Source organism: Streptomyces sp. NPDC004031 (assembly GCF_053604375.1).
In genome coordinates, this window is record NZ_JBSGHL010000020.1 from 1 (window position 1) to 57132 (window position 57132).

General features: G+C 72.0%; 51 protein-coding genes and 2 pseudogenes (1 of these 53 only partly in view). 24 read left to right on the forward strand and 29 right to left on the reverse strand.

All coding sequences use genetic code 11. The annotated features are described in order from the left end of the window. The 3 genes and pseudogenes from ACWERV_RS15190 to ACWERV_RS15200 form a co-directional block, all read right to left on the reverse strand. Positions 1–243 (reverse strand): annotated as a pseudogene (locus ACWERV_RS15190) (hypothetical protein); the annotation flags it as partial. 556 nt (positions 244–799) lie between these two features. Next, entirely contained in the window at positions 800–2092 is a 1293-nt protein-coding gene (locus ACWERV_RS15195; protein ID WP_452932989.1) for an RNA polymerase sigma factor, read from the reverse strand. Positions 2093–2145: 53 nt separating this feature from the next. Continuing rightward, the gene (locus ACWERV_RS15200) at positions 2146–2493 is read right to left on the reverse strand and encodes a YciI family protein (RefSeq protein ID WP_452933150.1); all 348 of its coding nucleotides are present in this window, start codon (positions 2491–2493) and stop codon (positions 2146–2148) included. Positions 2494–2648: 155 nt separating this feature from the next. Here ACWERV_RS15200 and ACWERV_RS15205 point away from each other — a divergent pair, with 155 nt between their 5' ends. Together ACWERV_RS15205 and ACWERV_RS15210 are read left to right on the forward strand one after the other, a co-directional pair. Next, on the forward strand, positions 2649–3011 hold the full coding sequence (locus tag ACWERV_RS15205; protein ID WP_452932991.1) for a type II toxin-antitoxin system RelE/ParE family toxin: 363 nt from the start codon (positions 2649–2651) through the stop codon (positions 3009–3011). Next, entirely contained in the window at positions 3008–3325 is a 318-nt protein-coding gene (locus ACWERV_RS15210) for a helix-turn-helix domain-containing protein (RefSeq protein WP_452932993.1), read from the forward strand. Before ACWERV_RS15205 ends, ACWERV_RS15210 begins: the two co-directional genes overlap by 4 nt. 116 nt (positions 3326–3441) lie before the next feature. Here ACWERV_RS15210 and ACWERV_RS15215 read toward each other — a convergent pair whose 3' ends face one another. After that, positions 3442–4368 (reverse strand): DUF4357 domain-containing protein, encoded by a 927-nt coding sequence (locus ACWERV_RS15215; RefSeq protein ID WP_452932995.1) that lies wholly within the window; start codon positions 4366–4368, stop codon positions 3442–3444. A gap of 672 nt (positions 4369–5040) precedes the next feature. Between ACWERV_RS15215 and ACWERV_RS15220 the strand changes: the two genes are divergently transcribed. After that, entirely contained in the window at positions 5041–5898 is an 858-nt protein-coding gene (locus ACWERV_RS15220; protein ID WP_452932996.1) for a hypothetical protein, read from the forward strand. Positions 5899–5914: 16 nt separating this feature from the next. Here the strand turns inward: ACWERV_RS15220 and ACWERV_RS15225 are convergent, their stop codons facing one another. Together ACWERV_RS15225 and ACWERV_RS15230 are read right to left on the reverse strand one after the other, a co-directional pair. Continuing rightward, positions 5915–6781, reverse strand: coding sequence for a hypothetical protein (locus ACWERV_RS15225; protein WP_452932998.1), 867 nt, complete (start codon positions 6779–6781; stop codon positions 5915–5917). A gap of 40 nt (positions 6782–6821) precedes the next feature. Further along, positions 6822–7370 (reverse strand): hypothetical protein, encoded by a 549-nt coding sequence (locus tag ACWERV_RS15230; protein WP_452932999.1) that lies wholly within the window; start codon positions 7368–7370, stop codon positions 6822–6824. Positions 7371–7908: 538 nt separating this feature from the next. Between ACWERV_RS15230 and ACWERV_RS15235 the strand changes: the two genes are divergently transcribed. Next, the gene (locus ACWERV_RS15235) at positions 7909–9939 is read left to right on the forward strand and encodes a thioredoxin domain-containing protein (RefSeq protein ID WP_452933001.1); all 2031 of its coding nucleotides are present in this window, start codon (positions 7909–7911) and stop codon (positions 9937–9939) included. Positions 9940–9958: 19 nt separating this feature from the next. Here the strand turns inward: ACWERV_RS15235 and ACWERV_RS15240 are convergent, their stop codons facing one another. The 4 genes from ACWERV_RS15240 to trhA form a co-directional block, all read right to left on the reverse strand. After that, the gene (locus tag ACWERV_RS15240) at positions 9959–10624 is read right to left on the reverse strand and encodes a double zinc ribbon domain-containing protein (protein ID WP_452933003.1); all 666 of its coding nucleotides are present in this window, start codon (positions 10622–10624) and stop codon (positions 9959–9961) included. A gap of 185 nt (positions 10625–10809) precedes the next feature. Continuing rightward, complete coding sequence (locus ACWERV_RS15245; protein WP_452933005.1) at positions 10810–11454, reverse strand: TetR/AcrR family transcriptional regulator; 645 nt, start codon at positions 11452–11454, stop codon at positions 10810–10812. Between the two features lie 4 nt (positions 11455–11458). Beyond that, entirely contained in the window at positions 11459–13183 is a 1725-nt protein-coding gene (locus ACWERV_RS15250; protein WP_452933007.1) for an MFS transporter, read from the reverse strand. A gap of 162 nt (positions 13184–13345) precedes the next feature. Then, positions 13346–14044, reverse strand: a complete 699-nt coding sequence (gene trhA, locus ACWERV_RS15255; protein WP_398182330.1) for a PAQR family membrane homeostasis protein TrhA — start codon at positions 14042–14044, stop codon at positions 13346–13348. A 302-nt stretch (positions 14045–14346) separates the two neighbouring features. Here trhA and ACWERV_RS15260 point away from each other — a divergent pair, with 302 nt between their 5' ends. After that, complete coding sequence (locus ACWERV_RS15260; RefSeq protein ID WP_452933009.1) at positions 14347–16203, forward strand: phosphoenolpyruvate carboxykinase (GTP); 1857 nt, start codon at positions 14347–14349, stop codon at positions 16201–16203. A gap of 72 nt (positions 16204–16275) precedes the next feature. Here the strand turns inward: ACWERV_RS15260 and ACWERV_RS15265 are convergent, their stop codons facing one another. The 3 genes from ACWERV_RS15265 to ACWERV_RS15275 all read right to left on the reverse strand — a co-directional run bounded on the left by ACWERV_RS15265 (position 16276) and on the right by ACWERV_RS15275 (position 20799). Further along, positions 16276–17487, reverse strand: coding sequence for a pyridoxal phosphate-dependent aminotransferase (locus ACWERV_RS15265; protein WP_452933011.1), 1212 nt, complete (start codon positions 17485–17487; stop codon positions 16276–16278). Positions 17488–17508: 21 nt separating this feature from the next. Further along, on the reverse strand, positions 17509–19122 hold the full coding sequence (locus ACWERV_RS15270) for an N-acyl-D-amino-acid deacylase family protein (protein WP_452933013.1): 1614 nt from the start codon (positions 19120–19122) through the stop codon (positions 17509–17511). 390 nt (positions 19123–19512) lie between these two features. Then, complete coding sequence (locus ACWERV_RS15275; protein ID WP_452933015.1) at positions 19513–20799, reverse strand: alanine racemase; 1287 nt, start codon at positions 20797–20799, stop codon at positions 19513–19515. Positions 20800–20830: 31 nt separating this feature from the next. Between ACWERV_RS15275 and ACWERV_RS15280 the strand changes: the two genes are divergently transcribed. The 3 genes from ACWERV_RS15280 to ACWERV_RS15290 are packed head-to-tail and all read left to right on the forward strand — an operon-like array spanning position 20831 to position 23180. Further along, a complete protein-coding gene (locus ACWERV_RS15280) occupies positions 20831–21970 on the forward strand; it encodes a sugar kinase (RefSeq protein ID WP_452933017.1) in 1140 nt (379 codons plus the stop codon). Continuing rightward, on the forward strand, positions 21967–22758 hold the full coding sequence (locus ACWERV_RS15285; protein WP_398182349.1) for an IclR family transcriptional regulator: 792 nt from the start codon (positions 21967–21969) through the stop codon (positions 22756–22758). Before ACWERV_RS15280 ends, ACWERV_RS15285 begins: the two co-directional genes overlap by 4 nt. Then, a complete protein-coding gene (locus ACWERV_RS15290; protein WP_452933019.1) occupies positions 22758–23180 on the forward strand; it encodes a RidA family protein in 423 nt (140 codons plus the stop codon). The genes ACWERV_RS15285 and ACWERV_RS15290 overlap by 1 nt, the downstream gene beginning before the upstream one ends. A gap of 200 nt (positions 23181–23380) precedes the next feature. Here the strand turns inward: ACWERV_RS15290 and ACWERV_RS15295 are convergent, their stop codons facing one another. Then, on the reverse strand, positions 23381–24931 hold the full coding sequence (locus ACWERV_RS15295; protein WP_452933021.1) for a chitinase: 1551 nt from the start codon (positions 24929–24931) through the stop codon (positions 23381–23383). Positions 24932–25178: 247 nt separating this feature from the next. On the opposite strand from ACWERV_RS15295, the gene ACWERV_RS15300 reads away from it, so the two are divergent. The 11 genes from ACWERV_RS15300 to ACWERV_RS15350 all read left to right on the forward strand — a co-directional run bounded on the left by ACWERV_RS15300 (position 25179) and on the right by ACWERV_RS15350 (position 34751). Further along, entirely contained in the window at positions 25179–26027 is an 849-nt protein-coding gene (locus ACWERV_RS15300) for a hypothetical protein (RefSeq protein ID WP_398182358.1), read from the forward strand. A 12-nt stretch (positions 26028–26039) separates the two neighbouring features. Then, entirely contained in the window at positions 26040–26771 is a 732-nt protein-coding gene (gene cpaB / locus ACWERV_RS15305) for a Flp pilus assembly protein CpaB (RefSeq protein WP_452933023.1), read from the forward strand. Further along, a complete protein-coding gene (locus ACWERV_RS15310) occupies positions 26768–28393 on the forward strand; it encodes an AAA family ATPase (protein WP_452933025.1) in 1626 nt (541 codons plus the stop codon). The genes cpaB and ACWERV_RS15310 overlap by 4 nt, the downstream gene beginning before the upstream one ends. Before the next feature lie 245 nt (positions 28394–28638). Further along, positions 28639–28986: a TadE/TadG family type IV pilus assembly protein gene (locus tag ACWERV_RS15315; RefSeq protein WP_398367297.1), complete on the forward strand. Its 348-nt coding sequence runs from the start codon at positions 28639–28641 to the stop codon at positions 28984–28986. Next, entirely contained in the window at positions 28983–30317 is a 1335-nt protein-coding gene (locus ACWERV_RS15320) for a CpaF family protein (protein WP_398182372.1), read from the forward strand. Before ACWERV_RS15315 ends, ACWERV_RS15320 begins: the two co-directional genes overlap by 4 nt. Positions 30318–30430: 113 nt before the next feature. After that, complete coding sequence (locus tag ACWERV_RS15325; protein ID WP_452933152.1) at positions 30431–31360, forward strand: type II secretion system F family protein; 930 nt, start codon at positions 30431–30433, stop codon at positions 31358–31360. After that, positions 31357–32277 carry a DUF5936 domain-containing protein gene (locus tag ACWERV_RS15330; protein ID WP_398182375.1) on the forward strand — a complete coding sequence of 307 codons (921 nt, stop codon included), beginning with the start codon at positions 31357–31359 and terminating at the stop codon, positions 32275–32277. Before ACWERV_RS15325 ends, ACWERV_RS15330 begins: the two co-directional genes overlap by 4 nt. 318 nt (positions 32278–32595) lie before the next feature. Then, on the forward strand, positions 32596–32847 hold the full coding sequence (locus ACWERV_RS15335; RefSeq protein ID WP_452933027.1) for a hypothetical protein: 252 nt from the start codon (positions 32596–32598) through the stop codon (positions 32845–32847). Positions 32848–32855: 8 nt separating this feature from the next. Continuing rightward, complete coding sequence (locus ACWERV_RS15340) at positions 32856–33437, forward strand: pilus assembly protein TadG-related protein (RefSeq protein ID WP_452933029.1); 582 nt, start codon at positions 32856–32858, stop codon at positions 33435–33437. Positions 33438–33471: 34 nt separating this feature from the next. Next, positions 33472–34059, forward strand: a complete 588-nt coding sequence (locus ACWERV_RS15345) for a hypothetical protein (RefSeq protein WP_452933031.1) — start codon at positions 33472–33474, stop codon at positions 34057–34059. Positions 34060–34064: 5 nt separating this feature from the next. Next, positions 34065–34751, forward strand: a complete 687-nt coding sequence (locus tag ACWERV_RS15350) for an OmpA family protein (protein ID WP_452933033.1) — start codon at positions 34065–34067, stop codon at positions 34749–34751. Positions 34752–34887: 136 nt separating this feature from the next. On the opposite strand, the gene ACWERV_RS15355 is transcribed toward ACWERV_RS15350, so the two are convergent. Both ACWERV_RS15355 and ACWERV_RS15360 read right to left on the reverse strand, forming a co-directional pair. Then, a complete protein-coding gene (locus ACWERV_RS15355) occupies positions 34888–35646 on the reverse strand; it encodes a GNAT family N-acetyltransferase (RefSeq protein ID WP_452933035.1) in 759 nt (252 codons plus the stop codon). A gap of 70 nt (positions 35647–35716) precedes the next feature. Then, positions 35717–36082, reverse strand: a complete 366-nt coding sequence (locus ACWERV_RS15360) for a DUF192 domain-containing protein (RefSeq protein WP_452933037.1) — start codon at positions 36080–36082, stop codon at positions 35717–35719. Between the two features lie 88 nt (positions 36083–36170). On the opposite strand from ACWERV_RS15360, the gene ACWERV_RS15365 reads away from it, so the two are divergent. Next, on the forward strand, positions 36171–36899 hold the full coding sequence (locus ACWERV_RS15365) for a prepilin peptidase (protein WP_452933039.1): 729 nt from the start codon (positions 36171–36173) through the stop codon (positions 36897–36899). Between the two features lie 112 nt (positions 36900–37011). Here ACWERV_RS15365 and mgrA read toward each other — a convergent pair whose 3' ends face one another. Continuing rightward, complete coding sequence (gene mgrA / locus ACWERV_RS15370; protein ID WP_452933041.1) at positions 37012–38043, reverse strand: L-glyceraldehyde 3-phosphate reductase; 1032 nt, start codon at positions 38041–38043, stop codon at positions 37012–37014. 163 nt (positions 38044–38206) lie between these two features. On the opposite strand from mgrA, the gene ACWERV_RS15375 reads away from it, so the two are divergent. From ACWERV_RS15375 to ACWERV_RS15390, 4 genes are all read left to right on the forward strand, one after another. Continuing rightward, complete coding sequence (locus ACWERV_RS15375; RefSeq protein WP_398183395.1) at positions 38207–38968, forward strand: isoprenyl transferase; 762 nt, start codon at positions 38207–38209, stop codon at positions 38966–38968. A gap of 259 nt (positions 38969–39227) precedes the next feature. After that, positions 39228–40547 carry a PhoH family protein gene (locus ACWERV_RS15380; RefSeq protein ID WP_452933042.1) on the forward strand — a complete coding sequence of 440 codons (1320 nt, stop codon included), beginning with the start codon at positions 39228–39230 and terminating at the stop codon, positions 40545–40547. Positions 40548–40996: 449 nt separating this feature from the next. After that, a complete protein-coding gene (locus tag ACWERV_RS15385) occupies positions 40997–41674 on the forward strand; it encodes an aggregation-promoting factor C-terminal-like domain-containing protein (RefSeq protein ID WP_452933045.1) in 678 nt (225 codons plus the stop codon). A gap of 233 nt (positions 41675–41907) precedes the next feature. Then, entirely contained in the window at positions 41908–43377 is a 1470-nt protein-coding gene (locus ACWERV_RS15390; RefSeq protein WP_452933047.1) for an AI-2E family transporter, read from the forward strand. Positions 43378–43407: 30 nt separating this feature from the next. Here ACWERV_RS15390 and ACWERV_RS15395 read toward each other — a convergent pair whose 3' ends face one another. The 12 genes and pseudogenes from ACWERV_RS15395 to ACWERV_RS15450 form a co-directional block, all read right to left on the reverse strand. Then, entirely contained in the window at positions 43408–45867 is a 2460-nt protein-coding gene (locus ACWERV_RS15395) for an FtsX-like permease family protein (RefSeq protein ID WP_452933049.1), read from the reverse strand. Beyond that, positions 45864–46583 (reverse strand): ABC transporter ATP-binding protein, encoded by a 720-nt coding sequence (locus tag ACWERV_RS15400; RefSeq protein ID WP_452933051.1) that lies wholly within the window; start codon positions 46581–46583, stop codon positions 45864–45866. The genes ACWERV_RS15395 and ACWERV_RS15400 overlap by 4 nt, the downstream gene beginning before the upstream one ends. Continuing rightward, positions 46580–47104: a PadR family transcriptional regulator gene (locus ACWERV_RS15405; protein ID WP_031520413.1), complete on the reverse strand. Its 525-nt coding sequence runs from the start codon at positions 47102–47104 to the stop codon at positions 46580–46582. The genes ACWERV_RS15400 and ACWERV_RS15405 overlap by 4 nt, the downstream gene beginning before the upstream one ends. A 78-nt stretch (positions 47105–47182) precedes the next feature. Continuing rightward, positions 47183–47506, reverse strand: a complete 324-nt coding sequence (locus tag ACWERV_RS15410) for a hypothetical protein (RefSeq protein ID WP_452933053.1) — start codon at positions 47504–47506, stop codon at positions 47183–47185. Positions 47507–47519: 13 nt separating this feature from the next. After that, complete coding sequence (locus tag ACWERV_RS15415; RefSeq protein WP_452933055.1) at positions 47520–48494, reverse strand: SPFH domain-containing protein; 975 nt, start codon at positions 48492–48494, stop codon at positions 47520–47522. Positions 48495–48665: 171 nt separating this feature from the next. Next, entirely contained in the window at positions 48666–50117 is a 1452-nt protein-coding gene (locus ACWERV_RS15420; protein WP_452933057.1) for a catalase, read from the reverse strand. A gap of 105 nt (positions 50118–50222) precedes the next feature. After that, positions 50223–52337 carry an ATP-binding SpoIIE family protein phosphatase gene (locus ACWERV_RS15425; protein ID WP_452933059.1) on the reverse strand — a complete coding sequence of 705 codons (2115 nt, stop codon included), beginning with the start codon at positions 52335–52337 and terminating at the stop codon, positions 50223–50225. Positions 52338–52449: 112 nt separating this feature from the next. Beyond that, the gene (locus tag ACWERV_RS15430) at positions 52450–53115 is read right to left on the reverse strand and encodes a class I SAM-dependent DNA methyltransferase (RefSeq protein WP_398183397.1); all 666 of its coding nucleotides are present in this window, start codon (positions 53113–53115) and stop codon (positions 52450–52452) included. 552 nt (positions 53116–53667) lie between these two features. Next, positions 53668–54354 (reverse strand): annotated as a pseudogene (fomD, locus tag ACWERV_RS15435) (cytidylyl-2-hydroxypropylphosphonate hydrolase); the annotation flags it as partial. 23 nt (positions 54355–54377) lie between these two features. Beyond that, entirely contained in the window at positions 54378–55790 is a 1413-nt protein-coding gene (locus ACWERV_RS15440) for a class II fumarate hydratase (protein WP_398182431.1), read from the reverse strand. Between the two features lie 150 nt (positions 55791–55940). Continuing rightward, positions 55941–56834 carry a YhjD/YihY/BrkB family envelope integrity protein gene (locus tag ACWERV_RS15445; RefSeq protein WP_398182434.1) on the reverse strand — a complete coding sequence of 298 codons (894 nt, stop codon included), beginning with the start codon at positions 56832–56834 and terminating at the stop codon, positions 55941–55943. A 139-nt stretch (positions 56835–56973) separates the two neighbouring features. Further along, positions 56974–57132: the final stretch of a fumarate hydratase gene (locus ACWERV_RS15450; protein WP_398182437.1), read on the reverse strand. Its footprint extends 1497 nt past the window's final position; only the last 159 of its 1656 coding nucleotides appear in the window; the start codon falls outside the window, past its right edge — the gene reads right to left on this strand; it ends in the stop codon at positions 56974–56976.

The following is a 57132-nucleotide window of genomic DNA, read 5'->3' on the forward strand; positions in this document are numbered from 1 at the left end:
GCCCCCCGCCGTCCGGCCGCCCGCCCCGGCCGCGCCGGCGCGCACGGCGGTGCGCGCTTCGAGCGCGTGCCGGTAGGCCGCGTACTCGCCCGCCGCGGCGCCCGCGATCTCGTCGATCCGCTCCCGCGCGGCCCGCACCTCCGGCGCGGTGTCCGCGGCGCCCAGCTCCGCCGCCACCCGCGCCAACAGCCGCTCGGCTGCGGCGCGGTCGGTCTCCCGCAGCGCGATACGTGACTCCGGCACAGCGTCCTCCCCCGGATGATTGGTCGAATGAATTTCGTGCCCGCGCGCGGTGCGCGTCAAGCGCGTGGTTCGGACCTGAATTCGTCCCAAGTCTGTTACGCGGTAACGGGGGAGGGGGTGGGCGCTGTTGCGCTCCGGGGTGGCGTGTTGCGATTCGCCGCGCGACCTTCCCTTCGCGGGGGCTGGTCGCGCAGTTCCTCGCGCCCCTGGTGTTGCTCGGCGGGGCATCGCGCTTTCCCTCCGGTGGGTGGGGTCGGGGGCCGCCACGGGGCACCTCCTCGGAATGCTCGTTCGCCCTCTTACTGAGTTGGTGAGGCACTACCAGCGCATTCCTGCGGGGGCACCCCGCACCGTCCCCCTCCGGGCCGGAGTAGCGGCTGCCTGCCGGTGGGAGGTGAGGGTTCTCGTTTTCAGAGGCGCGTGGGGGTACCTCCCAGGCGAAGCTCTGGGGGAGAACGGAGCGACCAGCCCCCACCGGGGAAAAGCGAACGGCTACCGCAACAGGAACCTTGCCGCGGGGGAGGGCAAGCCCCACCTGGGCCGGGCCGCGGTCTTGTTACCCCTCCCCGGAGGGGAGTTCGGCGGCGCGGCGGAGGAGGAGGGTGCGTTCGGCGGTGTTGCGGGTCAGGGCGGCGGCCCGGGTGAATTCGGCGCGGGCGGCGGCGTGGCGGCCGAGGCGCGCGAGGAGGTCGCCCCGGACGCTGGGGAGCAGGTGGTAGCCGTTCAGCGCCCCGCCGGAGGCGACCGCGTCGGCGACGGCGAGCCCCGCGGCGGGCCCTTCCGCCATGCCGACGGCGACCGCCCGGTTGAGCTCGACGACGGGCGAGGGCGCGGCGGCGCCCAGCGCGCGGTAGAGGTCGGCGATGCGGGCCCAGTCCGTGTCCTCGGCCCGTACCGCCTGGGCGTGGCACGCGGCGATGGCGGCCTGGAGGGCGTAGGGCCCGGAGGCGGTGCCGCGGGTGCGGGCGGCGGCTTCGGCGCGGGCGAGGGCGGCGAAGCCGCGGTGGACGAGGAGGCGGTCCCAGCGTCTGCGGTCCTGGTCCAGCAGGGTGACGGGGGCGCCGTCGGGTCCGGTGCGGGCGGCGGCCCGGGAGGCCTGGATCTCCAGGAGTGCGGCGAGCCCGTGGACCTCGGGTTCCGCGGGGAGCAGCCCCTGGAGGACGCGGGCCAGCCGCAGGGCGTCCTCGCAGAGGGCGGGCCGCATCCAGTCGTCCCCGGCGGTCGCGGCGTAGCCCTCGTTGAAGATGAGGTAGACGACCTCCAGGACGGAGGCGAGCCGCGCGGCGAGCTCGTCGCCGTACGGCACTTCGAAGGGCACCTGCTCCTTGGCGAGGGTGCGTTTGGCGCGGACGATGCGCTGGGCGACGGTGGGTTCGGCGACGAGGAAGGCGCGGGCGATCTCGTCGGTGGTGAGGCCGCCGAGCAGCCGCAGGGTGAGGGCGAGGCGGGCCTCGCGGGACAGCACGGGGTGGCAGGCGACGAAGACGAGTCGCAGCAGGTCGTCCTCGATGGTGTCGTCGGCGGGTTTGTCGAAGACGGCGGCGCCCTGCGCGATCTCCAGCTCGTGCCCGAGGAGGCGCAGCTTGCGGGCGAAGGCCTCGTTGCGGCGGACGAGGTCGATGCCGCGGCGTTTGGCGGTGGTCATGAGCCAGGCGCCGGGGTTGCGCGGCACCCCCTCGTGCGGCCACTGCTCCAGCGCGGCGACCAGCGCGTCCTGGGCGAGTTCCTCGGCGACGCCTATGTCGTGGACGAGCCGGATGAGGCCCGCGACGAGCCGCGGCGACTCGATGCGCCAGACGGCCTCGACCGCGCGCCGCGCCTGCTGGTCCTGGGCTGCCGTCACGACCACCCATGACAGCAGCCGCGGGGCGCCGGCGCAAAGCCGACGCCCCGCGCGGGCGGCTACTCGGGCTCCTCCACGAGCCGGACCTCGGCCTCGATCTCCCACTCGTCGCCGTGGATGGCGAGGAAGCGCGAGGCCCACGAGGTGGCCTCCTCCAGCGACTTGGCCTGGATGATCGCGTACCCCCCGATGACCTCCTTGGCCTCGGTGAAGGGCCCGTCCAGCACGGTCTGCTTCCCCTTGACCTGCCGGATCACCGACCCCGGCTCGCTCGCCCGCAGCCCCCCGGTGTCGAGCATGACCCCCGCCTTGGCCATGTCCTCCAGCAGCTTCCCCATCTCGTCCATCAGCTCGGGACTCGGCCCCTCGCTGGGTGCCTTGGTGGGGTCGAGCCGCAGCAGCATCATGTAACGCACAGTGTTCTCCCTGAGTCCCGCTCGGTGCTCCGGCCTCCCGGCCGGGGGACGCTCTCCCGCGCCCTCACCAGTGCGTCGAACGGGGCCCTGCCGATTCGACACGACGGGAGAAATTTCTTGAGTATAGCTTTCGCTATACTTATGATGTGGTGAGCGGGTGGGAGATCTACCTGGTCGACGAGGTCCGCGAATGGATCGGAGGGCTCGACGGCGACACGCACATCCGAGTGGTGCAGGCCCTCGACGCCCTCGCCGAGGGAGGTCCCGGCCCCGGGCGTCCGCTGGTGGACACCCTCCACGGATCGACGCCGGCGAACCTCAAGGAGTTACGACCGGGGACGGTACGCATTCTCTTCGCGTTCGATCCCTGGCGGTCCAGCATTCTGCTCGTCGCCGGAGACAAGTCGGGCCGATGGAACGAGTGGTACCGCGAGGCCATCCCCCTGGCGGAAGAGCGCTACGAGACGTACGTGAAGGCACGCACCGAGGCGGAGGGAAGGGAACCATGAGCGGTTACACGCGATGGCAGGACATCCGCGCCGAGCACGTCGAACGTGCGGGCGGCGAGGAGGCCGTGCGGGCGGGCAAGGAGGAGATGCTCGCGGCCGTGACCGGCCGGAAGCTCGCAGAACTCCGCCGCTCCCTCGGCCTCACCCAGCAGCAGGTGGCCGATCGCATGGGCGTCACGAAAGGACGCGTGTCGCAGATCGAGCGCGGCCAGATCTCCGGCCAGGAGGTGCTGAGCCGCTTCGCAACAGCCCTCGGCGGCCGCCTGCACCAGGCGATCTACTTCGACGACGGGAGCATCGCGGCCATCGCCTGACACCCCGCGCGGCCAGCCCGCACGCTACGGCACGGCCGCGCGGCGAGCGCGCGGCCGGAGCATCGCGCCAACAATCCGGTGGATGGACCCTTACTGCAAGATTCGTCGATCGCCTGTCAGCTCATCAGGTTCTCGCCGAAGAGCGTCTGCTGGCTCGTGGATGGGGCAGGAGGCTCGACTGCCGTCCCATCGGTCTGGTGTGATTTCAGCGAGCGTCCCTTGCTGTCCACCCACACCGTGCGGCCGTTGTAGTTCGTACCGGCCAGGACGCTGGCAGCCGCTGAGGGGCTGGCGAAGACGTAATCGCGAGTCAGCTCCAGGTGGTCCCGGCCCAGCTTGACCAGAGTGCCGTCTTCGACGAGCAGGTCTCTTACCCGCTGATAGCTCCGGGAGAGCATTTTTGCCTGGGCCTCAGCACGGGACCCCTTGCGTACGAGGAAGCCGTCTGAGTGTTCGAGGCCACGGCACATGTGGCCCTCCTTGCGTTTGAGGCTGTACTCGACAGCATCTGCAGCCACGGGCGCGTGGACGGCGAGTTCCTCGAGGCATGTAACGCCTAGGACTCCCATGAGCAGAGTGACGTCTGCAAGAAGCCGGTCGAAGCCCGCCTGGGCCTCAGGCGACGGCGGTCTTGGCGAGGGTTTTGGTCCGTTGTCCGCGACCGCCTGTGCGCTGTCGTGGACTCGACGGATCAGACGCGCTTCCAGGTCCGCAACGTGGTCCATGGTGAAGCCGTTGCTGTGATGGAAGATCGCGAATCCCTGAGTCCAGAAGTTCTTCCTCCGCTGGTGCTCGTCCAGCCTGCTGGTGAGTGTGCGTGTGGCAAGCCCTACATAAACGCGCTGCTTGTCTGGTTGAGCCTCATCCGGCCCTTGGAGAAGATAGACTCCCATGCCGGACAATTCCGTCATATTCCTTGCCGTGGGGTAATCGGCACGACTGAAGGCAATGCAGGCGCAGGGACGCTCCACGCCTGATGCGATTCGGATGCCGTTGGTGCGGCCTTCCACCAACGTGACTTGGATCAGTTCCTTACTGGGCACGGCGCAACGATCGCATACGTGCTGGTCGAGTGCCCGTGAGAGGCGTCCCATGGCTTAAGGCGGCACATCCGCCGTCGGCTCGGGGCTCGACGGCGTACGGGCTTCCAGGGCAGCGCTGCCTGCCGGTCGGCCTTGTCCACGGTGTCGACGACGTAGGTGCAGACAATCGGGACACTAGTGGCGGCCTGCCCGACTCGCCAGAAGAAGGGGATGCGGCCTTGGCGCACTAGTCCTCTTTCGCATCACCCGACATGGAGGAAGCCGGGAAATGTTCGAGGCCGACCGCGAGAGGGAGGAACGGCCCATCACGTGCTGCTGCCTCACGGGCGCAGTTGTCCCATCTGGTCGTTGTACAGGAGCAGCGAGAGTGACTCGGAGTCGACCACCAGCGGGTGGACCGGCGACTCCGTCAGGCAGCGCCCCGCAGGTTCGATCTCCGAATGAGCTTCCCTGGCGTGGGACAGAGGCCCACCGACGGGACAGCACCGGCTCGTGACACCACTCATCGGCAGTACTCAACCGAGCCGACGACTTCTCGGAACCGTCTTGGTTCCATGGCCAGCCTGGCACAGTATCCAGTCACGAAATTCCATATTTAACGCACAAACAGCCAAAAGTGATCAACATGGATCTTCGGTGACGTTACGTGATCAAGGTTTGTATACTCGTAAGATGGTGATCGATACCGAAATTCCTCAAGGTGCGCCCGTACCACGTCTCACCCGAGTCGATCCGCAGTTGGCAGAAGTTCTTCTCTCCCAGGCCGCGGTCAATCGTCGCTTGGACTGGGGGCAGGTAGATTTCCTGGCGGATTCGATTATCCGTGGGGAGTGGCAGCTAACTCACCAGGGAATTGCGCTCGACGGACCTATTGAGACGGGACGCCTCCTTGACGGCCAGCATCGTTTGAATGCCATCATCAAGGCCGGGGTTCCAGTGTGGATTTACGTTTTCGAGGGGCTCCCCGAAAGTGCGTTTCCTGTCCTTGATACAGGGAAGCGTCGAAGCGGTGTGGACACGCTTTCTTCTACTGGTGAAAAATACCTCCCCCTGCTCCACTCGACTATTCGGCACGTCCTTCTTTTTAAAAACCTGCCGGACTCGTCGTGGAGTGGCAACAGTGCCAGAATCGCGAATGATCGTATTCTGGCGGCATACAATGACGACAGTGACATGTATCGAGAAGCTGTGTCCACAGGCCGCGCCCTTTCCAAACACGTATTTGCTAGTCAAACCGGTGCGGCAGTGGCCTTTTTTGTTACGACTGAGGCAGCCCCGGCCATGGAGGTGGTCAGCTGGATCGACGGGTTGACTTCAGGCGCGAACCTAGAGGTGGGAGACCCACGACTCGCCCTGACCAAGGTCCCTCATAAGAGGAGGGGCCGGAGGCGTCGGTATACCATGCGAGAGCAGGTAGCTATCTATATCAAGGCATGGAACGCTTGGGTACAGGGAGAAAAAATTGACAACCTGCGCTTTAAGAAGACGGAGGGAATGCCAATTCCCGTAGAGGTGAAGTTCAAACGGTGAACCAACGGGGAGCAACCTAGGGCATGTCGACGCGGCTTCGGATCAATACACTGCCCGACTCATTCATCACGAGTACGGATCTGCCCAAAGATTTTGCGACGCGTTCAATAAAATCGCTCGACAAGAATGCCTCGTTGCCCTCCGGGTGCCGTGCAATAATGCGCACCTCGGTGTTCTCCCACGAGGATCCAGTCACTTGCCAGCCAATCTTCGCAAATGACGTCAGGATGAACTCATCCTCACTGATGCGCCGACTTCGCGACAGTTTCTCCTCCGCTTGATCTGCCTTACCTTCAAGGTTTTTCTCACGATATTCCTGTTTTCGAACCAGCAAGAGAATTTCTTCGAGCATCTCCGCCTCGGATCGCTCGATCGAATGCTGCGCGCCCTCCAGTGGAGACGCCTTGCGGACCTCTCGGAGGGCCTGCTCCAATTCCGGCCAGCTCCGTGCGAATGCCCGGTCCAGTCGATCTTCTGCCACCACTCGCCCCGCTGAGGCCCTGTTCATGTCACTAATCAACTTTCGAACGTCATCCCGACTTTCTCCTACGGTTGCCTGAAATTTAGAGAGGGGGCCGGTTAGGTCTGCGATTTTCATGTCAATTAGAAATGGGGCGACATGTGCAATTTCGAACTGTTTGGCTAGCGATCCTGCCTCGAAGTTGATCCATCTTGATGCTTCGTTCTCCGGAGTTACGCAGATGATTCCGAAGTCTGTCGCAGCAAGTTCGTGAGTAATCTCCTCGATTCCTTTTCCTCCTTTGGCGATGTCCTGACTCGAGACCCATGGATCAATCTCTTGGATGACGTCTGGAATCCAATACTTTAGGGCCTCGGCCACCTTCCTGGAGCGCTCTCCGGACCAGCTCAGGAACACCTTCATGAATGGTTTACCTTCCCGTCGCCGCCATGGACGTGGCGACTCATGAGGCTCGGCTCGATTTCAGCAACTCTTCTTGCTCATCTTTCAGTGTGGTGTACGACTCGCGCAGGTACGCCAGGAAGCTGCTTCCTGGGTGACGGATTAGTGTGGAGTTGTTAACGGAAATAGCATCCCAATCTGCCAGCAGAGCATCGTAGGACGCAGCGTGAGCGCAGAAGTCGAGTACGACTGCCGGCATCTCTCTTTCGATAATCAGGTCTCCGTGCGCAGTGACAAGTTCTCTTATTTGTTGGGCCCGTGGGGCAAATACAGTCTTGACCCATACATGCCATCGCATCAATCCAGAATCCACTAGCGGCCCATTTGGCGACTCCCTGTGGGGAAAATATTCTCGCCGATATTCTAGCCACGCCCGTTCGTTGGTCTCCGCCAAGACAAGAAGTGGGCCGTAGAGATCTTTTAGCTGACTGCTTACCAAGTTGATTCGCTCCTTCTTGATGGATCTGCGAACTTCACCTTGATGATTCAACCAGCACGCCGAGATCGCGATCACGGCGCCAGCTCCAGGTGTCACGATCGATGCAATCATCTGCCCCCTCCCACGGTGATGATCCGCAAGATTTCCAACCGTGACCTGTGTCAAACCTTCCTGTCAATTGTCGTACGATAATCTTAATCTTTGGGCTGAGGGACAGGCGAGTGATCGCTGCGGGTGGTAGTGAGCCTTGCCTCGTGTCGTCGGGAGTTGAAGGATTAACGGCCACGTACTCCTTTAAACGAGATGTGGCGGAGCAGAATATCCTCACTGTTTGCGGGGCGCGGTCGTCAGGTCAATTAGAGTGTCTCCGATGCGCCCTCACCGAGTCATATGCGAAAATTGTGCTCAAATCACCGGAGGCGCTTGCTCGATGACTGGTGAAGCTACAAGCGGGTGCCGCGGCGGCATGTGCCTGCTTCCGACCTGCTCGTCGCTGCGCGAATGCACCCCCCCGCAGAGATGGCGGAAGGAACCGCCGAGCTACCCCCGCCCGCACGAAGGAACCCGCACTCGACCGATCCGTCGACGCCTTCCGGCCTGGGATCAACCGTTCTGGGCTGGCCAGCCCAGAGCGTGAGAGGGTGTGCGCGTGAATCGACTCGGGGATGCCACGTCGCCCTATCTGTTGCAGCATGCCGACAACCCGGTGGACTGGTGGCCGTGGGGGGCGGAGGCGTTCGGGGAGGCGCGGCGGCGGGGGGTGCCGGTGCTGCTCAGTGTGGGGTATTCGGCGTGCCACTGGTGTCATGTGATGGCGCACGAGTCGTTCGAGGACGAGACGACCGCGGCGTATCTCAACGAGCACTTCGTGTCCGTCAAGGTCGACCGGGAGGAGCGGCCGGACGTCGACGCGGTGTACATGGAGGCGGTGCAGGCGGCCACCGGGCAGGGTGGGTGGCCGATGACGGTGTTTCTGACGGCGGAGGGGGAGCCGTTCTACTTCGGGACGTACTTCCCGCCGAAGCCGCGGCAGGGGATGCCGTCGTTCATGGAGGTGCTGCGCGGGGTGGTGGCGGCGTGGCGGGACCGGCGGGAGGAGGTCGCGGATGTCGCGGGGCGGATCGTGCGGGACCTCGCGGACCGGGGGCCGGTGTACGACGCGCAGGCGCTGCCCGGTGAGGGGGAGATGGGGGCCGCGCTGCTGGGGCTGACGCGGGAGTACGACGCGCGGCGGGGCGGGTTCGGCGGGGCGCCGAAGTTCCCGCCGTCGATGGCGCTGGAGTTCCTGCTGCGGCACCACGCGCGCACCGGCGCGGAGGGCGCGCTGCAGATGGCCCGGGACACGTGCGAGGCGATGGCCCGCGGCGGTATCTACGACCAGCTCGGCGGCGGCTTCGCGCGCTACAGCGTGGACCGGGAGTGGGTTGTGCCCCATTTCGAGAAGATGTTGTACGATAACGCCCTTCTGGCGCGGGTTTACGCGCATTTGTGGCGGGCCACCGGTTCGGACCTGGCCCGGCGGATCGCGCTGGAGACCGCGGACTTCATCGTCGGCGAACTCGCCACGGACGAGGGTGGTTTCGCCTCCGCGCTGGACGCCGACAGTGACGACGGCAGTGGCCGGCACGCCGAAGGCGCCTACTACGTCTGGACGCCCGAGCAGCTCGCGGCCGAACTCGGTGAGGCGGACGGGAAGTTCGCCGCCGACTACTTCGGCGTCACCGAGGAGGGCACCTTCGAGGAGGGTGCCTCCGTGCTGCAACTCCCGCAGGGCGGCGGGGTCGTGGACGCCGGCCGGGTGGCCTCCGTACGCGAGCGGCTGCTCGCGGCGCGGGCCCTGCGGCCGCGGCCGGGGCGGGACGACAAGGTCGTCGCCGCGTGGAACGGCCTGGCCATCGCCGCGCTCGCCGAGACCGGCGCGTACTTCGACCGCACCGACCTGGTGCAGGCGGCGGTGGACGCGGCCGACCTGCTGGTGCGCGTGCACATGGACGGCCGCGGGCGGCTCACCCGCACGTCGCGGGACGGCGTCGCGGGCGCCAACGACGGGGTGCTGGAGGACTACGCGGACGTCGCCGAGGGCTTCCTCGCGCTCGCCTCGGTGACCGGCGAGGGCGTCTGGCTGGACTTCGCCGGGCTGCTCCTGGACTCCGTGCTGCACCACTTCACCGGCGACGACGGCACCCTCTACGACACCGCCGACGACGCCGAGGCGCTCATCCGCCGCCCGCAGGACCCCACCGACAACGCGACGCCCTCCGGCTGGACCGCCGCGGCCGGGGCGCTGCTGTCGTACGCCGCGCACACCGGCGCGGAGCCGCACCGCGGTGCGGCCGAGCGGGCGCTCGGCGTGGTCGGCGCGCTCGCGGGGCGCGCGCCGCGCTTCATCGGCTGGGGGCTGGCCGTCGCGGAGGCCGCGCTCGACGGGCCGCGCGAGGTCGCCGTCGTGGGCGACACCGGCGACCCGCTCACCGCCGAACTGCACCGCACCGCGCTGCTCGCGGCGGCGCCGGGCGCGGTGGTGGCCGTCGGCGAGGAGGGCGCCGGGGAGTTCCCGCTGCTCTACCGCCGTGCCACCCGGGGAGGGCGCGCCGCCGCGTACGTCTGCCGCAACTTCGTGTGCGACGCGCCCACGTCCGACCCGCGCACCCTCCGCAGCCAGCTCCGCCCGGGAGGGTAGGGCCCCGACGGGCAGGGGTTCAGCGGCGGGTGCCGCAGTCGGGGCAGAAGGCGGATCCGGCGGGGAGCTGGGCGCTGCACGAGCGGCAGGCGTCCTGCTGGGCGAGCCGGTGGCCGCAGTGCGGGCAGAAGGCCGAGCCGTGCGTCTCGCCCTGGCACTGCGGGCACACCAGTTGCCGCGGGGTGGAGACGTCGAAGGCCCCGCCCGCGTTCTGGCCCTCGGCGTAGGCGCGTTCGGCGACCATGTCGTTGAGCCCGCGGCGGCGGGCGGCGACGGCCTCGGCGGCGGTGTCGGGGGCGCAGGTGAAGCAGATGCCCTGGTCGGCGTTCCAGCAGCGGTTGCACACGTAGCTGGTGCAGCGCGGGCAGCGGTTGAAGTGGCCCTGGGCGGTCTCGATGGCCTTCTTGAAGGCGGTGTCGCGCGAGCCGCCGTACCCGGCGCCGGCCAGGCCGTCCGCCGCGCTGGACATGCCGCTGCCGGTGCGGCCCAGCACGCCCCAGGCGGCGTTGACACCCTTGCCGACCCAACTGGCCACCCTGCCACCGGTGTACGCCTCGAACGGCGAACGCCAGGTGTCCTGGCAGCGGTTGCAGGAGAACTCGAACTGGAAACCCGCGCCCGTTCCGTGCTCGACACACAGGTCACGGTAGTTGTTGCTGAAGTAGATCTCCGCGGTCAACGCCACGCCTCCCCAGAGCGCTCGTCGGCCGGTACCCCACCGGCCGCCCTTGTCCCCGGTGTCGGACCTCCCCGCGGTCCTTCCGGTCGGGCCCACCGAGCAAGGCCGGTGCGGGCCGGTAATACTGTCGCACACCGCGGTGTTCCGGAACGGGCAGGCCGTGCGAACGGGGCCGTATGGGGCGGCAGTTGTCAGTGGGTCCGCAGGTCCAGACCGTGCCGCAGCATCGCCAGGGTGCGGTCGAGGAGCAGGACGAAGTCCTCGTCGCGGTCGTGTTCCAGCCAGTACAGGGACGTCTCGTGCAGCGCCGCGAAGACGGCCGAGGCGAAGACCCGGACCTCCAGATCGTCCGCCCGCCGGCCGGTGCGCTCGGCGATGATGCCGCCGAGCAGCCGGCCGGTCGCGGACATGCTCTCGTGCGCGCGGGCCCGGATCGCGGGCACGTCCCGCACCAGTTCCTCGCGCCGGATCACCTCCTCGCGGCTGTCCGGGTCCCGCATCGCCCGCCCGAGGACGGCGTGCATGACGTACCGCACGGACGCGAGGGGGCGCTCGTCGAGCGGGCGGGCGCGCAGGACCTCCGCCATCTCGTCGTCGTACTCGTCCGTCAGGACGATGTCCTCCTTGGTGGGGAAGTACCGGAAGACCGTGCTCGGTGAGACCTCCGCCGCCGCCGCGATCCGGTCGACGGGCGTGGCGTCGTAGCCGTGCTCCGCGAAGAGCCGGTAGGCCGCCCTGCGGATCGCCTGCCGGGTCGCCGCCTTCTTGCGTTCGCGCAGGCCCAGCGGCCGCGGCGGGGTGGTGGCGGGGGGCTCGTCGCAGGGGTAGGGCGGCATGTGCTCATTGTCGGGCATCCGCCCGCGGCTCGGCGAGCGCCCCCGCCGCGCCCTCTGCTGGGCCGGACGTGCCTGACTCGGTGGCCGCCGGGCCGGACGTGCCGGAGCCGGTGGCCGCCGGGCCGGGGGATGCGGAGCCGGTGGCCTCCGCGCCGGAGGCGGCGGGGGCGGTCGCGGCCGGCCGCGGGTCCCTCCGCCCCGGCCGCGGGTTCGGCAGGAAGACCGCCAGCAGCAGCCCCGCCGCCAGCGCGGCGGCACCGCAGACGGCGAGCGCGACGTCCATCCCGTGCAGGTACGCCGTGTCCGCCGACGTCACGAGCGCGTCGTGCCCGGTCCGCACCGCCACGGTGTGCGCGCCGACCAGCGACTCGCGGGCCGCGTGCGCCGCGTCCGGCGACAGGCCGGCCGTGTCGAGGCGGTCGCGGTAGGCGGCGGCCAGCACGCTGCCGAGGATCGCGACGCCCACGGCCGCGCCGGTCTGCCGCAGCGTCTGGAGCAGCCCGGATCCGCTCCCGGCGCGTTCGCGGGGGAGTGCGCCGAGCGCGCCGTTCATCGACGGTACGACGCTGAGCCCCAGCCCCACCCCGGCGACCGTCAGCCACAGCGCGATCCGCCCGTAGCCGTCACCGGCCGACGTGGTGGCGCCCAGGAAGCCGCCCGCGGCCAGCACCAGCAGGCCCGCGGCGATGACCGGGCGCGGGCCCGCCCTGCCGACCAGCCCCGGGGCGAGCCGGGCGGCGACCATGAGGCCGCCCATCATCGGCAGCAGCCGTACGCCCGTGCCGAGCGCGTCATGGCCGAGGGCGCTCTGCAGGTAGGACGGCAGGACGAAGACCATGCCGGTGAGGATGAAGCTCACCAGCGTGGCGGCGACGGCGTTCCACAGGAAGCCGCGCTGCCGCAGCAGGCTCATGTCGAGCATCGGCCGCGTCACGCGCCGCTCGCGCAGGACGAGGACGGCCAGCAGCAGCGCGCCCGCGGCGAGCGAGACGACCACCACCGGGTCGCCCCAGCCGCGGCCGGGCGCCTCGATGATGCCGTAGACGAGCCCGCCGAGCCCCGCGGCGGCGCAGAAGGTGCTGGTGACGCGGACCCGCGGGGCGGCCGGGTCGCGGGTCTCGGGCAGCAGCCACACGCACGCGACGATCGCGAGCGCGACCAGCGGGATGTTGACCAGGAAGACCGAGCCCCACCAGAAGCTCTTCAGCAGCGCGCCGCCGATGATCGGCCCGAGCGGCATGCCGAAGGCCATCGCGCTGCTGGCGATCGCCACCGCCCGGGGCCGCTCGGCGGGGCCGAAGAGCCCGGGGATGACGGACAGCGCGAGCGGCATGACGAAGGCGCCGCCCAGGCCCATCACGGTGCGGGCGGCGATGACGGCGCCGGGACTGCCGACGAGCGAGCCCAGCACCGACCCGGCGAGGAAGACCGCGAGTCCGGCGATGAGCATCCGGCGCCGGCCGAAGCGGTCGCCGAGGAGCCCGGCGGGCAGCATCGCGGCCGCGAAGACGACGGTGTAGGAGTCGACGATCCACTGCATGTCGCCGGTGGTGGCGCCGATCCGGTCGGCCATTGTCGGCAGGGCGACGTTGAGGATCGTGGTGTCGAAGCTGAGCACGAGCATGCTCAGGCACAGCGCGACGAGCGCGAGCCAGCGCCGCGGGTCCGCCTGCGGCGGGGCGGTGGCCGACGGGGAGGCGGACGGGGGCGGGGGAGCGGAGGAGGACATGGCAAAGCTCCTGCGAGTGAGAATCAAATGACAGTGACTCTCAAAAAAGAGTAGCTCTCACCTCCACGGGTGCCAACCCGGTTCTGCCCGCCCGTGCCCGGACATGACGAAGGCCCGCACCCCGTGGGGGTGCGGGCCTTCGGCGGGTGAGCGCCGTCGCGGCTATCCGTGCTGGTAGGCGACGAGCGAGATACCGACGTAGTGGACGATGAACGCGGCCAGCGTGAAGGAGTGGAAGACCTCGTGGAAGCCGAACCAGCGCGGTGACGGGTTCGGCTTCTTGAAGCCGTAGACCGCCGCGCCCGTGCTGTAGAGGACGCCGCCGACGATCACGCACACCATCACGGCGACGCCGCCGGTGCGCAGGAAGTCCGGCAGGAAGAAGACCGCGACCCAGCCGAGCGCGATGTAGCACGGTGTGTAGAGCCACCGCGGGGCGCCGACCCAGAAGACCCGGAAGGCGATGCCCGCGAGCGCTCCCGCCCACACCAGCCACAGCAGCAGATGTGACGTTCCGCCGGGCAGCAGCAGTATCGCCAGCGGTGTGTAGGTGCCGGCGATGATCAGGAAGATGTTCGCATGGTCAAGGCGGCGCAAAATTCCGGAGACGCGCGGCCCCCAGTTGCCCCGGTGGTAGAGCGCGCTCACGCCGAACAACGCACACGCCGACACCGTGAAGACGGCGCACGCGATGCGCCCTCTGGTGCTCTGGGCGAAGGCGGTCAGCGCGACGCCGGAGATGAGCACGGCCGGGAACATTCCGGCGTGCAACCACCCTCTGAGCTTGGGCTTCAGGGGCTTCGGCGAATCGAGTGCATCGACTTCGGCGGGCATTTCAGCAGTCTGATCGACGGCGCTCATGGCGTCAATCCTACCTACGCCACCGTAGGTTGCTCGCCGCGTCCCCGCGTCGCATCGGCCGTCCGGGGCCGGAATCGGCCGTTCAGGGAGCCGTCACCGCGTGGTGTGCCTCACCCCCGGCGCCCTGGACAGACTCGACTGAGCGGGATCACACTCATATGAGTGTGGACGGCACCGGATGAGCGCCCGCGACCCCGTGCAGGGGCGGGTACGCACGCGTCCGGGCCGCAGCCCCCAAGGGGCCGAACCCTCACCCTCACCTCTCACGCCGGTCTGTGCGGACCCGGCGGGACGGAGCGATCGTGGCGCGCGGCAACCAAGACAGTGCGGCTCCCACCCACCACCAGGAACTGATCCGCTGGGTCGGCGACATCGCCCAGCTCACCCAGCCCGACGAGGTCGTCTGGTGCGACGGCTCGCAGGCCGAGTACGACCTGCTCGCGGCGGAACTCGTCGCCAGGGGCACCTTCACCCGGCTCGACCCGACCCTGCGGCCGAACTCGTACCACGCCGCGTCCGACCCCTCGGACGTCGCCCGCGTCGAGGACCGGACGTTCATCTGCTCGCAGCGGGAGGAGGACGCCGGCCCCACCAACCACTGGAAGGACCCCGCCGAGATGCGCGAGGTCTTCACCGGGAAGGCTCGGGGCACCTCCCGGGCCGAAGGCTCCGGGGGACTCTTCCGCGGCGCGATGCGCGGCCGGACCATGTACGTCGTCCCCTTCTGCATGGGCCCGCTCGGCTCGCCGCTCTCGGCGATGGGCGTCGAGCTCACCGACTCCGCGTACGTCGCCGCCTCGATGCGCACCATGACCCGCATGGGCAGCGCCGTCCTGGAGCAGCTCGGCAGCGACGGCGCCTTCGTCAAGGCCGTCCACACCGTCGGCGCCCCGCTCGCCCCCGGCCAGGCCGACGTGCCGTGGCCCTGCAACACCACCAAGTACATCTCGCACTTCCCCGAGGACCGCGAGATCTGGTCGTACGGCTCCGGCTACGGCGGCAACGCGCTGCTCGGCAAGAAGTGCTACGCGCTGCGCATCGCCTCCGTCATGGCCCGCGACGAGGGCTGGCTCGCCGAGCACATGCTCATCCTCAAGCTCACCCCGCCGCGCGGCGAAGCCCGCTACGTCGCCGCCGCCTTCCCGTCCGCGTGCGGCAAGACCAACCTGGCGATGCTGGAGCCCACCGTCTCCGGCTGGTCGGTCGAGACGATCGGCGACGACATCGCGTGGATGCGCTTCGGCGACGACGGCAGGCTCTACGCCATCAACCCCGAGGCCGGCTTCTTCGGCGTCGCCCCCGGCACCGGCGAGCACACCAACGCCAACGCCATGAAGACGATGTACGCCAACACCGTCTTCACCAACGTGGCCCGCACCGACGACGGCGACGTGTGGTGGGAGGGCATGACCGAGGAGCCCCCCGCCCACCTCACCGACTGGAAGGGCCAGGACTGGACGCCGGAGTCCGGCACGCCCGCCGCGCACCCGAACGCGCGCTTCACCGTCCCCGCGGACCAGTGCCCGATCATCGCGCCCGAATGGGAGGACCCGCGCGGCGTCCCCATCTCCGCGATCCTCTTCGGCGGCCGCCGCGCCAGCGCGGTCCCGCTCGTCACGGAGTCCTTCGACTGGCAGCACGGCGTCTTCCTCGGCGCGAACATCGCCAGCGAGAAGACCGCCGCCGCCGAGGGCAGGGTCGGTGAGCTGCGCCGCGACCCGTTCGCGATGCTGCCCTTCTGCGGCTACAACATGGGCGACTACTTCGCGCACTGGCTGGAGGTGGGCCGCGCCCACGACCCGGCGAAGCTGCCGAAGATCTACTACGTGAACTGGTTCCGCAAGGACGCGGACGGCCGCTTCGTGTGGCCCGGCTTCGGCGAGAACGCGCGCGTCCTGAAGTGGGTCGTCGAGCGGCTGGACGGTACGGCGGAGGGGGTCCGCACGCCCATCGGGATCCTCCCCGCGCCCGGATCCCTCGACGTCGAGGGGCTCGGGCTGTCGCCCGCGGACCTGGAACTGCTCCTGTCGGTGGACCCCGCCACCTGGCGCGAGGAGGCCGCGCTGATCCCCGAACACCTGGAGACGTTCGGCTCCCGTACGCCGCCCGAGCTGTGGGCGGAGTACGACGCGCTGGTGGAGCGCCTCACTACTGCGTAGGGCCCGAGCAAACGGGGGCGCGTGGGGGTACCTGGGAGGTGCCCCCACGCGCCCCTTCGGGGCGCAAGCCCTCTACGGCTGGGAGTAGCCGTCCAAGAACCGGCCGATACGGCCGATCGCCTCGGTCAGGTCCTCCGCGCGGGGGAGCGTGACGATGCGGAAGTGGTCGGGCTCCATCCAGTTGAAGCCCGTGCCGTGGACGATCATGATCTTCTCGGCCCGCAGCAGGTCGAGGACCATCTGCCGGTCGTCCTTGATCTTGTAGACCTGCGGGTCGAGCCGCGGGAACGCGTACAGCGCGCCCTTCGGCTTGACGCACGTCACGCCGGGGATCGCGGTCAGCGCGTCGTACGTCGCGTCGCGCTGCGCGAGCAGCCGGCCGCCGGGCAGGACGAGCGAGTTGATCGACTGGTGGCCGCCGAGCGCGGTCGCGATCGCGTGCTGCGCGGGCATGTTCGCGCACAGCCGCATGTTCGCCAGGATCGTCAGGCCCTCGATGTAGCTGGAGGCGTGCGACTTGGGCCCGCACACCGCGAGCCAGCCGCTGCGGTAGCCCGCCACCCGGTAGGCCTTCGACAGGCCGTTGAAGGTGAGGGTGAGCAGGTCGGGGGCGATGGCGGCGGTCGGGGTGTGGGTGACGTCGTCGTAGAGGATCTTGTCGTAGATCTCGTCCGAGCAGACCACCAGCCGGTGCCGGCGGGCGATGTCGGTGAGGCCGCGCAGCAGCTCGTCGTCGTAGACCGCGCCGGTCGGATTGTTCGGGTTGATGATGACGATCGCCTTGGTGCGGTCGGTCACCTTGCGCTCGATGTCGGCGAGGTCCGGCATCCAGTCGGCCTGCTCGTCGCAGCGGTAGTGGACGGCGGTGCCGCCCGCGAGCGAGACCGAGGCCGTCCACAGCGGGTAGTCGGGCGCCGGGACCAGCACCTCGTCGCCGTCGTCGAGCAGCGCCTGCATCGACATCTGGATCAGCTCGGACGCGCCGTTGCCGAGGTAGACGTCCTCGACGTCCAGCGGGATGCCCTTGGTCTGGTAGTGCTGCATCACCGCGCGGCGCGCGCTCAGCAGCCCCTTGGCGTCCCCGTAGCCGTGCGCGTCCTTCAGCGTCCGGAGCATGTCCTCCAGGATCTCGGGGGGACACTCGAAGCCGAAGGGGGCCGGGTTGCCCGTGTTGAGCTTGAGGATGCGGTGACCGGCAGCCTCAAGCCGCATCGCCTCCTCAAGAACCGGGCCCCGGATCTCGTAACAGACATTTGCGAGCTTCGTCGACTGGATCACCTGCATGCCGGTCACCTTACGGCGGTGTTACGCGGGCCGCGCGGTGTTTTTCGCCACCCGGGGGACGCCCCGGCGGCCCCTGCCGCGTACCGAACGGCCTGCGAGGACGTCCGTGCGGCGGCCGTCCTCGATCACGAAACGCCCGTCGATCAGGACGTACGGGATCCCGGTCGGCGGGGTCCGCGGGCTCGCGTACGTGGCGCCCGCCGCGACCGTCTCCGGGTCGAAGAGCACCAGGTCGGCGCGGTAGCCCTCGCGGACCAGGCCGCGGTCGGCGAGCCCCAGCCGCGCCGCCGGGCGGCCGGTGAGATGGGCCACACACTCCTCCAGGGTGAGCACGCCCAGCTCGCGCACGTAGTGGCCCAGGTAGTGCGGGAAGGTGCCGTACGCGCGCGGGTGCGGCTTCGCGCCGTGCAGGATGCCGTCCGAGCCGCCCGTGTGCGCGGGGTGCCGCATCACCGTGCGGACGTTCTCCTCGTCGCCGACGTGCTGGAGGATCGTCGTCCCCAGCCGGTCGGCCAGCAGCAGCGCGCGGGCCGCGGGCCAACCGTCCAGGCGCCTGCCGACGTGCCCGGCCAGGGCGGGGTCGGCGGTGCCGGAGATCTCGACCGTCGACCAGTCGACCGGCACGCCGTGGCAGCCGTCCGAACCCTCCACCTCCAGCGCGTGCCGGATCCGCTCCGCGGTGGGCGCGTCCCGCAGCCGGGCCAGCGTCGCCTCCGGGCCGCCGACCGCCGCCCAGCTCGGCAGCAGCGCGGCGAGCGTCGTGCAGCCCGCGGTGTAGGGGTAGGTGTCCAGCGTGACGTCGGCGCCGTCCGCGGCGGCCGCGTCCAGGAGGGCCAGCAGGTCGCCCGCGCGGCCGGCGTTCTCGCCGAAGTTCATCGTCGCGTGCGCCAGGTGGAGCGGGCAGCCGGCCGTCCTGGCGAGGGTCAGCATCTCCTCGTACGCGCGCAGGGCGCCCGCGCCGTACGAGCGGTGGTGCGGGCAGAAGTAGCCGCCGTGCGCGGCGACCACGCGGCACAGCTCCGCCAGCTCGGCGTCCGGCGCGTACATGCCCGGCGTGTACGTCAGGCCCGCCGACATGCCGACCGCGCCGTCCGCCATGCCCTCCGCGACCAGGCGCTTCATCTCCTCCAGCTCGCCGGGTGCGGCCGGGCGGTCCTCCCAGCCGACCGCCATCATCCGCACGGTGCCCTGCGGGACGAGGTAGGCCGCGTTGACGGCGACGCCCTGGTCGAGGCGGTCGAGGTACCCGCCGACCGTGCGCCAGTCGAACGTCACGTCCGAGCCGTCGCCGTTCCACCCCGCGATGAGCGTGCGCAGCGTGTCGAGGGTGCGGTCGTCGGCGGGCGCGTACGACAGGCCGTCCTGGCCGAGGACTTCGAGGGTGACGCCCTGAGCCGCCTTGGCCTCGTGGGCCGGGTCCGTGAGGAGGGCGAGGTCGCTGTGGGCGTGCATGTCGATGAAGCCGGGGGCGAGGGCGAGGCCGCTGGCGTCGAGGGTTCTCCTGCCCGTGAGCCGACTGCTGCCGGGGGGCCGTATCTCGGCGATGCGGCCCTCGGCGATGCCGATGTCCGCGAGGCGGGCGGAGCGCGTGCCCGTGCCGTCGATGAGGCGCGCTCCGCGCACGACCAGGTCCATGGTCCAGACCATACGTTGCCCTTGCGGGGGGCTGGGCTGCGGGGCGCTCCGGGGGTGCTTGTTGCGGTTCGCCGCGCGACCTTCTGCCCGTGGGGGCTGAGCGCGCAGTTCCCCGCGCCCCTTTCGCGGCGCGCCGGTGGGTGGGTCAGGGGCCGCCACGGGGCACCTCCTCGGAATGCGCGTTCGCCCTCTTACCGAGTTGGTGAGCTACTCCCAGCGCATTCCTGCGGGGGCACCCCGCACCGTCCCCCTCCGGGGTGTACGGCGGGCTCGCCGCCGATGGTGGTTGAGTCCCACAGGGGGACCGTCAGACGAAGTCTTACCTGCACGGGTGGTGCGGGTGGGAAACAGCCCGCGCCGCCAGGCGCGGGCACCGCGGGGGATGAGGTCCTAGAAGAACGTGCGGACGTACTCCGTGACCGTGCCGTCCGTCGTGGCGACGGGGATGAGGGGCCATTTGTCGAAGGTCGTGCAGGGGTGGGAGACGCCGAGGCTCACGAGGTCGCCGACCTGGAGGGGGTCGGTGGGGGGGACGTCGAGCCAGAGGTGCTGGTCGGAGATGCCGGTGACGCGGAGGTCGGCGGGGGCGGGGCGCGAACCGGTGGGGGTGCGGACGGTGAGGGGGGTGGGGAGGCCGAGGTCGTAGGGGGCGTCGCGCTTGCCCGCGTTGAGGAAGGCCTGCGTGGGGGAGGGGCGGGAGACGACCTGGGCCCAGAGGCGGAAGGCGGGTTCGAGGTGGCCGGGGACGCGGGTGAAGGGGGTGATGCGGGCGTAGTGCTGGTCGTCGTGGGTGACGTAGGCGCCGGAGCGGAGCAGCGGGAGGGCGGGGCGGGAGAGCGCGGGGAGGTCGGCGAAGACCTCGGCGACCGCGTCGAACCAGGCGGAGCCTCCCGCGCTGACGATGACGTGGTCGGTGTCGGCGAAGGCGCCGGTGGAGTCGAGGGTGGCGGCGAGGGCGGTGAGGCGGCGCAGCCACGCGCGGACGCGGTCGGGGTCGGCGGCGGGGACCTCGCCCTCGTAGCCGGCGACGCCGACGAGCCGCAGGTGGGCGGCGGCGGTCGCGGCCTCGGCGACGGCGAGGGCCTCCGCCTCGGTGCGGACGCCGGTGCGTGCGCCCTCGCCCGCGCCGAGTTCGACGACGACGTCGAGGGGGCGCCGGGAGCCCGCGGCGGCGAGGGCCGCGTCCATGAGGGCGACGCCGTGGACGGAGTCGACGTAGCAGACGAGGGTGAAGCCGGGGTCCGCGTCGAGTTCGGCGGCGACCTGGCGGAGGGCCGCGGGGTCGACGAGTTCGTTGGCGAGGAAGACCCGGGGGATCCCGAACGCGCGGGCCACGCGCAGCTGGTGGGGGACGGCGACGGTGATGCCCCAGGCGCCGTGGTCGAGCTGGCGGGCGAAGAGCCGCGGGGCCATGGACGTCTTGCCGTGCGGGGCGAAGGCGAGGCCGTGGTCGGTCGTCCAGCGTTCGAGCGCGGCGAGGTTGTGGTCGAGGGCTTCCGCGGAGAGGACGAGCAGCGGGGTGCTGAAGCCTCCGTCGGTCAACGAGCGGCGCTGGTCGGTGAGTTCGCCGACGGTGAGCCCGTCCGCGTCGGGCGGCAGCCCCTTGAAGCGGTGGTCGATCCGCTCGTCGCGGAGCGCGGCGACCCGTTCGGCGACTGTTGCGGCAACGGCGTCCATGCACCCTCCGTACCCCGCAAGGCGTTGCGTCATGTGCAACGGCCATTGCGTATCGTGTTTCGAGCTGTCTAACATCCGGTCCTGCGCCTGGTCAACGGCGGCAGACCCGTACCCGGACCCAGGGGAAGTGAACGTGAGCGTGACGCCGGACTTCGACGTCGTATGCCTGGGCGAGTCCATGGTCACTTTCGTGCCCACCACGGGCGGGCCGCTCGCGGACGTCCCCGCCTTCGAACGCGGTATCGGCGGCGCGGAGTCCAATGTCGCGTGCACGCTGGCGCGCGCCGGGCACACCGCGCGGTGGGTCAGCCGGGTCGGCGGCGACGGCTTCGGCGACCATCTCGTCGAGACGATCGCGGCCGCGGGCGTGGACGTCGGCGCGGTGCAGCGCGACCCGCACCGTCCCACCGGCATCTACTTCCGTACGGCGGGCGAGCGGGCCACGACGCTGGACGCCGCCCCCGGGCGTGCCGAGGTCGTCTACTACCGCAAGGGCTCGGCGGCCTCCGCCCTGTCGCCCGCGCTGGTGCAGCGGCGCGACGTGTGGGCGGGCCAGGTGCTGCACCTGACCGGCATCACCTGCGCCCTGTCGGCCACCTGCCGGGCGCTGATGCGGCGGCTCACCCACCGCGAACCGGGCCGCCCGCTGGTCTCCTTCGACGTCAACCACCGCCCCGCGCTGTGGCACGGCGCCGACCCGTGGCTGCTCGCCGAGCTGGCCAGGGGCTGCGACCTGGTGTTCGTCGGCGAGGACGAGGCGCAGGCCGCGTGGGGCCTGCCGGACGCCGACGCGGTACGGGCCGCGCTGCCGGAGCCCGCGACCGTCGTGGTCAAGCAGGGCGCGGGCGGCGCCACCGCCTTCAGCGGCGGGACGCGCGTGCACGTACCCGCCCCGGCCGTGGACGTCGTCGCGCACGTCGGCGCGGGCGACGCCTTCGCCGCCGGGTTCCTGTCCGCGACGCTGCGCGGGCTGCCGCTGCGCGACCGGCTGCGGCACGGCCACCTGCTCGCCGCCGCGGCCCTCACCGTGCCCGGCGACCTGGCCGTACCGCCCGCGCGCGGGCACGCCGACGCCCTCGCCGCCCTCGACGACACCGCATGGGGCAGACTGCGACTCGCGCCCGGCTGGACGGACCGGGCCGACGACCTGCTGGAGGAGGTGGCGCGGTGAGCCAGACCGTCGACCGGGCGCTGACCATCCTGCCGCTGCTCGCCGAGGGACCGGCGAGCCTGGAGCAGGTCGCCACCCGGCTCGACGTGCACAAGTCCACCGCGCTGCGGCTGCTGCGCACCCTGCACGAGCACGGCATGGTCTACCGCCAGCAGGACCAGCGCTACCGGCTGGGCGCGCGGCTCTTCGCGCTCGCCCAGCAGGCCGTCGAGTCCCTCGACATCCGCGGCGTCGCCCACCCGCACCTGGCCGCCCTCAACGCGCAGACCGGCCACACCGTGCACCTCGCCGTCTACGAGCAGGGCGAGGTCGTCTACATCGACAAGGTCGAGAGCCGCTACCCGGTGCGGATGTACTCGCGCATCGGCCGTCCGGTCGCCATCACCGTCGCCGCCGTCGCCAAACTGCTGCTCGCCGACCTGCCCGAGCCCGAGCGCCGGGACGTCGCCGAGCACCTCGACTACCCGCGCTACACGCCGCGTTCGACCCCGGACGCCGCCTCCTTCCTCGCCGAGCTGGCCCGCGTGCGCGAGCAGGGCTGGGCGAGCGACCTGGGCGGTCACGAGGAGTCCATCAACTGCGTGGGCGCGCCCGTGCGGGGGCCGGACGGGCGGGTGTGCGCGGCCATGTCCGTCTCCGCGCCCAACGTCGTGGTCGGAGCGGAGGAGTTGCTGCGGCTGCGGCCGCTGATCCTGCGCACCGCCGAGGCGATCGGCGCCGAGCTGTCCGGCGTCACGCCGTCCCCTCCCGCGTCAACCGCCGCCCCTGTGATGAAAGGTGCCACCTGATGAGCGAAGTGCCCGAGGCCGCTGTGAAGACGGCGATCACCCCGCCGACGCACACCGTGCCGCCCGCGAAGTTCTCGCACGGTGTCCGCAAGGGCAACATCCTGCAGGTCGCGGGCCAGGTCGGCTTCCTGCCCGCGCAGGAGGGCAGGCCGCCCACCCCGGCGGGTCCCGACCTGCGCGCCCAGGTCCTCCAGACCCTCGCCAACGTCCAGTCGGTGCTGGAGGCGGGCGGCGCGTCCTGGGAGGACGCGGTGATGGTCCGGGTCTACCTGACGGACACGGCCCACTTCGCCGAGTTCAACACCCTGTACGACGCGTACTTCGCCGCGCTGGCCGAGCCGCCCGCCGCCCGCACGACGGTGTACGTCGGCCTCCCGGCGGGCCTGCTGGTCGAGATCGACGCACTGGCCGTCCTGGGCTGACGCCCACCCGGCCGGGGGCCGCTCCGGGCTGCCCTCTGCGGAGGGCGGTGAGCGTTTTTCAGGGGCGCGGGGAACCGCGCGACCAGCCACCGACCGCCTGCACGTCGTCACCGGCCCGAAGGGGCAGTTCGGATCGTGCCGGACCACCGGCCGGTGGTGGGTTGCGCGCGCAGTTCCCCGCGCCCCTCAGGTTCTTCGGACTACGGCAGAGCGTGGACGTGCGGGCCCACCCCGTTGGACCAGGTGTTGCCGGCGGAGGCGTCCCAGTTCGTGGACCAGGTCATCGCCCCGCCGATGCCCGGCCAGGTGGTGGACGGCTTGAACGTGCCGCAGCCGGTGCCCTTCGCGAGGCAGTCGATCGCGTTGTTGACGACGCTCGGGCTCACGTAGCCCGAGCTCGCCGCGCTGGTGGACGCCGGGGTGCCGATGCCGACCTGCGCGGGGGACAGGCCCGCCTGGATCGCGGTGCAGGCGAGGGTGGTGATGAAGTCCACCGAGCCCTGGCTGTACACGCCGCCGTCGCAGCCGTTCATCGAACCGCTGTTGTAGTACTGCGTGTTGACGATCGTCAGGATGTCCTTGATCTTGAGCGCGGTGGCCAGGTAGTCACTGCCGGCCGACAGCATGTCGATCGTCTGCGGGGCCATCGTGATGACGAGGCCCGAGCCCGCCTTGGCGCTCAGCGCGCGCAGCGCCTGCGGCATGTAGGTGGAGTCGATGCCGTTCTCCAGGTCGATGTCGACACCGTTGAAGCCGTAGGTCTGCATGAGCGAGTAGACGCTGTTGGCGAAGTTGGTCGCCGAGGCCGAGTCCCGTACCGAGATCGTGCCGTTCTGGCCGCCGACCGAGACGATGACCTTCTTGCCCGCGGCCTGCTTCGCGGCGATGTCGGCCTTGAACTGCGCCTGGCTGTAGCCGAGCGACGGGTCGAGGGTGAAGGACACCGCGCCGGGCGTGCCGGTCGCGTCCGCGAAGGCGACGGCGATGATGTCGTACTGGCTCTGCACCTGCGCGATGGTCTGGACGGTCGCGCCGTTGTTGAAGTTCTGCCAGTAGCCGGTGACGACGTGCTTGGGCAGGTTTCCGGCCGGAGGCGTGGTGGGCGGGGTCGTCGGAGGCGTCGTCGGCGGGGTGGTGGGAGGCGTGGTCGGGGGAGTCGTGGGCGGGGTCGTCGGGGGAGTGGTCGGCGGGGTGGTGGCGCCGGCCGGGCCGGTGAGGCTGAAGTCGTCGGCGTAGTAGGCGGGCTGGCCGTACCAGCCGTGCACGTACACCGTCACGGACCTGGTGCTGGCGCCCGTGGTGAAGGTGGTGCTGAGCTGCTGGTACGAGGACGCGCCCGGGGTCCAGGTGGACGGGTCGGTGCCGCCGGTGCCGGTGGCGCCGATGTAGACGTAGCTGCCCTGGACGTACGCGCTCAGCGTGTACTGGGAGTTGGGCTGGACGCTGACGGTCTGCGAGCACTGGGAGTTGTCGGAGCCCGCCGGGGTGCCCTTGAGGGCGCCGGAGCCGGTGTGCACCGGGCTGGTGACGGCGGCGCCGCTGCCCGCGGTGCAGGTCCAGCCGGAAAGGCCGCTCTCGAAGCCGGAGTTGGCGACCAGGTTGGTGGTCGCGGCGCTGGCGCTGCCGGTGACGGCGAAGGCGGCGGCCGCGCCGACCACGGCCGTCGCGCTCAGCACGGCGACGGTGCGCTGCCTGGTGGACGTTCTGCGAGGGGCACGGCCCGCGTTATTCGCGTGCGATGCACGTTCCACGACTGCCTCCTGGGGGCAAGGAGTTGGGGGGTAGTGGGAGTGCGGAGAGGAAAGAACCCCGGGGTGGTCCCGGTAAGGGAGAAAGTTGGTCCAGACCAATTGGGTTGTCAAGACCTCTTGCCGACGGCCGGTGTTCACCTGTCCCGATCCGCAACTTTGCGCACCCAACTCGCTACCCATCGATAAGCTGACGACCGTAAAACGCCAGGCCGAGGGGGCCGTTCCGGCGGAAAGGGGGAGGTTCCGGATGCCGAGCGTCATCACGGTCACATCCGACGACCTCGCGCTGCCCCTGGAGCAGCACGTCGCCCAGGTCGCCGCCGCACTCGACGCCCACGGGCACGTCGTCGCGCTCGCGCCCGCCGAGGCCGACGACGCCGCCCGCCGCCGGCTGCACACCGTCCGCTCGGCCCTGGAGGCCGACCGGCTGGCCATCGTGCCGCTCGGCCTGCCGCCGCTGGCCCGCGTCCTGCTCGGCGAGCAGCTGCGCCAGCTCACCGGCACCGACCTCGGGCCCGGCGTACTCGCCGGGGCCGCCCGGCTGCTGTCGTACTACCTGCACTCCGGTGCGCTGCTCGGCTCCGTCAGCAAGCTCGACCGGGTGCCGGTCGGGGTCGGCAGCCACGTCAAGTCCCTCGTCCCCGGGCGGCACTTCGCCGTCCTCGCGCACCCCGAGCCGTACATCGGCGAGGCCGAACCGGCCGCCGTACCGCCCGGTCCGGGCTACATGACGCAGCTCGCGCTCGCGGGCAAGGGCCTCGACCCGGGCTGGATCACCGGGCCGCTGGCCGCGGCCTGGCGCTCCCAGCACGTCCGCGAGGTGCCGCTGCCGCCGGACTCCGCCCGCTGGTGGGGCACCGGCAAACTCGTCGAGTTCACCGCCTACATCGCCGACGTCGGCATGCTCTACCAGCTCGTCACCTCCGTCCGGCGCGACACCTGCACCTGGTGCGGGCTCGAAGTCATCGGCGACCAGTGCCTGTTCTGCGCCACCCGGCTGGGCGACCGCAACGCCCCCGCCAAGCACGCCGCGGACCCGCGAGGACGGTCCGTGGAAACCCCGCGCCGCCCCCAACTCGAACCCCACAAGCGATAGGTGCGACCGCACATGAACTCACGTCAGCGCCGTGGCGTCGTCCTGCTGGTGGTCTCCGCCGTGTGCGCGGTCGCCGCCTTCGCCGGAGTGCTCGCGGTCGTCAACGACGCGCGCTCCGAGGTCGGTTCGAAAGTCACCGCGTACGAGCTGACCAAGGACGTCCCCGCCTACCAGCAGCTCGACACCTCCGACGTGCGCCAGGTGCAGGTGCCCTCGCGCTGGCTGCCGGACACCGCGGTCCGCGACCTCGCGGAGGTCCACGGCAAGATCGCCGCGGTCGCGCTCGCCAAGGGGTCGCTCCTGCAGACCGACATGGTCGCGCCACGTCCCGAACTCAAGCCCGGCCAGATGGAGATCGCCATCATGATCGACGCCGAGACGGGCGTCGCGGGCAAGATCACCCCGGGCGCGCGGGTCAACATCTTCGCCACCTTCGCGGGCAAGACCGACACCGCGCCGGACGTCTCGCGCATCATCGTCGCGGGCGCGCAGGTCGTTGACGTCGGCGAGATCAAGGCCTTCGACAAGGACGCCGAATCCCAGCGGCAGTCCACCGAGGGCGTCCCCATTACCTTCGCGCTCGACGCCGAGGACGCCCAACGCGTCGCCTACGCCGAGTCGTTCGCCGAACACGTCCGGCTCGCCCTGGTCGCGCCCGGCGACACCGCCGCCCCGCCCGCCGACTCCCGCAACTACACGCTGTCCGGCGACACCGCGGGCGGCGGGGGAGGTGCCCGGCCGTGACCGTCCGCATCGTCGCCGCCACCTCCGACCAGGACGCCGCCCGCGCCCTGCTCGGCCTCCTCGCCCAGCTCCCGGGCGCCGAACCGGCCCCCGCGCTGCCCGACTCCGGCTCGCTGCTCGACCTGCTCGCGCGCGCCGCCGAAGCGGGCGTCGACGAACTGCCCGAGGTCGTCATCGTCCACGAGACGATCGGCCCGATGCCCGCCCTGGACCTGGTCCGCGACATCGCGCTGCGCTTCCCCGCGGTCGGCGTCGTCCTGCTCACCCCCGACACCGGCCCCGCCGCACTCGCCGCCGCGATGAACTCCGGCGCCCGCGGCGTCGTCGGACTCCCGCTCGCCTATGACGAGTTGGGCGCCCGCGTGGAAGCCGCCGCGACCTGGGCCGGGGGCGTACGACGGCACCTCGGGCCGCAGCGCGCCGCAGCGCTGCCCGCCGTGGCGGGCGGCACCGTGGTGGCCGTCGCGGGCGCCAAGGGCGGCGTCGGCACGACCGTCACCGCCGTCCACGTCGCCCTCGCCGCGCTCGCCTCCGGCCGCTCCACCGCACTGGTCGACCTCGACCTCCAGGGCGGCGACGTCGCCTCCTACCTCGACGTGCAGTTCCGCCGCTCCGTCGCCGACCTCGCCGACATCGCCGACGTCTCCTCGCGCGTCCTGCACGACGCCATGTACGTCCACGAGTCCGGCCTCGCCCTGCTCCTCGCCCCCGCCGACGGCGAACGCGGCGAGGAGGTCACCGACCGCGCCGCCCGCCTCGTCCTCACCGCGCTGCGGCAGCGCTACGAGGTCGTCGTCGTCGACTGCGGCACCCAGATCACCAGCGCGAACGCGGTCGCCGTCGAGGTCGCCGACACCGCGGTGCTCGTCACCACCCCCGACGTCGTCGCCGTACGCGCCGCCAAGCGCATGGTGCGCATGTGGGACCGGCTCCAGGTCCGCAAGCCCCAGGACACGGTGGCCGTCGTCAACCGCCACACCCGCACCACCGAGATCCAGCCCACCCTCGTCGGCCGCATCACCGGCACCCGCATCGCCACGTCCGTGATCCCCGCCGCCTTCCGCGAACTCCAGCCCGTCATCGACGCGGGCCGCCTCCACGACCTCGACACCCGCTCCACGGTCAAAGCCGGCATCTGGGCGCTGGCCGGTGAGATCGGCGTCGTCACCGGCGCGACACTGCCCGCACCGCGCGGCAAGAAGTCCCGCCGCGAACGCCGCGACGCCGCGGGCGCGGGCAAGGGCGACCGGGGGGAGCGCGGCGACCGAGGCCAGGTGACCCTGGAGACCCTCGGCATGACGCCGATCATCCTCATCACCCTCATCCTCGTGTGGCAGGCCGTCCTCGCCGGCTACACCTTCACCCTCGCGGGCAACGCGGCCGACGAGGCCGCGCGCGCCGCCGCCGTCGCCGCGGACCCGCAGGCCGCGGCGACGGCCGCCGCGAAGTCCGACCTCCCCGGCGCGTGGGCCGACCCCGCGGGCGTCGACACGGCGGTCTCCGACAGCACGGTTTCGGTGACCGTGACGCTCAAGGTCCCGGTCCTCTTCCCGGGCGCGATCGACTTCCCGGTCAAGGTCCACGGCCACGCCCGCATCCCCCGCGAACGGCCCGCGGGATGAGCCCCCCGCGGCCCGTGAGGGCAACCACGCGCCCGCGCCGGGGGGCGCCCCGCAGGGGCGCGGGAAACTGCGCGAGCAACCCACCACCGGCCGGTGGTCCGGTACGGACCGTACTGCCCCTTTCGGTCGGTGGCGGAGTGCGGCGCCGTCTGCGCTGGGCGCGCAGTTCCCCGCGCCCCCTAACGCTCGCCCGGCGCGGCATGCGCACCCTTCCCGGGTGCGGCCGGCGGACGGGGGAGCGGGGCGTGGCCTCGCTCGAATACCTCGGGATGCTCCCGTTCCTGCTGCTCATCGCCCTCGCGGGGATACAGCTCGGCCTCGTCGCCTACTGCGGCGAACAAGCCGGGACGGCCGCCCGCGCGGCAGCGCGCACCGCCGCGCTGCCGCCCCCGGACGGCGGGACGGGCGCCGGGACGCAGGCCGGGAACGACGCCGTCAGCAGCTGGCTGACGGCCAGGATCGGCTGGCGCTCGGACCCGGACTCGTACACCGCGACCGCGAAGGTCGACGTGCCCTCCGTGCTGCCCGGCGTGCACCTGTTCGGGCCCGTGTCGCGTTCCGCGACCATGCCGAGGGAGGACACCGCCCCATGAGCCTGCGCGCGCGCCTGGCCGCCGACGAGCCCACCCCGCAGACGCAGGAGAGCCACCTCGTCGCGGTCTACCGGGCCAAGCTGCTCCAGGAGATCGACCTCGCCGAGATGTCGACGCTCGCACCCGCCGAGCGCCGGGCACGGCTGGAGCGGGTGCTCGGGCACATCATCAGCCGCGAGGGCCCGGTGCAGTCGACCGCGGAGCGGGCCGCGCTGATCCGCCGGGTCGTGGACGAGGCGCTGGGCCTGGGCATCCTGGAACCGCTGCTGGAGGACGCGTCGATCACCGAGATCATGGTGAACGGCCCGGACCGCATCTACGTCGAGCGCGGCGGCCGCATCGAGCAGGTCGCCGCCCGCTTCTCGTCCGCCGAGCAACTGCTCCAGACCATCGAGCGCATCGTGTCGACCGTCAACCGCCGGGTGGACGAGTCGAATCCGATGGTCGACGCGCGCCTGCCGTCCGGCGAGCGCGTCAATGTCGTCATCCCGCCGCTCGCGCTGACCGGGCCGACGCTCACCATCCGCCGCTTCCCGCGCGCGTACACGCTCAAGGAGCTGATCGGGCTCGGCACGCTCGACGAGCACATGCTGCTGCTGCTGGCCTCGCTGGTGCGCGCGAAGCTCAACATCATCGTGAGCGGCGGCACGGGCTCGGGCAAGACGACGCTGCTGAACGCCCTGTCGGGGCTGATCCCGGACGGCGAGCGGATCATCACCGTCGAGGACGCCGCCGAACTCCAGCTCCAGCAGGAGCACGTGATCCGGCTGGAGTCGCGCCCGCCCAACGTCGAGGGCGAAGGCCGGGTCACCATCCGGGACCTGGTACGCAACAGCCTGCGCATGCGCCCGGACCGGATCATCGTCGGCGAGGTCCGCGGCGGCGAGACGCTGGACATGCTCCAGGCCATGTCCACCGGCCACGACGGCTCGTTGGCCACCGTGCACGCCAACTCCGCGGAGGACGCGGTGCTGCGGCTCCAGACGCTGGCGTCGATGAGCGAGGTCAAGATCCCCTACGAGGCGCTGCGCGACCAGATCAACAGCGCAGTCGACGTCATCGTGCAGCTCAACCGGCACATCGACGGCACGCGCCGGATCGCCGAGATCGCCGTACTGTCCTCGCGCGGCCGCGACGTCTTCCGGCTCACCTCCGCGACCCGCTTCCGCGTCGAACCACTGGGCGTCGACCGCATCGTCCGCGGCTGGTACGAACACCGGCCCCTGCCACGGGAGATCGGCGAACGGCTCTACCTGGCCGGCGAACACGTGCCCGCCGCCTTCGGGGTGGGCGAGAGCGAACTCGAACTCGACAGCCGGGAGGCCAAGTGAGCGCGTTCCAGGCCCTCGTGGCGTCCGCGGCAGGCGCTCCGCCCGCTCCGCCCGGGAGTGCTCCGTCCCACCTCGCCGCGAACGGGCGCAACTTCGCCGGAGGCCCCTACCCGCTGCTGGTCCTCGGCGTCACGCTGCTCGCCCTGGTGCTCGCGGTGTGGGGCCTGCACGCGTGGCGCGGGGGCCGCGCCGACCGCGCCGCACTCGTCGAACGGCTCGCCGCCGAACTGGGCGCCGCGGGCGAGGAGCGCGGTACGACGGTGCCCTTCGCGCGGCTCGACCGCCGGGTGCGCCGCTACGCGTGGGGCCGCAGGCTCGCCGGGCAGCTCGCCGCCACCGGCACCGACCTCACACCCGGGCAGTTCACGGCCGCGTCGGTCGGCGTCGTGATCGGGGCGTGGGTCGCCGCGTGGGTGGTCTTCGCGCCGTTCTTCGGGCCGATCGCCGCGCTCATCGCGGGCTGGACGGCGTACTCCTTCCTGGAGTGGCGCCGCCGGGTGCGCACCGAGCGCTTCATCGCCCAACTCCCGGACCTGGCCCGTGTGCTGGCCAACGCCACACAGGCCGGGCTGGCGCTGCGCACCGCCGTGTCGATGGCCGCGGAGGAGCTGGACGCGCCCGCGGGCGAGGAGTTGCGCCAGGTCGCCGACGCGATGGCGCTCGGCCACTCCGTCGAGGACGCCCTCGGCGAGCTGCAGCAGCGGCTGCCGAGCCGCGAACTGGTCGTGCTGGTCTCCACGCTGGTGCTGTCCAGCCGGGCGGGCGGCTCCGTCGTCGAGTCGCTGCGCAACCTCACCGTCACCCTGGAGGAGCGCAAGGAGACCCGGCGCGAGATCCGCACCCAGATGTCGCAGGTCACCGTCACCGCCTACGCGGTCCCGGTCATCGGCCTCGGCTCGCTCTTCCTGCTGGACCGCATCATGCCCGGCTCGCTGAGCGCCATGACCGGCTCGAACGTCGGCCGGATCTGCGTGCTGATCTCCCTCGGGCTGTACGTCGTCGGCTTTGCCCTGATCCGCCGGATGTCGAGGATCGACATATGAGCACCAGCACCATGACCCTCGCCGGCCTCGGGCTCGCCCTCGCCCTGGCCGCCTGCGCGGTCGGCGTCGTCCACGCGGTGGGCCTGCTGCGCTCCGAGGCCAGGCTCCCCGACGACCTCGCGCTCGCCCTGGAGGTCGGCAGCACCCGCACCACCCGCACCGGCAACGCCATCGACCGGCTCGGCATCCGCTGGGCCCCGCTGGTGATGCGGCTCATGGGCCCCGCCCGCGTCGCGAAGATGCGCGCCCGCATCGAACACGCGGGCCACCCGCACGGGTTGACCGTCGAGCGGTACGCCGCCCGGCGCGCGGTCTACGGCATCCTCGGCGGCCTCACCGCGCTGCTGCTCATCACCCGCGGCAACTGGTTCCTGGCCCTGCTGCTGCTCGCCTACGGCTGGTTCTGGGCGGACCTCGGCCTGTGGCTGGCCGTCCGCCGCCGCCGCGACGACATCGAACGCACCCTGCCCGACTTCCTCGACGTCCTCGCCGTCGTCGTCAGCGCGGGCCTCGGCTTCCGGCAGGCCCTGGAACGCGTCAACGCCGTCTACGACGGCCCGTGGTCCGACGAGATCCGCATCGCCCTGCGCCAGATGGACGTCGGCGTCAGCCGCCGCGACGCCTTCGACCAGCTCCGCAAGCGCAACCGCAGCGACCAGGTCGGCCAGTTCGTCACCGCCCTCCAGCAGGGCGAGGAACTCGGCGCGCCCATCGCCCGTACGCTGCTCCAGATCGCGACCGACATGCGCCGCACCGAGGCCCAGAACGCCCGCCGCCGCGCCGCCCGCATGGTCCCGCGCGCCACCGGTGTCATCACCGTGCTGCTCGTCCCGGCGACGATGATCCTGCTCATCACCGGCACCGTCATCGGCTCGCAGATCCACTTCGGCGACATCTTCGGCGGCGGCGGTGAGTGAGGCGGCCGCGGCGGCGGCCGAAACGGTGATCAAGCTGCGACGGACCGCGACCAACCGGCATGCTGTAAGGGCCACTTGTCCGCCGGGTCACCCGGTGGGCGATTGGCGCACGACCGGCTGCGAATGCCCGAGGTTCGGGTGTACCTTTGCATTCGCAACCATATTTGCACCTGCAATCCGGATTGACCCGCTGCGGACGACAACCGACCACCAGCGAGAGGCGGTGCACCGTGACCACCATCCCCGACCCCGACGGGCACCCCACGGCCACCGCCACACGTACCACCAGCCAGGTGACAAAGGATGGGGCGAACAATCATGACCAGGTGGGCACTCCAGCGCTACACCACCGCCGAGATCTGGCTCCGCACCCGCACGGACCGCGCGACCGAGCGCCTCTCGGCCCGCCTGACCACCCGCTCGGACCGCGGCCAGACGTCGTTCGAGTACCTGGGGATCGCGGTGGTGATCGCGGTGATCATCGGGGTGCTGGCGACCACCAGCATCGGCGACGCCATCCAGAAGGCGATCCTCAAGGCCATCCGCAAGATCTCCGGCGGCGGCAACTAGCGCTCGGGTTGCGGCGGGACGACGGTCAGACGATCGGGCTGTACATCGTGGCGCTCACGGCGCTCTTCTTCCTGGCGTTCGCCTACTTCGCGGTGGGCCAGGCGGCCGTGTCCAGGAACACGACGCAGACGGCGGCGGACGCCGCGGCGCTCGCCGCCGCGCGCGAGGGCCGGGACGCGCTGCACGACGCCGTACTGACCGCGCTCGGCTCCGGGGACCCGCTGGCGCTCAAGGCGCTGCTCGCGCACTCGCCGCAGGACGTCGCGGCCGCGTGCGGGAAGGCTTACGCCTTCGCCGCGGACAACGACGCCAAGGTGGACGACTGCGGTCTCGCGCCGGGCGCGCAGCTCGGTTTCACGGTGAAGGTCACCTCGCGCTCCTCGGTGGGCCGTTCGGTGGTCAAGGGCAGCGAGAACGTCTACCCGACCGCCGAGGCGACGGCGGTGGTGGAGCCCCGCTGCACACTCGACGGGCTCGACGGCACCGCCGTCCGGCTGGCCTGCGACCAGGGCAGCCGGACGGTCGATCCGACGGCGGGCGGGTTCGTACTCGACCTGTCGGCTCTCTACACGGTTCATCTGAGCAAGTGAGGCGGTCGGTCCAGCGGTGAGGGAACGGGGAACGATGAGGAAGCGGCACCAAGCGCCGCTCGCCGTCGCGCTGACGGCGACGGCGGCGGTCGTGCTGGCGGGCTGCGGCGGCGGGTCGGGCGGCAACGACGACAAGCCCCCCGCGCAGTCGGGCACGTCGGGCGCCAGGAGCGGCGGCAAGGCGACCGCGTCCGGCGGCGACACCCCCTCGGCCACGCCGACCACGGTGCTCGCCCAGGTCAAGGGGGAGGCGGGGATGACCATCACGATCAACTCGGCGACCCGCGACTCCGGCGGTTTCGTCACCGTCCAGGGCGTGGTCACCAACAACGGCGACGAGGCGTTCGACGCCGTCGACTGGCGCGGCCCGGAGACCGAACTGGTGCCCTCCGGCCCCTCCGTGGCGGGCGCGGTCCTCGTCGACCCGGCCGGGAAGAAGCGGTACTACGTCCTGCGGGACACCGGCGGGATGTGCCTGTGCACCATGGGCCTGGTCGACATCGAGCCCGAGGAGACCCGGCCCTTCTTCGCGCAGTTCCCCGCCCCGCCGCAGACGACCACGCAGGTGGACTTCGAACTCCCCACCATGCCCCCCGCCAAAATCACCATCTCCGAGGGGTGATCCGGATGAAGCCCGCGGCGGCAGCCGCAAGTATCACGCTCAGTGTCGTCCTGCTGGCCGGCGGCACCGCCGTGGCCGTCGCGCCCGCGGCGGGGGCGGCCGGGGCGGACGCCGGGACGCCCACCGCGCCGCCCGCGCCCGGGGACGGGAACCAGGGGCAGGGGCAGGGGTCGGGCGAGCACATCGACGCGAGCTCGCCGAACCTGCGGCTGCCCGAGGGGTCGAAGCTCGCTCCGGCGAAGGTGCTGGACATCGTGTCGGTGTCGGACGAGTCGTCCGTCGCCGCGGACCAGCCGGAGCAGCGCGAGGAGACGTCGAACGCGACGGTCACCTACGCGCTCCAGTCGGAGGTCGCCTTCGCGAAGAACAGCGCGAAACTGTCGGCCGCGGCGACGTCCCGTGTGCAGGCGATCGCGGCGGACATCAACGCCCGGCACGTCACGTCACCCATCCGTGTCTTCGGATTCACGGACGATCTGGGGAGCAGTGAGCACGGCGTGACGCTGTCGCGACAGCGCGCGCAGGCGGTCTACCAGGTGCTGGCCGCGGCCCTGGGAAGCGCCGGTGACGCATCCCACACCTTCCAGGTCCGCGGCTACGGCGAGGACTATCCGATTGCGGACAATTCCACCGAAAGCGGCCGCCAGCAGAACCGCCGCGTGGAAATCACCTTCACTCCTCCTGCCGCGTAACGTGCGGGATGGGGCCCGAGACGCGGTACGGTGTAACTCCCCCCCTCGGGCCGGTTCGCTCTCCCCCCCTGCGAACCGGCCCGTTTTCTTTGCCCGCGTCCCCGCGGGCCGCCGCGCCCCGTGCCGGGCGCCCCGCTCAGTCGAAGGCGGCCGCCCGCAGCGGGCGGTAGGCGAGGCCCAGGGAGCGGTAGAGGCGCAGCGCCGCGGTGTTGTCGTCGTCGACGACGAGCGCGGCCGTGCCGTATTCCGCCAGTGCCTCGGCCAGGACGAACGCGCACACCCGGCGGCCGAGCCCCCGGCCGCGCGCGGCCGGGGCGGTGGCGACGCCCGCGAGCAGGCCCACCGTGGGGGCGCACCAGGCGAGGGCCGCGACGGCGAGCGGCGTGCCGGAGTCGTCGGCCAGGACGCCGGCCCAGCGGTCGGCGGCGCCGGGGCGGCCGGGGCAGGCGTAGGACTCGGGGAAGGCCTGTTCGAGCAGCGAGGTGACGGCGGGCGCGGCGGCGGGCGGCAGCCAGCGCGCGGAGCCGTCCGGCGGGACGGCGGGGGAGCCCGTGCGGTGCATCCAGCCGAAGCCGGAGGTGGGGCGCAGGGCGGGTTCGGCGTGGACGAGGGCGTCGACGAGGCCGCGGTCGCCGAACACGCGGTAGCCGCGGCCGATCTCGCCGACGACGTCACGGGCGAGCGGTATCGCCTCCGCGGCCGGGCCGGTCACCACGAGCCGGTCGCGCATCGACAGTCCGGGGGCGGCGACCGCGAGGGCCGCGCCGCGCCGGAAGATCCGCGCGGTCTCGCGGTCGCGCGCGGCCCAGCGGCACAGCTCGTCGTCGGAGGGAAGCGGGTCGTACGGGGCGATCTCGTCTGTGACGGCCGTTCCGGCGGCCGGTCCGATGTGCATTCTGCATGCCTATCAGCCGGGCGGGGGAGCGTGCACGGCGGTTTGCCGCAATGAGAGGGAGCGGTAACCGTCAGCGCCCCTGATCGTCAGCTGACACCTCAAGCGTCACCCCGCGCCGCACCCCCCACCGGGCGAACGCCCCGGCCTCCGCCTCCAGTACATGGCGGGCCCGCAGCCGCGGACGGCCGACCCGGCCCGGCGGCATCGTGCGCACCGCGCGGACCCGCAGCCGCCGGTCCAGGTAGGCCACGTCGATCGCGAAGCGCATCCGCACCGTGTGCACGCTCGACGCGGGGGTCAGCAGCAGCGCCCCCTCGATGCCCTCCGTGCCCAGCAGCCCCCGGGTGCGGGCGCGGTAGGAGGCGGCGACGCGCAGCGGCACGTCGCCCTCCGGGGTGCGCAGGGTGGCGGCGCCGTCGCGCCAGCGCCGGTGCATGGGCCCTCCTCGGCAGTCCTCGGCGATCCGCGGCGATCCGCCCCGCCCCCGTCCCCCGGCCGGGACCGGGCGTGTACGGTCGGCGTTCGTGCATGTCTATCCGATAGTGGCCGCGGCCGTCTGGGGAATGGCGAGCGGGCTGCTGCTGCCGCGGGCCGCGCACCGGCTGGCGGTGCCGTCCGGCGAACCGTGGGCCGCGGGCTGCCGCGCCGGGCATCCGCTGCCCGCGGGGCCGCGCGGCTGGGTGGGGCCCGCGCACTGCGCCGGGTGCGACGGCTCCGGGCGGGTGTCCGTGGGGGGCCTGCTCCCGGCGGTGCTGTGCGCCGCGCTGTGCGCGGGGGTCGCCGCGGTGGCCGGGGCGCACCCGGAGCTGGTGGTGTGGCTGCTGCTGATACCCGTCGGGCTCGCGCTCGCGCTGGTGGACGTACGCGTCTTCCGGCTCCCCGACGTCCTGACGCTGCCCGCGCTGGGCGGTACGGCGGCGCTGCTGGGCGGCGCGGCGCTGCTGCCGGGGCACGAGGGGTCGTGGCCGCGGGCGCTGCTGGGCGCGGTCGCGCTCGGTGTCCTCTATATGGTGCTCTTCCTCGTCAACCCGGCGGGCATGGGCTTCGGCGACGTCAAGCTCGCTCCCACGCTGGGCCTGGTCCTCGGCTGGTACGGCTGGACGTCCGTCGTGCGGGGCACGCTCGCCGCGTTCCTGCTGGGCGCGGTGGTGGGCCTCGGCCTCCTCGCGACGGGCCGCGCGCACCGCAAGACGCCGATCCCCTTCGGCCCCTTCATGCTCGCCGGGTCCGCGCTGGCCCTGCTCCTGACCTGACCTCGCTCCGGGGTGCCCCTTGCGACGGGCGCCGCGACCGGCCCGGACGACACCGTGAGGTCCCGGGACGGCCCGGCGGGGCACCCCCGTGGGGCACCCCGCGAACCGAAGATCAGCCCCAGAGGTTGACGCCCTCGGGCTCGACGGCGTGGCTGTCGATCTCCGCCAGCTCCTCCGGGGTCAGCGGCGCCGAGCCGACCGCGGCGACGTTCGCCTCCAGCTGGGCCACCGACGACGCGCCGATCAGCGCGGACGTGACCCGCGGGTCACGCAGCGCCCACGACAGCGCGAGCTGCGCGAGGGACTGGCCGCGCCCGGCCGCGACCTCGTTCAGGGCCCGCAGCCGCGTGACGGTCTCCTCGTTGACGAGCGAGGGGTCGAGCGACTTGCCCTGCGCCGCGCGCGAGCCCTCCGGGATGCCGCCGAGGTAGCGGTCGGTGAGCAGGCCCTGGGCGAGCGGCACGAAGCCGATGCAGCCCATGCCCTCGTCCTCCAGGACGTCGAGCAGGCCCTCGGTCTCGATCCACCGGTTGATCATCGAGTACGACGGCTGGTGGATGAGCGCGGGCACCCCCAGGCCGCGCAGGATCCGCGCGGCCTCGCGGGTCTGCTCGGGGCCGTACGAGGAGATGCCGACGTACAGCGCCTTGCCCTGCTGGACGGCGGACGCGAGCGCGCCCATCGTCTCCTCCAGCGGGGTCTCCGGGTCGTAGCGGTGCGAGTAGAAGATGTCGACGTAGTCCAGGCCCATGCGGCCCAGCGACTGGTCGAGCGAGGCGAGCAGGTACTTGCGGGAGCCCCATTCGCCGTACGGGCCGGGCCACATGTCGTAACCGGCCTTGGTGGAGATGACCAGCTCGTCGCGGTAGGGGCGGAAGTCCTGGGCGAAGAGCGTGCCGAAGTTGGCCTCGGCGGCGCCGTAGGGCGGGCCGTAGTTGTTGGCGAGGTCGAAGTGCGTGACGCCGAGGTCGAAGGCGCGGCGCAGGATCGCCCGCTGCGAGTCGAGGGTGCGGTCGTCGCCGAAGTTGTGCCACAGGCCGAGCGAGATCGCGGGCAGCTTGAGTCCGCTGCGGCCGGTCCGGCGGTATTCCATGCCGGCGGAGTAGCGCTCTTCGGCGGCGCGGTAGAGGTTTCTGATGTTCACAGGTTCTCCTTATCACGGCCGGTTTAACCGCTTACTGCCAGGCGCCCGCAGGCCGTACATGCCGTGCGGGGCGGCCTGCCGCGCCACGACCCGGTTCGTCCGGACGGCCTTTCGGGCAGTACCCTGGCGCCCGTCGACGATGCGCAGGAGGGGCTGGTACGCGATGAAGCTGCGCGACCTGGTGTACGGGCTGTACTCCCGCAGGGTGGAGCGCCGGCTCGACGTGGCGCAGGCCCCCAAACACATCGGTGTGATCCTCGACGGCAACCGGCGCTGGGCGAAGGCGGCCGGCGGCACCGCGGAGCAGGGCCACCAGGCGGGCGCGGACAAGATCTCCGAGATGCTGGGCTGGTGCGAGGAGACCGGTGTCGAGGTGGTCACCCTGTGGCTGCTGTCCACCGACAACTTCGACCGCCCGCCGGAGCAGCTCGTCCCGCTGCTGGGCATCATCGAGGACTGCGTCGCGGGCCTGGCGGCGACCGGCCGCTGGCGGGTGCACCACGTGGGCACGATGGACCTGCTGCCGGACCGTACGGCGGCGGTGCTCAAGGAGGCCGAGCAGGACACCCACGGCATCGACGGCCTGCTGGTCAACGTCGCCGTCGGCTACGGCGGCCGGCAGGAGATCGCCGACGCGGTGCGCTCGCTGCTGTACGAGCACGCGAGCCGCGGCACCACGATCGAGGACCTCGCCGAGATCCTGGACGTCGAGCACATCTCGGACCACCTCTACACCCGCGGCCAGCCGGACCCCGACCTGGTGATCCGCACCTCGGGCGAGCAGCGGCTGTCCGGATTCATGCTGTGGCAGAGCGCGCACTCCGAGTACTACTTCTGCGAGGTCTTCTGGCCCGCCTTCCGCAAGGTGGACTTCCTGCGGGCCCTGCGCGACTATGCCGCGCGGCATCGCCGCTACGGAGCGTAACGCTCTGGCGCTGATGCGCTGACCTGGACAAAAAGGGCTGTTGCGGGCGGGATGTGCGGAGTTACCGTGACATCTGTCGCGACCGCATCGGCGCCGCGGCGCCGATGAGCGGACCGTGACCGGATCATGACCGTCGGATGACTGTCATATGCATCCGCATGGGTACCGGAATTCCAGGGCATACCACTGGCAGACCGGCATCCGGCCCACGGCTGCCGGATTTGCAGCCTCACCTCTCCCCGAGGGGGTTCGTCCACACGTGGTGACCAGCAAGAATCGCCGTGTTCACGACCGGCGCACGTACGTACTCGACACCAGCGTGCTGCTCGCCGACCCCAATGCCTTCACCCGCTTCGACGAGCACGAGGTCGTGCTCCCGGTCGTCGTGGTGACGGAGTTGGAGGCCAAGCGCCACCACCCCGAGCTGGGGTACTTCGCCCGCCAGGCCCTGAGGTTGCTCGACGAGCTCCGGATCCGCCACGGACGGCTGGACGCGCCGCTCCCGATCGGCGACTTCGGCGGCACGCTCCGCGTCGAGCTGAACCACTCCGACCCCGGGGTCCTCCCCGCCGGTTTCCGGCTCGGCGACAACGACTCGCGGATCCTCGCCGTCGCCCGCAACCTCCAGGCCGAGGGGTACGACGTCACCGTCGTCTCCAAGGACCTGCCGCTGCGGGTCAAGGCGTCCTCCGTCGGCCTGCTGGCCGAGGAGTACCGCGCGGAGCTGGCGATCACCTCCGGCTGGACGGGCATGGCCGAGCTGCTGGTGGCCGCCGAGGACGTGGACGCGCTGTTCGCCCAGGAGTCGATCGCGCTCCCGGAGGCGGCCGAACTGCCGGTGCACACCGGCCTGGTGCTCCAGTCCGAGCGCGGCAAGGCGCTGGGCCGGGTCACCGCCGACGGGCGGGTCAAGCTCGTGCGCGGCGACCGGGAGGCGTTCGGCATCCACGGGCGCAGCGCCGAGCAGCGTGTCGCGCTGGATCTGCTGCTGGACCCGGAGATCGGCATCGTCTCGATGGGCGGCCGGGCCGGCACGGGCAAGTCCGCGCTCGCGCTGTGCGCCGGGCTGGAGGCGGTGCTGGAGCGCCGCCAGCACCGCAAGGTGATGGTCTTCCGGCCGCTGTACGCGGTGGGCGGCCAGGAGCTGGGCTACCTGCCCGGCACCGAGGCCGAGAAGATGAGCCCGTGGGCGCAGGCCGTCTTCGACACGCTGTCGGCGGTCAGCTCCAAGGAGGTCATCGAGGAGGTGGTGGCCCGCGGCATGCTGGAGGTGCTGCCGCTCACCCACATCCGCGGCCGCTCGCTGCACGACGCCTTCGTGATCGTCGACGAGGCGCAGTCGCTGGAGCGCAACGTGCTGCTGACGGTGCTCTCCCGTATCGGCTCCGGCTCCCGCGTCGTCCTGACCCACGACGTGGCGCAGCGCGACAACCTCCGGGTGGGGCGGTACGACGGGGTGGTGGCGGTGGTCGAGAAGCTGAAGGGCCACCCGCTGTTCGCCCATGTGACGCTCTCGCGTTCCGAACGGTCCCCCATCGCCGCCCTGGTGACGGAGATGCTGGAGGACGGCGTCGGCTGAGCCGCGGCCGCCCGCCGGACGCCGATACGGCCTTGGTCCGGTTTGGCCCGCATCCGGTACGAGTTGAGGCTGCTGCGCCCCGCGAAAGGGGCGCAGCAGCTTAGCGTTTCGGGGCCGCCGCGTCCGGAATTCACCGCGCATTAGCCGATGTGAGCTTTGCCACTCAACCGGAAATTGCCGCGCGGCGTCTGCGTACGGCAGGGTGTGAGGCTGTCAGGCCCCGCTCATGGCACCTCCGTACCCCCCGGGGAACGGGACAGCACCACCGGACAAGTCAACATCGACCGCCATGAGCCGCCCGAGCACCACGCGAATCCGGAACGGACTTCGCACCGGGCCAGACCCCCGTGACCGACCCGGCCCGTACGGCGGACCGGAGCAGGGGGCCGTGCCAGGGGCACGATTTCGTCCGTGCGGTCACCAAGCGGGCGATGCCGGAAGGAAACCGTGTGAGCCGGATCTCGGTCCGGGGATTCGCGGTGGCGTCAGCCACTGCGGTCACCACTGTGGGCGCCGTTGTGGGCGTCGCGTCGGGCGCCGACCAGGGCGGGTCCAACGAACCCGTCGAGGCTGCCGGGACGACGACCCTCCTCGCTGACATCCCGGCTGGACAGCAGGTCCAGCAGGCGTCGTTGACTGAGCAGGTGCAAGCCCAGTCGGACGCTGCCGACGCACATGCGCGGCAGGGCGCGGAGCAGGCAGCCCGCGTGCAGGCGGCCAAGGACGCCGCGGCCAAGAAGAAGGCGGCGGACGCGGTCGCGGAGAAGGAGCGGCTGAAGAAGCTCGCCGCGGGCAAGGGCGACCCCAACGCAAGCTTCCCGACCCAGCCGTCGTACACCATCGCCGAGGTCCAGGCGATGGCCAAGCAGATCGTCGGCAGCGGCCAGTACGCCTGCTTCTCCAACATCGTCTCGCACGAGAGCGGCTGGCGGTACACCGCCCAGAACCCCTCGTCGAGCGCCTACGGTCTCGTCCAGGCACTGCCCGGCTCCAAGATGGCCTCCGCGGGCGCCGACTGGCGCACCAACCCGGCCACCCAGATCAAGTGGGGCCTGAACTATATGAACTCGCGCTACGGCAGCCCGTGCGAGGCCTGGTCCTTCTGGCAGGTCAACCACTACTACTAGGCCGCAGTAGCCGGAAATTCCGCGGAACCCCCGGGCCGTCACCGGCCCGGGGGTTCCGCGTTTCCGCGGCCGTCCGCCGTCGCACGGGAGGCCGCGTCCACCCGTGTTCATCCGGGCTTGTCGGCGTGTTCCCCCATCCGGGTGCGGGTCCGTCGCAAAGGCAACCCCAAGGGCAGGTAACGTCGTCCTGCACAGCGGGTCCACAACGACGCGTCGAGGGGGGCGGGGGAGCGATGGCCGAGAAGCGCAACTGGAGCACGGCGCTCGCAGCCGGGCTGGCGGGACTCGCCGGCCGGCTGGAAGAGCGGCACGCCCGGGTGACCGCCCGCGAGGCCGAGCACGACGCCGCCCTCGCCGCCCCCGCCCCGCCGCGGGAGGCCGCCACCGTCCCCGATCCGGACGGGACTTCGGCCCCGCCCCCCGCGGCAGCCGCCGAAGGGCCGGAGGCCGCAGGCGCCGCCGGGCCCGCGGCGCAGCCCCGCACCGCCAGACCCACGGCCGTCCCCGCCCGGCGCGCCGCCGCGCCCGCGCCGGGGGATCCGGCGACGGTGGTGCCGTGGAGCATGCGGGTCGCCGCCGAGATCGGCTGGCGGCTGCTGATCCTGGCCGGCACGGTGTGGGTGCTGATGCGGGTCATCGGCGCGGTGCGCCTGGTGGTCCTCGCCTTCGCCGCCGCGCTGCTCATCACCGCGCTGCTCCAGCCGTTCGTCGCCCGGCTCAAGAGGGTCGGCGTACCGCGCGGGCTGGCCACCGCGATGGTCTTCATCGGCGGCTTCGTCATCATCGGCCTGGTCGGCTGGTTCGTCGTCTGGCAGGTGATGGACAACGTCGACAACCTGTCCAGCAGCCTCCAGGACGGTATCGCCGAGGGCAAGAAGTGGCTGCTCAACAGCCCCTTCCATGTCACCGACGACCAGATCAACAACATAGCGAAGAACCTGAGCGACGCGATCGGCTCCAACTCCAAGGCGCTCACCGACGCCGGGCTCGAAGGCGTCACCGTCATCGTCGACCTGCTCACCGGCATGCTGCTGGCGATGTTCAGCACGCTCTTCCTGCTCTACGACGGCCCTAATATCTGGAACTGGGTGCTGCGCCTCTTCCCGGAGGCCGCGCGGGAGCCCCTCGCCGGTGCCGGCCCGCGCGCCTGGCGGACGCTGACGCTCTATGTGCGGGGCACGGTCATAGTCGCGCTGATCGACGCGATCTGCATCGGCATCGGCATCTTCTTCCTCGGCGTGCCGATGGCCGTGCCGCTCGCGGTGGTCATCTTCCTGTGCTCCTTCGTGCCGCTGGTCGGCGCGGTCGCCTCGGGCTTCATCGCGGTGGTCGTCGCCCTGGTGACGGAGGGTCCGTTCATAGCGCTGATGGTGCTCGCGGTCGTGCTGGCGGTCCAGCAGATCGAGGGCCACATCCTCCAGCCCTTCATCCTGGGCCGCGCCGTCCGCGTCCACCCGCTCGCGGTGGTCCTCTCCGTCGCGGCGGGCTCGCTCGTCGCCGGCATCGGCGGGGCGGTGGTCGCGGTCCCGCTGGTCGCCGTCACCAACACGGTGGTGGGCTACCTCCGTGCGTACGCCCGGGAGCGTGCGGTGGAGGCCACCGCAACCGCGCCCGCCCCCGCCCCCGTTCCCGAGACCGCGCTTCCCGCCCCGGCAGAGCCGGAGCCGGAGGCAGCCGCGGAGCCCGCCCCGGACCCCGCGTAGGGCCAGGAGCGGGCTCAGGGGGAGAAGGCCCTACTCGACGCGGAGGCCGTCCGGCCGCATCAGCCTCCACAGCAGCGGCATGCTCAAGAGGGTCACTCCCAGCACCACCGCGCCGCCGATCGCCGACATCGAGGCCACGTCCGTCCAGTCCATCCGGACGGGCCGGGCGACCATCGCCAGCAGCGCCGCCCCCAGGCCGATGCCGCCCGCGACGGCCAGGGCGAGGCCGATGACGACCGGCACCGCGGTCTGCCACAGCACCGACCAGGCCAGCGCCGAGCGCTTCGTGCCGAAGGCGACCAGCACCGCCAGCAGCTTCTTCCGCTCCCGCAGCTGCTCCAGCATGCTCACCAGCAGGCTCGCCCCGATGAGCACCAGGGTGAGGGTCGCACCGGCGAACAGCCCGCGGCGCAGCTGGGTGTAGGCGCTCTTCGCCGTGGAGCCGTGGATGTCGTTGGCGTAGGCGGTGAGGCCGAAGCCCGCGGTGGTGTTGCGGACGTACTCGACCGCGTCCGGCGTCCCGTCGTCGAGGTCGACGAACATCTCCGCGTACGACGTGGACAGCCGCGCGTCGTCGATGACGCCGGGGACGGTGAAGATGCCCCACAGCTCGCTGCCGAGCGGGTCGGTGCGGGCGTCGACGGTGCGGGCGTCGGCGGGGATCGTCCACAGCCGGGGGCTGCCCGTGTAGCGCTCGGAGTAGTCGGTGTTGAGGTCGACGCGCGCGCCCGCCTTGACGTAGTCGGCGGAGGTGTGGCTCTGCTCGGGGGGCGGCGGCACCAGGTAGACGCTGTGCGGCCCGCAGTCCTTGCCGACGGCGACGAGGCCGCGCAGGCTCGCGCAGTCGGCGACGGTCAGCGACACCGTGTCGGCGGCCAGCACGTCGCCGGTGAGCTTGTACGCGTCCGGCCGGTTGACGCTGGCGCTGGTGTAGCCGGTGGCGCCGCGCACGCCCTTGGTCGCGGCGAGCCGCTGGATGTCCTGGGCGGTGGTGCGGACCCCGGCGCCCCAGTCGTCGACCTCGACCTGCGCCCGGGTGGTGTCGGCGCCGGTGTCGGAGACGAAGTCGCCGTCCACCGCGTGGAAGAGCATCTGGAGCGCGATGGCGCCGGCCACCGCGACCGTCACCCCGCTCACCATGCGTCCGGCCGAGCCGCTGCTCAGCTGGAGCCGCCGGGTGGCCAGCTGCCAGGCGACCGGGCCGCCGCGCAGCCGTCCCACCGCGGTCTCGACGAGCCACGGCAGCACCGCGGTCACCCCGACGAGCAGCAGCACCGCACCGGTCGCGACCTGGTACTCGTTGACCGACGCGTTGCCCTTGACCTTTCCGAACAGCGGGGCCAGCAGCGCCAGGCCGACCACCGGGATGGCGATCCGCCACCACACCCGGCGCGGTCGCCCGAGGCCGTTGCGGAAGACGCCGAGGGGTTCGATGGCCGTGCGCCGCAGGCTCAGCAGGGTGATGGCGACCGCGGCGGCCGGGACGGCGAGCACGATCAGCACCGTCAGCAGCGGGTTGGGGGCCAGGTCGGCGGGGAAGGCCGAGATGTCCCGGATGGTGATGTACTGCGCGAACTGCCGGGCGCCCAGGAAGAATCCGACGCCCACCAGCACCCCGAGGAGTGTCCCGAGCAGCGCCTCGCCCGCCGCGATGCGCCGGGTGGCGTGGATGTCGGCGCCGACCAGCCGCAGCGCGGCCAGCCGCCGGTCGCGGCGTTCGCCGCCGAGCCGGGTCGCGGTGGCGACGAAGACCCCGACCGGGAGCAGCAGCACCACCACGACCATGATCAGCAGCAGGGAGAAGACCGGCCCCAGCACCTCGGAGTTGCTGTGCGCGCCGTACCGGGTCATCCGGTCGGCGTTGCCGTTGCGGCCGTCCGCGTCGTGGACGACGAGCTTGTCGCTGCCCGCGTAGTAGTACAACTCCGCGGGTCCCATGAGCCCGGCGTGGCCGATCGTGCCGGTGATCGTGTAGGGGAGGCGCTCGCGCAGGATCGGCTCGTGCGCCAGCAGCTTCTTCAGCGCGGGGGAGGCGACCATCTCGCCGGGCCGCGGTATCGCCGTGACGCCCGGCGGGACCGGGGCGTGCGGGCCGTCCGGCTTGATCAGCACGCCGCTGATCTGCTCGCCCCGGAAGGTGGTGCCGGCGTCGGCGAGCAGGAAGGTGGCGTCGGTCGGTGCGACCTGCTCGCCGAAGGAGATGGTGTCGCGGGCGACACGGCGCTGGTCGCGGGTGTGCATCATCGCCGGTACGGCCGCGGCGAGCAGCAGCAGCGCCACGCCGAGCCCGACGCCGACGGCGGTCAGCACGGTGCGGGTCCAGCCCTCGCGCCCGCCGCCTGCGGCGAAGCGCGCGCCGAGCAGCAGGTCGTGCGCCCAGCCGCGCAGCCCGGCGCGCGGCCGGTCGGTGCCGGAGGAGCCCGCGGGTGCGGTGCGGGCGGTGGCGTCGAAGCCCGCGAAGGGCTCGCGCGGTCCTGGTGCGGTGCTCATGAGACGCGGTCCAGATCGCGGGACCGGCCGTCCCGTACGACGATCTCCCGGTCGGAGTACGCGGCCACCCGCGCCTCGTGGGTGACCAGGACGACGGCGGCGCCGGTGTCGTGCGCGGCCGCGGTCAGCAGCCGCATGACGCGTTCGCCGTTGAGGGAGTCCAGCGCGCCGGTCGGCTCGTCGGCGAAGACCACCCGGGGGCCGCCGACCAGCGCGCGGGCCACGGCGACCCGCTGGCCCTGGCCGCCGGAGATCTCGCCGGGGCGCTGGCCCGCGACGTCCTCGACCTCCAGCCGCTCCAGCCAGCCGGCCGCCTCGGCCTCGGCGTCCTTGCGGCGCCGCCCGCCGAGCCGCAGCGGGATGGCCACGTTCTCCAGGCAGGTCAGTTCGGGCACCAGCTGCCCGAACTGGAAGACGAAGCCGAAGTCGGTACGGCGCAGGGCGCTGCGGGCGCTGTCCGACAGCGACGACAGGGCCTGCCCGCGGTAGCGGACCTCGCCGGAGTCGGGCCGGACGATACCGGCCAGGCAGTGCAGCAGCGTCGACTTGCCCGAGCCGGACGGGCCCATGACGGCGACGACCTCGCCCGCCCGTACCGACATGTCGGCGCCGTCCAGCGCGGGTGTGCGGCCGTAGGCCTTGTGCAGGTCGCGGGCCAGCAGCAGCGGTTCGGCGGCGGGGTTGTCCGTGCCGTCCGCGGTGGGGGAGTACGTCACCGGGTCACCTCCGCGGCGAGTTCGTCGAGCCGCGCGGCGGTCAGTTCCAGCCAGCGCAGGTCGGCTTCCAGATGGAAGAGGGCGTGGTCGCAGATGAGCTGGTCGGCGAGGTCGCCGGTGCCCTTGCGCCGGGTCAGCTCGCGCATCAGGCGCAGGTGTTCGGCGCGCTGGGTGTCCAGCAGGTCGGCGGCCGGGCGGCCGGTGAGCAGGGCCAGTACGACCTTGGTGTAGAGGGTCGTCTGGAGGTACGGCTCGGGCTTCTCGGGCTGGGCGAGCCACGCGGCCACGTCGGTGATCCCGGCGTCGGTGATGGCGTACCGCTTGCGCTCGGGCCCGCCGCCGGGCTCTATGCCGTCGACCTCGACGAGGCCGTTGCGCAGCAGCCGGGCCATGGTCGAGTAGACCTGCCCGTACGCGAGGGGGCGGTCGTGTCCGAAGCGTTCGTCGAAGGCGCGCTTGAGGTCGTAACCGTGGCGCGGGCCGGACTCCAGGAGTCCCAGCAGGGCATGGCCGATTGACATGCGGAGCACACTACACGACGCGTATACATCGTGTGTATACGCAGGGGGGATAATCGCCCTGAGGGGAAGATCGGCTGGTCAGGCGGGTGCGGGAGGATCCTCGGGGGAAGGGGTCCGGGGCGGGCGGCCGCGGCGCGGAATCGGCCGGGCGCCGGTCGGCAGCCGCCCGGCCTCGCCGAGCGCGCGCCGCAGCAGGAACTCGATCTGCGCGTTGGTGCTGCGCAGTTCGGCCGCCGCCCACGCCGCCACGGCGTCGTGGACGGCGGGGTCGAGCCGCAGCAGCACCTGCTTGCGGGCCCGGCGGGCGGCCGGTGTCCCGGCCGCCCCCGGGCCGGCCCCGGTGCCGGCTGCCCCCGTGGATCCGGCCCCGGTGGCCGCCTCCGTCTCGCCGGGTTCGGTCACCTTCGGTGCTCCGTCACTGGTAGAGGGTCCCCGTGTTGAGCACCGGCTGGGCCGCGCGGTCGCCGCACAGCACCACCAGCAGGTTGCTCACCATGCTCGCCTTGCGCTCCTCGTCGAGCTCGACGATGCCCTGCTCGGTGATCCGGGCGAGGGCCGACTCGACCATACCGACCGCGCCGTCCACGATGGTCTGCCGTGCGGCGACGATGGCCCCGGCCTGCTGGCGCTGGAGCATCGCCGAGGCGATCTCGGGCGCGTACGCGAGGTGGGTGAAGCGCGACTCGATGATCTTCACACCGGCCGAGCCGACCCGTACCGCGATCTCCTGGGAGAGCTGCTCGGTGATCTGCTCGGCGTTGCCGCGCAGCGAGAGCGAGTCGCCGTCGTGGGCGTCGTAGGGGTAGTTGGTGGCGATGTGCCGCACGGCGGTGTCGGTCTGGATGCCGACGAACCGGACGAAGTTGTCGACGGCGAAGACCGCCTGGGCGGTGTCCTCGACCTGCCACACCACGACGGCCGCGAGCTCGATCGGGTTGCCGTAGGCGTCGTTGACCTTGAGCACGGCCGTCTCGTGGTTGCGCAGCCGGGTGGAGATCTTCCGGCGGCGGGTGAAGGGGTTCACCCAGCGCAGCCCGTCCTGCCGGATGGTGCCCTGGTAGCGCCCGAAGAGCTGGGTCACCCGGGCCTCGCCGGGCGCGACCTGGGTGAGGCCGAAGAGCGTGACGAGCGCGCACAGCACGATCAGCACGCCGAGCAGGATGAGCGCGGTGGCCCCGGCGCGCGGCTCCTTGTTGGCGCTGGTGCCGCCGAGCGCGATGAGCGTGACGCCGCCGGCGATGACGACGAGCGCGATGAGCATGAACGGCAGCCCGGACATGCCGAGCGCCCGCCGCTCGCTGAAGCGCGGCGCGGGCAGCAGCGGCGGACCGTCCGGCGCGGGCGCGGTGGGTATGTCGGCGCCGGCGGCCGAGGGCTTGTGCTCTGACATCGGATTCCCCCTGAGGTCCCGAGGTGGTGCCCGGTCGCGTCCGCGACCGTTGGTCTAGCAAAGTGATAGCACAATATTCGGGCCGGGCCCAGCCCGGACGCGGTGCAGCCCCGAGGCACGGGGCGTCAGCACGTGTCCTCGGGGCTGCGGTCCCACGGGGGGAGAGGGACGTCAGGCGGGCTTGACCGCCGCCGCGATCCGGTCGCCCACCTGCTGGTCGACATTGCGCCAGTACGCGAACGCGCGCTCCAGCACCGGTGCGCTCACCCCGTCGCTCAGGTGCCCGGCGACGTTGCCGACCAGCCGCTCGCGCGCCGCGTCGTCCATGACCTCGCGCACCAGCGTGCCCGGCTGCCCGAAGTCGTCGTCCTCGCGGTGCAGGGTGTACGCCTCGCGCACCATGTCGCCCGCCGCCCGCCAGCCGGCGATGTCGCCGTACGCCTCGGGGGAGGCGGCCGGGCCGCCGTACGAGTTCGGCGCGTACGGGGCGCCCACCCGGTTCGGCTCGAAGCGCATCGGGCCGTCCTTGGCGTAGGAGTGCACCGGCACGTGCGGGCGGTTCGGCGGCAGCTGCGCGTAGTTGGGGCCGATCCGGTAGCGGTGCGTGTCGGGGTACGAGAAGAGCCGCCCCAGCAGCATCTTGTCCGGCGACGGGGCCACCCCCGGCACCATGTTCGACGGCTCGAACGCGGCCTGCTCGATGTGGACGAAGAAATCCTCCGGGTTCTCGTCCAGCGTCATCCGGCCGACCTCGATGAGCGGGTAGTCGCCCTGCGGCCACACCTTCGTCAGGTCGAACGGGTTGAAGCGGTAGTCCGCCGCGTCCTCGAACGGCATGACCTGCACCTTCAGCGTCCACGACGGGTGGTCGCCGCGCGCGATGGCCTCCCACAGGTCCTGCCGGTGCGCGTCCGCGTTCTCCCCGGCGAGCGCGTCGGCGTCTGCTTGCGTGAGGAAGTCGATGCCCTGGTCGGTCTTGAAGTGGTACTTGATCCAGAACTTCTCGCCGCCCGCGTTGATCCACATGTACGTGTGCGAGCCGTAGCCGTTCATGTTGCGGTACGTCTTCGGGATGCCGCGGTCGCCCATCAGCCAGGTGACCTGGTGCGCGGACTCCGGCGACAGCGTCCAGAAGTCCCACTGCATGTCGTTGTCGCGCAGCCCGTTGTCGGGGCGGCGCTTCTGGCTGCGGATGAAGTCCTGGAACTTGATCGTGTCGCGGACGAAGAAGACCGGGGTGTTGTTGCCGACCAGGTCGTAGTTGCCGTGCTCGGTGTAGAACTTCAGCGCGAAGCCGCGCGGGTCGCGCCAGCTGTCCGGGCTGCCCTGCTCACCGGCGACCGTCGAGAACCGCGCGAGCATGCGCGTCTCGCGGCCCGGCTGGAAGAGGTCCGCCTTGGTGTACTGGCTGACGTCGTTGGTCACCCGGAAGCGGCCGTACGCGCCGCTGCCCTTCGCGTGCACGACCCTTTCGGGCACCCGCTCGCGGTTGAACTGCGCCATCTTCTCGATGTTGTAGTGGTCCTGGAGCAGGATCGGCCCGTCGGGCCCGAGCGTGAGGGAGTGCTCGTCGCTCTCGACGGGGATGCCGGCGTTGTTCGTGGTGGGGGGTACGTTCGTCATACTTCCTCGCCGCGGATGAGGGTGGGGTCGCCCCCACCGTCGCACCCTCCCGCCGCCCCGGCACGCCGAGCGCGCCCGTCCGCGCGGCCGCTCGTCCCCCATGGCTCAGAGCGGCAGCTCGAACCACACCACCTTGCCCGCGCCCAGGCGGGTCGCGCCCCAGCGCTGGGCCATCCGGTTGACGAGGTAGAGGCCGCGGCCGCCCTCCTCCTCCGGGGCGGCGTGCCGCATCCGGGGCAGCAGCGGGGCGTCGTCGCCGACCTCGCAGCGCAGCACGTCGGTGCGCAGCAGCCGCAGCGTGATGGGGCGTTCGGCGTACCGCACCGCGTTGGTGACGATCTCGCTCACGAGCAGCTCGGCCGCCTCCAGCTGGTCCTCCAGGTCCCAGCGGCGCAGCGCCTGGCGGACCAGGCGGCGGGCCCGGCCGGGGGTCTGCGGCTGCGGCTCCAGGAACCAGTAGGCGACGTCGCTCGGCGCGATCCCGTCGAAGCGGGCGGCGAGCAGCGCGATGTCGTCGTCCCGGTCGCCGGGCCCGAGGATCTCCAGCACCTCGTCGCACAGCGGCTCCAGCGGCGGCGGCGAGACGACGGACGCGGCGTCGTGCAGCCGCTCGCGCAGGATCTCGATGCCGCCCCACACGTCGCGGGAGCGCGACTCGACGAGCCCGTCGGTGTAGAGCAGCAGCGTGGCGCCCGCGGGCGCGGGCAGCTCGACGGCCTCGAAGGGCACCCCGCCGACGCCGATGGGCGCGCCCGGCGGCACCCGCAGCACCTCCGCGAGCCCGTCGGCGTGCAGCAGCACCGGCGGCGGGTGGCCCGCGTTGGCGACGACCAGGCGGTGCGCGATCGGGTCGTAGACGGCGTAGACGCAGGTGGCCATGCGGTCCTGGCCGAGCCGCTGGGCCTGCTCGTCGAGGTGGTAGAGCACTTCCTGCGGCGCCAGGTCCAGGCCCGCCAGCGTCTGCACGGTGGTCCGCAGCTGGCCCATGATCGCCGCCGAGGTCATGGAGTGGCCCATGACGTCGCCGACGACGAGCGCGACCCGGCTTCCGGGCAGCGGGATCGCGTCGTACCAGTCGCCGCCGACCCGGGCGGACTCGGCCGCGGGCAGGTAGCGGCTGGCCAGCTGCACCCCGGTGGGCTGCGGCAGCGAGTCGGGCAGCATCTCGCGCTGCAGGGCGTCGGCGATGTACGCCTCGCGCCCGTACAGCACGGCCTTGTCGACGCCGAGCGCGGTGTGCGTGGCGAGCTGCGCGGCCACCAGCAGGTCGTCGGTCTCGAACGGGGTGCGTTCGGCGCGCCGCAGCAGCACCGCCGCGCCGATCACCCGGCGGCGGCCGCGCAGCGGTGCGAGCAGCGCGCGGCGGCCGGTGGGCAGCGCGGACGGGTCGTCCTGGGGGACGCCGAGCAGTTCGGCGAGCGCGTCGGCGGCGCGCAGCGAGTCGGCGAAGACCGGCCGCACCCCGCGCAGCACCTCGGCGAGCGGCCCGTCGAGCAGCACCCCGATGGAGTCCCCGGCGCCGCCGTAGGAGGGCTCCATGGTGGGCACGAGCGACGGCAGCAGCGGCGCGGCGCCGACCGGCTGGTCGTCGTCCGGCTCGGCGGGGCCTTCGAGGCCGCCGTCCGAGCGGCGCAGCCGCAGCCGCAGCGGGCCGGAGGGGCGTTCGTCGCCGACCGGCAGCGGCTCGCGCAGATAGACCAGGATCGCGTCGGCGAAGGCCGGCACCGCCGAGCGGCACAGGCCCAGCAGGATCTCGTCGAGATCGACACCGCGGGCGATCCGCCGGGTGGCGGCGCCGACATAGCGCAGCCGGTCGGCCTCGGGCCCGGTCTGCGCGGGCATCGGGATGCGCATTGCGCCCGACTCCTCGTCCACGGGGTGGCCGGCCGCTTCGACGGGGGTGCCGCGCGGCGGGGTGCTCACGAAGGCGTTCAGCGACTCCTCGCCGGCCGGCGGTGCGGCGGGCGGCCCGTCGCCCGGGTCGGCCGCCTCCGCGCCCCTGCCGGGCCGTCCGTGGCCGGGGTGCCGCGCGCCGTCCGGCGGCACCGGGCGCGGGCGGCCGGGGGGCTCGTCCGCCGGGCTGCCGCAGGAGCCGGTACGGGGTCCGGTGCGCGGCTCCGGCCCCTCGTCCGCCTGCTTCTCGGGCAGGCTGTAGCCGCCGCGCGGGTCCGGCGCTGGCGCGGCGGGGTGCCGGGGTGGGCGGGGCGGGTCCGTGGTCACGCGAGTCTTTCCATCCGTCTGGGCGCCACGCGAGGGCCGCGGCGGGCTCGGGCCTGATCGGTACTGGCGTTCCTACCTGCGTGTGTGGGACGTCCGGGGCGCGGGCGCGGTTTCACACCCGTCGGCAGCAGAGGTAGATCTGCCGCTCGGGCGGTACGTCCGTGCTGGCCGGCGCGTACGCGTACGCATCCTCCTTGATCACCTCGAAGCCCGCATCCGTGACGATCTCCCGCAGGTCGTCCTGCAGGTAGCCGGACACCCGGATGGTGTGGCCGAGGAACGGGATGGGCACGTCGTCGACGTCCGCCTCGACCATGGACAGGGCCAGCAGGCCGTCCGGCGCGAGCAGTCCGTGGACGGCCCGCAGCGTCTCCGGGATCTCCGAGCGGCGCAGCATCAGCAGCGAGAAGAAGGCGGCGACGCCGTCGAAGCTGCCGGGCTCCAGCGGCGGGCCGTCCGGCAGCTGGGCGATGTCGGCCTGGAGGTACTCGCCCTCCGGCACGTTCTCGCGGGCCAGCGCCAGCATCCCGGCGGACAGGTCCACCCCGGTGACGCGGTGGCCCGCGTCGACGAGCTGGCGCGCGGTGGGCACGCCCGTGCCGCAGCCCAGGTCCAGCACCCGGGAGCCGGGCGGCAGCGCGCCGGCCAGCCAGTCGCCGGCCGTCAGCTGGCTCTGCTTGGTCGGGAAGGCCTCGTCGTAGCGGTCGCCGATCGCGTCGAAGGCCCCGGCCTGCTCGGCGCGGCCCCACGGGCGGTCGTCGGCCGGTACGCCGTCCAGCTCGTCGTCGTCGAAGCCGCTTAGCCCTTCGAGGGCGTCGAGCCCGTCGCCGCCGCTCGGGCCGCCGGTGCCCTGCGGGCCCGCGGAGCCGGAGCCGGTGCCGTCCGGGCCGGCCGGGTCCGCCGGGGTGCTGTGCGTGCCGCGCCCGTGCCCGTCCGGCACGGGGCGCTCCTCGCCGCCGCTTCCCACTGCTCAGGGCCTCCCTGACTGCTCTTCCGATGGTGCCGGGCCGCCCGGGGAGGGAGCCCCGGAAGGTATACGGAGCCCGGCGTCCACCGGGCGTACTGGTGACGCGGCGTCAAACTCTAGGCTGAGATCGGCGTTTCTGCGATGCTCCGGAGAACGATCCTACGGTTGCCGCTCGGGGGCGCAACAAGGGGTTCACGCCGATCGTCTCGCCCGCCGGACGGGAAGTCCCCGACCGGCGGGAACGCCGGGCCCGCCGGTCCCGTCCGCCGTGCCGGAGCCCCCGGGCGCGTCCGGCGTACCGGGCGCGGCGGGCGTGCCGGACACCGCCCCGCCGTCCGTCCCGCCCTCCGCGGCGGCGGGCCCGGACGGCTCGCGGGCCCAGTCGGCGGGCAGCGCCGGGACGGGCCAGGACGGGTCGGGCCGCCAGTCGGGCCAGGGGTCGCGGAAGGGCGGGCCCCACGCCCGGATCGCCTCGACCGCGCGCCGCCCGTCCTGCCGGACCTGGGCGGCGAGCGCGGGCGGCATCAGCCCGTCGGTCTGCGCCTGCGCGAACTCGTCCTCGTCCAGCCAGCGCCAGCCGCGGTCCTGGCGCACCGCGATGTCCAGGAAGTGGTCGACCGAATCCACCCCGCCGGGCCAGCGGTGCAGCGGCCGTTCGAGGTTCACGTACCAGTTGCGGAAGCGCCAGTTCTCGTCCCAGAACAGCCACACCGACCACGGCTCACCCGGACGGGCGAGTTTCAGCACACCGCTGCCCCACCACTTCTCCACCCGGGTGGTGCGCGGCTTGACGTAGCGGGTCGCGAGCGGCTCGCGGTGCACGGGCGTGCCGTCGGCGAGCACCGGGCGCACCACCGGGGTGCCGGGCGCCATCCACACCGCGAGCAGCTCCGGGTCGTCGCGCACCACCGTGACCGGGCGCGCGATGTGGAAGCCGTCGTCCGTGCCGTTGCCCCGGTAGCGCCACAGCACCTGGTCGCCGGGCGCCCAGCGGCCGCCGTTCGGGTCTCCTGGCGGGGACGTCGCCCCGCTCTCGGTTCGGGCTGTCATGAACAGATCTTACGAATCACGCGTTACGGGCGTGTCATGCGCAACACGTCCAGCGCGGTGTCGAGCTGCTCCTCCGTCAGCAGCCCGCGCTCGACGTAGCCGCCGTCCAGGACCGCCTGCCGGATCGTGATGCGCTCGGCGAGCGCGCGCTTGGCCACCTTCGCCGCCTCCTCGTAGCCGATGTACCTGTTCAGCGGGGTGACGACGGAGGGCGAGGACTCGGCGTACTCGCGGGCCCGCTCGGCGTCCGCCGTGATGCCGTCGATCGTCCGGTCGGCCAGCAGCCGGCTGACGTTCGCCAGCAGCCGCACCGACTCCAGCACGTTGCGGGCGATGACCGGCAGCATCACGTTCAGCTCGAAGTTGCCCGCCGCGCCCGCGACCGTGACCGTCGTGTCGTTGCCGATCACCTGCGCGGCCACCATCAGCACCGCCTCCGGCACCACCGGGTTGACCTTGCCCGGCATGATCGACGAGCCCGGCTGGAGGTCGGGCAGCGCGATCTCGGCCAGGCCCGTCCGCGGCCCCGAGGCCATCCAGCGCAGGTCGTTCGCGATCTTCGTCAGGCCCACCGCGATCGTCCGCAGCTGGCCCGAGGTCTCCACGACGCCGTCCCGGGCTCCTTGCGCCTCGAAGTGGTCGCGGGCCTCGGTCAGCGGCAGCCCGGTGGCCCGCGCGACCTCGGCGATGACCGCGGCCGCGAAGCCGGGCGGGGTGTTGATGCCGGTACCGACCGCGGTGCCGCCGAGCGGCAGCTCCGCGAGCCGCGGCAGCGACGCCTCCAGCCGCTCGATCCCGTACCGCACCTGGGCGGCGTACCCGCCGAACTCCTGGCCCAGCGTCACGGGCGTGGCGTCCATCAGATGGGTGCGGCCGGACTTGACGACGTCCGCGAACTGCGCGGCCTTGCGCTCCAGCGACTCGGCCAGACGGGTGAGCGCGGGGATCAGGTCGCCGGTCACGGCGGCGGTCGCGGCGATGTGCAGGGAGGACGGGAAGACGTCGTTGGACGACTGGCTGGCGTTGACGTGGTCGTTGGGGTGCACCGGGCGGCCCAGCCGCTCGGTCGCCAGCGTCGCGATCACCTCGTTGGCGTTCATGTTCGACGAGGTGCCCGAGCCGGTCTGGAAGACGTCCACCGGGAAGTGCGCGTCCCAGCGGCCCTCGGCGACCTCCTCGGCCGCCGCGCTGATCGCCTCGGCCATGTCCTCGTCCAGCACCCCGAGCGCCGCGTTGGCCTGCGCGGCCGCCGCCTTGATCCGGGCCAGCGCCGCGATGTGCGCACGCTCCAGGGGGCGGCCGGAGACGGGGAAGTTCTCCACCGCCCGCTGCGTCTGGGCCCGCCACTTCGCGGCCGCGGGCACCCGCACCTCGCCCATCGAGTCGTGCTCGACCCGGTAGTCCTCCGAGCCGTCGTCCGTCCCGTGTACGTCCATGCCTACTACAGTGCCCCGTCCGGGGCCTTTGTTCCCGCCGGGCCCGCCGCCGCGGGCGGGCGGCCGATGCGTACCGCGCGGGGCGCGCCGGGGACGTACGCCCGGGGGCGCGGGCCCGGCCGGGCGCGCCGCCGGACGCCCGGGGGCGGGTCAGTCGATCGCGCCGCCCGCGCCGTCCGAGCGCCAGCGCATACCGGGGGCGGCCTCCTCGGGCTCCTCCAGCCAACCCTCCTGCCGCGGGCGGGGGATCTCGGCGCCGCGCCGCAGGATCCGCACGTCCCGCAGGTGGCGGCCCAGCAGGGCGCCGCCGAAGACCACGAAGCCGACACCGACGAGCCAGGTCACGACCGTCAGCACGGTGCCGACCGGGCCGTACGCGTCACCGTTGCTGACCATCAGCTGCGCGAAGAACAGGTGCGAGAAGATCCGCAGGCCCGCCAGCCCCAGCATGGTGAAGACCGCCCCGGGCAGCGCGGTGCGCACCCGCACCGACCCGTAGAGCAGGAAGCTCTGGCCCCAGGCGAAGAAGAGGACCCCGAGCAGGAAGGTCGCGGCGATCCGGGCGCCGCGCTCGGCGAGGCTGCTGCCCATCGCCGCGGCGCTCTGCGACTCGCCGAAGAGGTAGGCGGTCAGCACCACGAGCCACACCGTGCGCCGGTAGTCGCGGTGCCACGGCCCGGACGGCTGGTCCCAGATCTTCCGGTAGCCGGTCTCCACGCTCGCCACGAAGGACAGCCCGAAGTACGCGAGCGAGGCCAGGCTCCACGCGCTGGTCGCGCTCAGCACCGTGTTCGGCGCGGCGAAGAGGGTGCGCAGCCGGTGCGAGCCGTCGGGCGTGAGCCCCATGCCGTCCACGACCCACTGCGCGAAACCCGGGCGGTTCTCCCACGGCGTCGCGGCGGCGACCACCACCAGCAGCGGCATGAGCGTCACGAAGCCCAGTGCGGCGAAAGCCATCGAACGGTGCATCAGCTCGATGTGCATCGCCTGCTTCGTCAGCCGCCCGGCCGCGGACCGCCTCCACGCGTTCATCACACCGGCCATGGCACGTCATCCTCCCAGCATCCTGAGCTGTGGATACCGGCCCGCCTCCCCCGAACGCAACTCGGCCGCCACCGCTACCCCTTACGCCCCGTTTCGGGGGGCGCGCAGGGCACCGGCGACGGCCGAACGGCAGCCGGGCTCACGCCCCCTGACGTACCGGAATGCTGGTGAAGGTCGGTGCGGGCGCCGGGTCGGTGAAGAAGTCGTTGCCCTTGTCGTCGACGACGACGAAGGCGGGGAAGTCCTCGACCTCGATCTTCCACACCGCTTCCATGCCCAGCTCGGCGTATTCGAGGAC

What these genes read in the sequence shown, in the direction of transcription:
- ACWERV_RS15300 (WP_398182358.1), top strand. Translation starts at nt 25,179, where the DNA reads ATGCCGAGCGTCATCACGGTCACATCCGACGACCTCGCGCTGCCCCTG.
- ACWERV_RS15280 (WP_452933017.1), top strand. Translation starts at nt 20,831, where the DNA reads ATGTGCAACGGCCATTGCGTATCGTGTTTCGAGCTGTCTAACATCCGG.
- ACWERV_RS15440 (WP_398182431.1), bottom strand. Translation starts at nt 55,790, where the DNA reads ATGGACGTACACGGGACGGACGACGGCTCGGAGGACTACCGGGTCGAG.
- ACWERV_RS15405 (WP_031520413.1), bottom strand. Translation starts at nt 47,104, where the DNA reads ATGTCAATCGGCCATGCCCTGCTGGGACTCCTGGAGTCCGGCCCGCGC.
- ACWERV_RS15250 (WP_452933007.1), bottom strand. Translation starts at nt 13,183, where the DNA reads ATGTCCTCCTCCGCTCCCCCGCCCCCGTCCGCCTCCCCGTCGGCCACC.
- ACWERV_RS15345 (WP_452933031.1), top strand. Translation starts at nt 33,472, where the DNA reads ATGAGGAAGCGGCACCAAGCGCCGCTCGCCGTCGCGCTGACGGCGACG.
- ACWERV_RS15390 (WP_452933047.1), top strand. Translation starts at nt 41,908, where the DNA reads ATGGCCGAGAAGCGCAACTGGAGCACGGCGCTCGCAGCCGGGCTGGCG.
- ACWERV_RS15200 (WP_452933150.1), bottom strand. Translation starts at nt 2,493, where the DNA reads ATGATGCTGCTGCGGCTCGACCCCACCAAGGCACCCAGCGAGGGGCCG.
- ACWERV_RS15335 (WP_452933027.1), top strand. Translation starts at nt 32,596, where the DNA reads ATGACCAGGTGGGCACTCCAGCGCTACACCACCGCCGAGATCTGGCTC.
- ACWERV_RS15245 (WP_452933005.1), bottom strand. Translation starts at nt 11,454, where the DNA reads ATGCCGCCCTACCCCTGCGACGAGCCCCCCGCCACCACCCCGCCGCGG.
- ACWERV_RS15395 (WP_452933049.1), bottom strand. Translation starts at nt 45,867, where the DNA reads ATGAGCACCGCACCAGGACCGCGCGAGCCCTTCGCGGGCTTCGACGCC.
- ACWERV_RS15270 (WP_452933013.1), bottom strand. Translation starts at nt 19,122, where the DNA reads ATGGACCTGGTCGTGCGCGGAGCGCGCCTCATCGACGGCACGGGCACG.
- ACWERV_RS15360 (WP_452933037.1), bottom strand. Translation starts at nt 36,082, where the DNA reads ATGCACCGGCGCTGGCGCGACGGCGCCGCCACCCTGCGCACCCCGGAG.
- ACWERV_RS15375 (WP_398183395.1), top strand. Translation starts at nt 38,207, where the DNA reads ATGAAGCTGCGCGACCTGGTGTACGGGCTGTACTCCCGCAGGGTGGAG.
- ACWERV_RS15320 (WP_398182372.1), top strand. Translation starts at nt 28,983, where the DNA reads ATGAGCCTGCGCGCGCGCCTGGCCGCCGACGAGCCCACCCCGCAGACG.
- ACWERV_RS15230 (WP_452932999.1), bottom strand. Translation starts at nt 7,370, where the DNA reads ATGATTGCATCGATCGTGACACCTGGAGCTGGCGCCGTGATCGCGATC.
- ACWERV_RS15265 (WP_452933011.1), bottom strand. Translation starts at nt 17,487, where the DNA reads ATGCAGGTGATCCAGTCGACGAAGCTCGCAAATGTCTGTTACGAGATC.
- ACWERV_RS15355 (WP_452933035.1), bottom strand. Translation starts at nt 35,646, where the DNA reads ATGCACATCGGACCGGCCGCCGGAACGGCCGTCACAGACGAGATCGCC.
- ACWERV_RS15210 (WP_452932993.1), top strand. Translation starts at nt 3,008, where the DNA reads ATGAGCGGTTACACGCGATGGCAGGACATCCGCGCCGAGCACGTCGAA.
- trhA (WP_398182330.1), bottom strand. Translation starts at nt 14,044, where the DNA reads ATGAGCGCCGTCGATCAGACTGCTGAAATGCCCGCCGAAGTCGATGCA.
- ACWERV_RS15350 (WP_452933033.1), top strand. Translation starts at nt 34,065, where the DNA reads ATGAAGCCCGCGGCGGCAGCCGCAAGTATCACGCTCAGTGTCGTCCTG.
- ACWERV_RS15225 (WP_452932998.1), bottom strand. Translation starts at nt 6,781, where the DNA reads ATGAAGGTGTTCCTGAGCTGGTCCGGAGAGCGCTCCAGGAAGGTGGCC.
- ACWERV_RS15275 (WP_452933015.1), bottom strand. Translation starts at nt 20,799, where the DNA reads ATGGACGCCGTTGCCGCAACAGTCGCCGAACGGGTCGCCGCGCTCCGC.
- ACWERV_RS15220 (WP_452932996.1), top strand. Translation starts at nt 5,041, where the DNA reads ATGGTGATCGATACCGAAATTCCTCAAGGTGCGCCCGTACCACGTCTC.
- ACWERV_RS15330 (WP_398182375.1), top strand. Translation starts at nt 31,357, where the DNA reads ATGAGCACCAGCACCATGACCCTCGCCGGCCTCGGGCTCGCCCTCGCC.
- ACWERV_RS15420 (WP_452933057.1), bottom strand. Translation starts at nt 50,117, where the DNA reads ATGACGAACGTACCCCCCACCACGAACAACGCCGGCATCCCCGTCGAG.
- ACWERV_RS15415 (WP_452933055.1), bottom strand. Translation starts at nt 48,494, where the DNA reads ATGTCAGAGCACAAGCCCTCGGCCGCCGGCGCCGACATACCCACCGCG.
- ACWERV_RS15445 (WP_398182434.1), bottom strand. Translation starts at nt 56,834, where the DNA reads ATGGCCGGTGTGATGAACGCGTGGAGGCGGTCCGCGGCCGGGCGGCTG.
- ACWERV_RS15290 (WP_452933019.1), top strand. Translation starts at nt 22,758, where the DNA reads ATGAGCGAAGTGCCCGAGGCCGCTGTGAAGACGGCGATCACCCCGCCG.
- cpaB (WP_452933023.1), top strand. Translation starts at nt 26,040, where the DNA reads ATGAACTCACGTCAGCGCCGTGGCGTCGTCCTGCTGGTGGTCTCCGCC.